At 56.7% G+C, this 57,671-nt stretch carries 51 protein-coding genes, 1 tRNA gene and 1 pseudogene (1 of these 53 running past the window's edge); 22 read left to right on the top strand and 31 right to left on the bottom strand.

The window, feature by feature from the left end; translation table 11 throughout:
- Both argG and PHT20_RS02970 read left to right on the top strand, forming a co-directional pair.
- Positions 1 to 819, top strand: an 819-nt coding sequence (gene argG / locus PHT20_RS02965) for an argininosuccinate synthase (protein ID WP_301019361.1), incomplete at its 5' end; no start/stop codon positions are given.
- A gap of 20 nt (positions 820 to 839) precedes the next feature.
- Positions 840 to 1,832: an Rpn family recombination-promoting nuclease/putative transposase gene (locus tag PHT20_RS02970; RefSeq protein ID WP_301019362.1), complete on the top strand. Its 993-nt coding sequence runs from the start codon at positions 840 to 842 to the stop codon at positions 1,830 to 1,832.
- Here the strand turns inward: PHT20_RS02970 and PHT20_RS02975 are convergent.
- Positions 1,819 to 2,322 (bottom strand): tetratricopeptide repeat protein, encoded by a 504-nt coding sequence (locus PHT20_RS02975; RefSeq protein ID WP_301019363.1) that lies wholly within the window; start codon positions 2,320 to 2,322, stop codon positions 1,819 to 1,821. The two genes, PHT20_RS02970 and PHT20_RS02975, sit on opposite strands and share 14 nt — an antisense overlap.
- 239 nt (positions 2,323 to 2,561) lie before the next feature.
- On the opposite strand from PHT20_RS02975, the gene PHT20_RS02980 reads away from it, so the two are divergent.
- The 5 genes from PHT20_RS02980 (at position 2,562) to PHT20_RS03000 (ending at position 8,896) form a co-directional block, all read left to right on the top strand.
- Positions 2,562 to 2,984, top strand: a complete 423-nt coding sequence (locus PHT20_RS02980) for a pilin (RefSeq protein WP_301019364.1) — start codon at positions 2,562 to 2,564, stop codon at positions 2,982 to 2,984.
- Positions 2,985 to 3,083: 99 nt separating this feature from the next.
- Positions 3,084 to 6,833, top strand: coding sequence for a fused MFS/spermidine synthase (locus PHT20_RS02985; RefSeq protein ID WP_301019365.1), 3,750 nt, complete (start codon positions 3,084 to 3,086; stop codon positions 6,831 to 6,833).
- A 70-nt stretch (positions 6,834 to 6,903) separates the two neighbouring features.
- A complete protein-coding gene (gene tfpZ / locus PHT20_RS02990; protein WP_301019366.1) occupies positions 6,904 to 7,665 on the top strand; it encodes a TfpX/TfpZ family type IV pilin accessory protein in 762 nt (253 codons plus the stop codon).
- A 587-nt stretch (positions 7,666 to 8,252) separates the two neighbouring features.
- On the top strand, positions 8,253 to 8,489 hold the full coding sequence (vapB, locus tag PHT20_RS02995) for a type II toxin-antitoxin system VapB family antitoxin (protein WP_301019367.1): 237 nt from the start codon (positions 8,253 to 8,255) through the stop codon (positions 8,487 to 8,489).
- 11 nt (positions 8,490 to 8,500) lie between these two features.
- The gene (locus tag PHT20_RS03000) at positions 8,501 to 8,896 is read left to right on the top strand and encodes a type II toxin-antitoxin system VapC family toxin (RefSeq protein ID WP_301019368.1); all 396 of its coding nucleotides are present in this window, start codon (positions 8,501 to 8,503) and stop codon (positions 8,894 to 8,896) included.
- On the opposite strand, the gene PHT20_RS03005 is transcribed toward PHT20_RS03000, so the two are convergent.
- From PHT20_RS03005 to PHT20_RS03015, 3 genes are read right to left on the bottom strand one after another with little or no spacing between them, the layout of a single operon-like run.
- Positions 8,883 to 9,506, bottom strand: a complete 624-nt coding sequence (locus tag PHT20_RS03005; RefSeq protein ID WP_301019369.1) for a response regulator transcription factor — start codon at positions 9,504 to 9,506, stop codon at positions 8,883 to 8,885. The two genes, PHT20_RS03000 and PHT20_RS03005, sit on opposite strands and share 14 nt — an antisense overlap.
- Complete coding sequence (locus PHT20_RS03010; protein WP_301019370.1) at positions 9,503 to 11,359, bottom strand: hybrid sensor histidine kinase/response regulator; 1,857 nt, start codon at positions 11,357 to 11,359, stop codon at positions 9,503 to 9,505. Before PHT20_RS03010 ends, PHT20_RS03005 begins: the two co-directional genes overlap by 4 nt.
- Entirely contained in the window at positions 11,356 to 13,173 is a 1,818-nt protein-coding gene (locus PHT20_RS03015; RefSeq protein WP_301019371.1) for a hybrid sensor histidine kinase/response regulator, read from the bottom strand. The genes PHT20_RS03010 and PHT20_RS03015 overlap by 4 nt, the downstream gene beginning before the upstream one ends.
- Positions 13,174 to 13,347: 174 nt before the next feature.
- Here PHT20_RS03015 and PHT20_RS03020 point away from each other — a divergent pair, with 174 nt between their 5' ends.
- On the top strand, positions 13,348 to 14,412 hold the full coding sequence (locus PHT20_RS03020; RefSeq protein WP_301019372.1) for a hypothetical protein: 1,065 nt from the start codon (positions 13,348 to 13,350) through the stop codon (positions 14,410 to 14,412).
- Positions 14,413 to 14,477: 65 nt separating this feature from the next.
- On the opposite strand, the gene PHT20_RS03025 is transcribed toward PHT20_RS03020, so the two are convergent.
- Positions 14,478 to 15,704 carry a CaiB/BaiF CoA-transferase family protein gene (locus PHT20_RS03025; RefSeq protein ID WP_300087894.1) on the bottom strand — a complete coding sequence of 409 codons (1,227 nt, stop codon included), beginning with the start codon at positions 15,702 to 15,704 and terminating at the stop codon, positions 14,478 to 14,480.
- A gap of 126 nt (positions 15,705 to 15,830) precedes the next feature.
- Here PHT20_RS03025 and PHT20_RS03030 point away from each other — a divergent pair, with 126 nt between their 5' ends.
- From PHT20_RS03030 to PHT20_RS03045, 4 genes are all read left to right on the top strand, one after another.
- Complete coding sequence (locus tag PHT20_RS03030) at positions 15,831 to 16,592, top strand: haloacid dehalogenase type II (RefSeq protein WP_300087893.1); 762 nt, start codon at positions 15,831 to 15,833, stop codon at positions 16,590 to 16,592.
- Positions 16,593 to 16,647: 55 nt separating this feature from the next.
- Positions 16,648 to 18,873, top strand: coding sequence for a malate synthase G (locus PHT20_RS03035; RefSeq protein WP_301019373.1), 2,226 nt, complete (start codon positions 16,648 to 16,650; stop codon positions 18,871 to 18,873).
- A 77-nt stretch (positions 18,874 to 18,950) separates the two neighbouring features.
- Positions 18,951 to 19,172, top strand: coding sequence for a cysteine-rich CWC family protein (locus PHT20_RS03040; protein ID WP_301019374.1), 222 nt, complete (start codon positions 18,951 to 18,953; stop codon positions 19,170 to 19,172).
- Positions 19,160 to 19,390 carry a hypothetical protein gene (locus tag PHT20_RS03045; protein ID WP_301019375.1) on the top strand — a complete coding sequence of 77 codons (231 nt, stop codon included), beginning with the start codon at positions 19,160 to 19,162 and terminating at the stop codon, positions 19,388 to 19,390. The genes PHT20_RS03040 and PHT20_RS03045 overlap by 13 nt, the downstream gene beginning before the upstream one ends.
- Here the strand turns inward: PHT20_RS03045 and PHT20_RS03050 are convergent, their stop codons facing one another.
- Entirely contained in the window at positions 19,391 to 21,463 is a 2,073-nt protein-coding gene (locus tag PHT20_RS03050; protein ID WP_301019376.1) for a hypothetical protein, read from the bottom strand.
- Positions 21,464 to 21,661: 198 nt separating this feature from the next.
- Here PHT20_RS03050 and PHT20_RS03055 point away from each other — a divergent pair.
- Positions 21,662 to 22,438: pseudogene (locus tag PHT20_RS03055) on the top strand (class II glutamine amidotransferase); the annotation flags it as partial.
- Positions 22,439 to 22,530: 92 nt separating this feature from the next.
- Here the strand turns inward: PHT20_RS03055 and gshB are convergent.
- From gshB to gshA, 3 genes are all read right to left on the bottom strand, one after another.
- The gene (gene gshB, locus PHT20_RS03060) at positions 22,531 to 23,496 is read right to left on the bottom strand and encodes a glutathione synthase (RefSeq protein ID WP_301019377.1); all 966 of its coding nucleotides are present in this window, start codon (positions 23,494 to 23,496) and stop codon (positions 22,531 to 22,533) included.
- Between the two features lie 42 nt (positions 23,497 to 23,538).
- Positions 23,539 to 25,407 (bottom strand): potassium transporter Kup, encoded by a 1,869-nt coding sequence (locus PHT20_RS03065; RefSeq protein ID WP_301019378.1) that lies wholly within the window; start codon positions 25,405 to 25,407, stop codon positions 23,539 to 23,541.
- Positions 25,408 to 25,524: 117 nt separating this feature from the next.
- Positions 25,525 to 26,820 carry a glutamate--cysteine ligase gene (gshA, locus tag PHT20_RS03070; RefSeq protein ID WP_301019379.1) on the bottom strand — a complete coding sequence of 432 codons (1,296 nt, stop codon included), beginning with the start codon at positions 26,818 to 26,820 and terminating at the stop codon, positions 25,525 to 25,527.
- A 324-nt stretch (positions 26,821 to 27,144) separates the two neighbouring features.
- Here gshA and PHT20_RS03075 point away from each other — a divergent pair, with 324 nt between their 5' ends.
- Positions 27,145 to 27,822: a PEP-CTERM sorting domain-containing protein gene (locus PHT20_RS03075; RefSeq protein ID WP_301019380.1), complete on the top strand. Its 678-nt coding sequence runs from the start codon at positions 27,145 to 27,147 to the stop codon at positions 27,820 to 27,822.
- Between the two features lie 70 nt (positions 27,823 to 27,892).
- On the opposite strand, the gene PHT20_RS03080 is transcribed toward PHT20_RS03075, so the two are convergent.
- The 3 genes from PHT20_RS03080 to PHT20_RS03090 form a co-directional block, all read right to left on the bottom strand.
- A complete protein-coding gene (locus PHT20_RS03080; RefSeq protein WP_301019381.1) occupies positions 27,893 to 29,758 on the bottom strand; it encodes a hypothetical protein in 1,866 nt (621 codons plus the stop codon).
- Positions 29,759 to 29,862: 104 nt separating this feature from the next.
- Entirely contained in the window at positions 29,863 to 31,095 is a 1,233-nt protein-coding gene (locus PHT20_RS03085; RefSeq protein WP_301019382.1) for a multidrug effflux MFS transporter, read from the bottom strand.
- A 3-nt stretch (positions 31,096 to 31,098) separates the two neighbouring features.
- The gene (locus PHT20_RS03090) at positions 31,099 to 31,575 is read right to left on the bottom strand and encodes a CopD family protein (RefSeq protein WP_301019383.1); all 477 of its coding nucleotides are present in this window, start codon (positions 31,573 to 31,575) and stop codon (positions 31,099 to 31,101) included.
- A 175-nt stretch (positions 31,576 to 31,750) separates the two neighbouring features.
- On the opposite strand from PHT20_RS03090, the gene PHT20_RS03095 reads away from it, so the two are divergent.
- Both PHT20_RS03095 and PHT20_RS03100 read left to right on the top strand, forming a co-directional pair.
- Entirely contained in the window at positions 31,751 to 32,341 is a 591-nt protein-coding gene (locus tag PHT20_RS03095) for a DUF3365 domain-containing protein (RefSeq protein WP_301019384.1), read from the top strand.
- 88 nt (positions 32,342 to 32,429) lie between these two features.
- Complete coding sequence (locus PHT20_RS03100; RefSeq protein ID WP_301019385.1) at positions 32,430 to 32,810, top strand: rhodanese-like domain-containing protein; 381 nt, start codon at positions 32,430 to 32,432, stop codon at positions 32,808 to 32,810.
- Positions 32,811 to 32,891: 81 nt separating this feature from the next.
- Here the strand turns inward: PHT20_RS03100 and PHT20_RS03105 are convergent, their stop codons facing one another.
- From PHT20_RS03105 to cysS, 9 genes are all read right to left on the bottom strand, one after another.
- Complete coding sequence (locus tag PHT20_RS03105) at positions 32,892 to 33,857, bottom strand: D-glycerate dehydrogenase (protein ID WP_301019386.1); 966 nt, start codon at positions 33,855 to 33,857, stop codon at positions 32,892 to 32,894.
- On the bottom strand, positions 33,854 to 34,267 hold the full coding sequence (locus PHT20_RS03110) for a hypothetical protein (protein ID WP_301019387.1): 414 nt from the start codon (positions 34,265 to 34,267) through the stop codon (positions 33,854 to 33,856). Before PHT20_RS03110 ends, PHT20_RS03105 begins: the two co-directional genes overlap by 4 nt.
- Complete coding sequence (locus PHT20_RS03115) at positions 34,254 to 34,688, bottom strand: nucleotidyltransferase domain-containing protein (RefSeq protein ID WP_301019388.1); 435 nt, start codon at positions 34,686 to 34,688, stop codon at positions 34,254 to 34,256. The genes PHT20_RS03110 and PHT20_RS03115 overlap by 14 nt, the downstream gene beginning before the upstream one ends.
- Before the next feature lie 342 nt (positions 34,689 to 35,030).
- Positions 35,031 to 35,123, bottom strand: a tRNA-Ser gene (locus PHT20_RS03120).
- A 42-nt stretch (positions 35,124 to 35,165) separates the two neighbouring features.
- Entirely contained in the window at positions 35,166 to 36,434 is a 1,269-nt protein-coding gene (locus PHT20_RS03125; protein ID WP_300083429.1) for an aspartate kinase, read from the bottom strand.
- Between the two features lie 18 nt (positions 36,435 to 36,452).
- Complete coding sequence (gene tilS / locus PHT20_RS03130) at positions 36,453 to 37,412, bottom strand: tRNA lysidine(34) synthetase TilS (RefSeq protein WP_301019389.1); 960 nt, start codon at positions 37,410 to 37,412, stop codon at positions 36,453 to 36,455.
- 40 nt (positions 37,413 to 37,452) lie between these two features.
- Positions 37,453 to 38,430, bottom strand: a complete 978-nt coding sequence (locus PHT20_RS03135; RefSeq protein ID WP_300083425.1) for an acetyl-CoA carboxylase carboxyltransferase subunit alpha — start codon at positions 38,428 to 38,430, stop codon at positions 37,453 to 37,455.
- A gap of 15 nt (positions 38,431 to 38,445) precedes the next feature.
- Complete coding sequence (locus PHT20_RS03140; RefSeq protein WP_300083423.1) at positions 38,446 to 39,108, bottom strand: DNA-3-methyladenine glycosylase 2 family protein; 663 nt, start codon at positions 39,106 to 39,108, stop codon at positions 38,446 to 38,448.
- A 55-nt stretch (positions 39,109 to 39,163) separates the two neighbouring features.
- Positions 39,164 to 40,540, bottom strand: coding sequence for a cysteine--tRNA ligase (gene cysS, locus PHT20_RS03145; protein WP_301019390.1), 1,377 nt, complete (start codon positions 40,538 to 40,540; stop codon positions 39,164 to 39,166).
- Between the two features lie 190 nt (positions 40,541 to 40,730).
- Between cysS and PHT20_RS03150 the strand changes: the two genes are divergently transcribed.
- From PHT20_RS03150 to PHT20_RS03170, 5 genes are all read left to right on the top strand, one after another.
- Positions 40,731 to 41,822, top strand: coding sequence for a tetratricopeptide repeat protein (locus PHT20_RS03150; protein ID WP_301019391.1), 1,092 nt, complete (start codon positions 40,731 to 40,733; stop codon positions 41,820 to 41,822).
- A gap of 64 nt (positions 41,823 to 41,886) precedes the next feature.
- The gene (locus PHT20_RS03155; RefSeq protein WP_301019392.1) at positions 41,887 to 43,161 is read left to right on the top strand and encodes a L,D-transpeptidase; all 1,275 of its coding nucleotides are present in this window, start codon (positions 41,887 to 41,889) and stop codon (positions 43,159 to 43,161) included.
- Entirely contained in the window at positions 43,158 to 43,841 is a 684-nt protein-coding gene (locus tag PHT20_RS03160) for a peptidylprolyl isomerase (RefSeq protein ID WP_301019393.1), read from the top strand. The genes PHT20_RS03155 and PHT20_RS03160 overlap by 4 nt, the downstream gene beginning before the upstream one ends.
- A gap of 3 nt (positions 43,842 to 43,844) precedes the next feature.
- Positions 43,845 to 44,351: a peptidylprolyl isomerase gene (locus PHT20_RS03165; RefSeq protein ID WP_301019394.1), complete on the top strand. Its 507-nt coding sequence runs from the start codon at positions 43,845 to 43,847 to the stop codon at positions 44,349 to 44,351.
- Between the two features lie 5 nt (positions 44,352 to 44,356).
- The gene (locus PHT20_RS03170) at positions 44,357 to 45,142 is read left to right on the top strand and encodes a UDP-2,3-diacylglucosamine diphosphatase (RefSeq protein ID WP_366520885.1); all 786 of its coding nucleotides are present in this window, start codon (positions 44,357 to 44,359) and stop codon (positions 45,140 to 45,142) included.
- Between the two features lie 8 nt (positions 45,143 to 45,150).
- Here PHT20_RS03170 and PHT20_RS03175 read toward each other — a convergent pair whose 3' ends face one another.
- The 10 genes from PHT20_RS03175 to PHT20_RS03220 form a co-directional block, all read right to left on the bottom strand.
- Positions 45,151 to 47,871 (bottom strand): DUF349 domain-containing protein, encoded by a 2,721-nt coding sequence (locus PHT20_RS03175; protein WP_301019451.1) that lies wholly within the window; start codon positions 47,869 to 47,871, stop codon positions 45,151 to 45,153.
- Between the two features lie 740 nt (positions 47,872 to 48,611).
- Positions 48,612 to 49,217, bottom strand: a complete 606-nt coding sequence (locus PHT20_RS03180) for a Maf family protein (RefSeq protein ID WP_301019395.1) — start codon at positions 49,215 to 49,217, stop codon at positions 48,612 to 48,614.
- 15 nt (positions 49,218 to 49,232) lie between these two features.
- A complete protein-coding gene (gene rlmH, locus PHT20_RS03185) occupies positions 49,233 to 49,700 on the bottom strand; it encodes a 23S rRNA (pseudouridine(1915)-N(3))-methyltransferase RlmH (protein ID WP_301019396.1) in 468 nt (155 codons plus the stop codon).
- A 2-nt stretch (positions 49,701 to 49,702) separates the two neighbouring features.
- Complete coding sequence (rsfS, locus tag PHT20_RS03190) at positions 49,703 to 50,602, bottom strand: ribosome silencing factor (protein WP_301019397.1); 900 nt, start codon at positions 50,600 to 50,602, stop codon at positions 49,703 to 49,705.
- Entirely contained in the window at positions 50,602 to 51,222 is a 621-nt protein-coding gene (gene nadD, locus PHT20_RS03195) for a nicotinate (nicotinamide) nucleotide adenylyltransferase (protein ID WP_301019398.1), read from the bottom strand. The genes rsfS and nadD overlap by 1 nt, the downstream gene beginning before the upstream one ends.
- Positions 51,222 to 52,580, bottom strand: a complete 1,359-nt coding sequence (locus PHT20_RS03200; protein WP_301019399.1) for an MBOAT family O-acyltransferase — start codon at positions 52,578 to 52,580, stop codon at positions 51,222 to 51,224. Before PHT20_RS03200 ends, nadD begins: the two co-directional genes overlap by 1 nt.
- 197 nt (positions 52,581 to 52,777) lie before the next feature.
- Complete coding sequence (locus tag PHT20_RS03205; protein ID WP_301019400.1) at positions 52,778 to 53,830, bottom strand: hypothetical protein; 1,053 nt, start codon at positions 53,828 to 53,830, stop codon at positions 52,778 to 52,780.
- Between the two features lie 21 nt (positions 53,831 to 53,851).
- Positions 53,852 to 54,775, bottom strand: coding sequence for an oxygen-dependent coproporphyrinogen oxidase (hemF, locus tag PHT20_RS03210; RefSeq protein ID WP_301019401.1), 924 nt, complete (start codon positions 54,773 to 54,775; stop codon positions 53,852 to 53,854).
- Positions 54,772 to 56,073, bottom strand: coding sequence for a phosphoribosylamine--glycine ligase (purD, locus tag PHT20_RS03215; RefSeq protein ID WP_301019402.1), 1,302 nt, complete (start codon positions 56,071 to 56,073; stop codon positions 54,772 to 54,774). Before purD ends, hemF begins: the two co-directional genes overlap by 4 nt.
- Positions 56,070 to 56,804 (bottom strand): YebC/PmpR family DNA-binding transcriptional regulator, encoded by a 735-nt coding sequence (locus PHT20_RS03220; RefSeq protein ID WP_300083399.1) that lies wholly within the window; start codon positions 56,802 to 56,804, stop codon positions 56,070 to 56,072. Before PHT20_RS03220 ends, purD begins: the two co-directional genes overlap by 4 nt.
- Before the next feature lie 58 nt (positions 56,805 to 56,862).
- Here PHT20_RS03220 and PHT20_RS03225 point away from each other — a divergent pair, with 58 nt between their 5' ends.
- A protein-coding gene (locus PHT20_RS03225) for a helicase HerA-like domain-containing protein (protein WP_301019403.1) crosses the window boundary here: on the top strand, positions 56,863 to 57,671 show its 5' portion. The gene runs 709 nt beyond the window's last position; the window shows 809 of its 1,518 coding nt (coding positions 1-809); the start codon lies at positions 56,863 to 56,865; its stop codon lies off the right edge, out of view.

Below are 57,671 nucleotides of genomic sequence, written 5' to 3' on the forward strand. Positions count from 1 at the left end.
AGCGCGTTCATGACCGCGCATGGCTTTGGCTACAAGATGAGTGCCGAGAAAGCCTACAGCACCGACAGCAACATGCTGGGCGCCACGCATGAGGCCAAAGACCTGGAGTTTTTAAATTCAGGCATTCGGATCGTCAACCCCATCATGGGCGTGCCGTTTTGGCGCGAAGACTGTGTGGTGAAAGCCGAAGAAGTGAGCGTGCGCTTTGAAGAAGGCCGCCCGGTGGCGCTGAATGGCACAGAGTACCCAGACCTGGTCAGCCTGATGCTGGAAGCCAACCGCATCGGCGGCCGCCACGGCCTGGGCATGAGCGACCAGATTGAAAACCGCATCATCGAGGCCAAGAGCCGCGGCATTTATGAAGCACCCGGGCTTGCTCTGTTGTTTATAGCTTATGAGCGTTTGGTCACAGGCATTCACAACGAAGACACCATCGAACAATACCGTGACAACGGCCGCAAGCTGGGCCGCCTGCTGTACCAAGGCCGCTGGTTTGACAGCCAGGCCATCATGCTGCGCGAAACCGCCCAACGCTGGGTGGCCAGCGCCATCACCGGCAGCGTCACGTTAGAACTGCGCCGTGGCAACGACTACAGCCTGCTCAACACCGAAAGCCCCAACCTGACCTACGCCGCCGAACGCCTGAGCATGGAAAAGGTTGAAGACGCGCCGTTTTCCCCCGCCGACCGCATTGGCCAGCTGACCATGCGCAACCTGGACATTGTCGACACCCGCGCCAAGCTCGGCATGTACGCCAAAAGCGGCCTGCTGTCGCTGGGCAAAGATGGCGACTTTTTGAAGCTGGGCGAAGGCAAATAGGTCGTCCGTCACCTGCGCACATGACGCACCCGCCGCACCACCTGCACGACTCAGGCTACAAATTTTTGTTCTCACACGCTGACCTGGTGCGTGAGCTGCTTGAAGTTTTTGCCCCGCCGGGGCTGACCGAACTGCTGGACTACAGCACCCTGCGCCCGCAGCCGGGCAGCTTCATCACCCCGGCCATGAAAAAGCGTGAGGACGACATCGTCTGGTCTATTGAACTCCAAGGCCAGCGCATCTACCTGTATCTGCTGCTTGAATTTCAGTCTTCCATTGACCACGGCATGCCGGTGCGCATGATGCAATACGTGGCCGCTTTGTACGACCACCTGGTGCGCAGCAAAGTGGTCAACCTGGCCGATGGCCTGCCCCCAGTGCTGCCCATCGTGCTCTACAACGGCAACGCCCGCTGGACTGGAAGCCCTGAAGTTTTTGAGCTGATACAGCCCCACCCCCAAGTGCTGACCGAATTCCAACCCCGCCTGAAATTCTGGCTGCTTGATGAAGGCCGATTCAGCGCTGACTACCTTGACGGCTTGCAGCGCGTCATGGCTGCCATCTTTCGCATGGAGCACAGCCAAGACACCGACGAAGTCATCGCTGCCATACGCTACCTGGGCCGTGCGGTGGCAAAATCACCTTTCAAACAAACCATAGACCGGGCGGTGATGCAGTGGATGCACTACCGCCTGAACGCCAAAATGCCTGGCTTGGTGATGCCCGGCATGGATGATCTACTCAAAGGAAGTGACATGATTGAAGAAAACGTAGACAAATGGCGTGCCAAGGCAATGGCAGAAGGCGCCTTGCTTGGCAGGCTTGAAGGGAAGCTTGAAGGCAAGCATGAAGCCAACGTCACGATGCTTGAAAAATTTTTAATGAAACGCTTTGGCCCACTCAGCCTCAGTACCCATGCTCGCTTGCGGGCAGCATCTGAAGAGCAACTGCAAACCTGGGCTGACCGCATTCTTGACGCCCACAGCCTGGCAGAAGTTTTCAGCGACCATTGACGGCGGCGGAACACCCAGCACGCGCCCCGATCAACGCCTTCATCAGCCTCTGCGCAATCACATGGCCCAGCGCAGCGGCCTTGGCCACCCACATCAGCCCTAAGTTTTCATCCGCAGCTACACCTTTGCCGTTGAGGTGGCAGTGCCCCAGCCATTGCATGGCGTCGGGGTGGTTTTGCTGGGCTGCCAGCCCGAACCAATAGACGGCCGCCGGGTATTTTTCTGACATCAAAAAAAGTTGCCCCAAGTCATCTTGTGCTTCGGCGTGGCCAGCATCAGCCAGCACGACCATTTGTTTGTCTTCTGGCGCAAGGCGCACACAGATGTGCGGTGCCACCTCAGACCATAAAAGCATGGCACGACCCCGTGCATCATCAGCCAACCGCGTGAATTCGCCTTTGGCAATGCGCCGACGCCAAGTGCTCTTGCTTGTTTCAGTGATGGCACAAACCGTGTCAAGGCTCAGGCGTGTGGGCTGGGTGTCAGTCATGACTGAAGGATAGCATTGCGCAGTGCTGCAAGGTGCCAGCGGCACTAGAAACCGAGTGTCAAATCACTTGTGGCACCTGAAACAGCGTGTCAACCAAAACACATTCAGGCTGTGACCACGGGAAATACCCCCCAAACAGGTGGAAAATCCTTGGGTGGTGGCTTTTTTAAGGCTGGCACGGAAACTGCTACTAATTTAACGGTTTCGTTGTTTTTATTCTTAACTTTTTGGAGCTCACTATGAAGCGTTCTATGCAAAAGGGTTTTACCCTGATCGAGTTGATGATCGTCGTGGCGATCATTGGTATTTTGGCCGCGGTGGCTTTGCCGGCTTATCAGGATTACACGGTGCGTGCAAAGGTTACCGAAGTTATTCTGGCTGCATCTGGTGGGAAAGTTGCTGTTGCTGAGTTTTACCAAGTAAATGGGGCGTTTCCAGCATCTACCTCATTGACAATAAACACTCAATCTACTACCAACGTAGCTAGTGTTACACAAGCTTCTGGTGTAATCACAGCTACTGCCTCTACTACAGGTATTTCTCAATTGACATCTTCTACCAATACGATAACGTTAACCCCAACTGATGCTGGCGGTGGTGTTTTGAATTGGGCTTGCTCGGGAACCATTTTAGAAAAATATCGGCCATCAAGCTGCAAGTAATATTCTAAATTCATACAATCCGACTATTGTCGGCTAAAAGAAAAAGCCTCTTTTATAAGAGGCTTTTTCTTTTATAAAATTCAATGTATACATATAAATATGAATAATAGATATATACGAGATTCAAAAAAAGCAACAAATATTTTTTTCTTGGCTTTAATATTTATTTCTATTAGTGCTTCTGTTGGCTTGACAAGTTGGCCTGGGCAGTTTTTGTATTCCTTTGCAGTTAATCCATCTCCAAAGGCATTTATTAATGCTTTTGGAGGCTATGCATTCCTGATTACCGTGATATTTTGGGGATCAATGCCAAGTATATTTGCGCAACGCGTAATCATGCTGACTTGGCCAATTTCGACTTATTTCTTATGGAAAACACTACATAATGACATAGACATAGGGTGGTTTAGTGATGCTGAATTTGGGGTTGTTACTTTTTTGGCCGTAAGTATGGCTACACCATCTTTAATTTATTTATTATGGAGAGTTTTTAACAATAAAATTAACTCAGCTTCACTCATTGAATCTAATCTTAGATGGTTATTACTTCTCATGGTAGTTTTTGCACTTGTGCCAAAATCTGCACTTGATTTAACAGTATCACTTCACCCATATACCTACGATATTTATGCCTTGAAATTTGATGCATCCGCTGGATTAAATATAATCCCAATTATAAATCATTTGGTAGAAACCATTCCTGGACTACGGGAACTACTGTGGCTTGCATATGGTACCACGCCGCTTGCTTTTCTTGCACTCTGTTTGAAACAACTTAAAGAACAAGAAAATTATCTCCCGAATGCATTATTGTTATGGGTTGTAATAACATTATGCGCAATAATTTCATATCATTTTTTCCCAATTACTGGGCCAAAATATATTTTTGGCCCAAGTGAATATATTTCTAAATTACGGGAACCTAACTTACTTCTTTTGGAGCTAACGACAGGTGTTGGCCCTAACCCACGTAACGGAATGCCATCGATGCACTTTGGCTGGATGTTTACTGCTACAGTTATATGGTTGCAGTCTAAGACTACTTTTTTTTCTAAAATTGTAATGATAGCAATGACTTTATGCGTGTCATTGGCTACCTTGTATCTAGGTGAACATTACGTCATAGATTTGATTGTTGCTGTGCCGTTCTCTCTTGCCGCAGTTGCATTAACAACCACTGGGGTAGCATTTTCAACATCTGAACGCTGGCGAACCGTGGCATTGGGATTTGGGTGCTGGCTAATCTGGGTGTTACTGTTACGCAACCAAATCACTTTTTTTATTGATTACCCATGGACCTGTTGGCTATTAATCGCGGGTACATTGTTAATTGTGGTGATGCAAACCAGTGCGATGTCCCGTTTCGATGTGTTGACAACAGACCTCATTGAACCGCACCACACACTGACAAAACAGCCGCAAGTCTTTGAATCACCCAGCTTGACTCAAAGAATGGGTCTGATGTTTTTTGCATCCGGCGCTGCTGCACTCATCTACCAAGTCCTTTTTGCCAAAGAGTTGGCGTTGGTATTTGGCAGTACCGCCACCGCCACTTTTACAGTCCTCGCAACCTTTTTGGGCGGTATGGCGATTGGTTCGCTACTTGGAGGGGTACTCGCAGCGCGTGTGACCCGCCCGATCGCTGCCTATGCCATGGTTGAACTGGCTATCGCGGGATTCTGCGTTTTGACCCCAACCCTGTTTGCAGCGTTACAAGGAGCTTATGTTTTTCTTGCCGCAGATGTACCACCGGCATCGCCGACTCTGGTGATGCTGCGAGTGGCCTTGGGTGCCAGCGTGTTGCTGGTACCGACGGTACTGATGGGTATCACATTGCCCTTGCTGGCACAGGCACTCAACCCGAGTGGCCACCATTTGGGTGGATCGGTCGCGTGGCTGTATGCATGCAATACAGCGGGCGCCGCCTTAGGTGCCATTTTGACCAGCTATCTGGTGATCCCATTGGTTGGTGCGCACTCCACAACGCTCATTGCAGCCATGATGAATCTGCTGGTGGCGTTGGGTGCACTGGAACTGGCCAAGCGCTCTGCGGTGATGCTTGAGTTGCCGACCGGCGTAACAGCCTTTGGCAACCATGAGATCAACCAGTCCACCCAGCTTGGTGGCCGCTGGGTGCTTGCTGGTGCCTGGCTGGCACTGGGCGTGGGCGGGGTTTTGTCACTGGGTCTGGAGGTGGTTTATGTGCATCTGTTGTCCATCGTGGCGGGCAACAGTGTTTATGCGTTTGGTTTGATGTTGGCGACTTTTTTGGTCGGGCTGGCATTAGGTGGTGAGGCAGGGCGCAGACTGCTGGCTTGCGCCAAGGCTGACCGCGCTGCCTGGCTGGCGCTGTCGCAATTGGGCTTGGCAGCAGCAGTGGCACTGGGGGCGTGGGGGTGGGACATGATTCCGGCTTACTTCGCCAGTTTTGCTGGCTATCCACTGGTGACCTCGTTTCAGTCGCGCGAAGCGGTGCGTGCCATCGTTTGTGCACTGGTCATGATTCCGCCCACGGTCTGCATCGGGCTGAGTTACACCCTGGCCATGGATTTGGCTACCACGGCTACCCGTCGGCGCGGTATCACCATGCTTGGGTGGAGTGCCGCGATCAACACCTTTGGCAATATCGTAGGGGTATTGTTGTTTGGTTTTGTGTTGTTGCCCTGGTTGGGTGGGCTGATCACGGCAAAAATCATTGCCGTGAGCGCGATGTGTATCGCAGCGGTGGTAGCAACATCAATTGCTTCAAGCCAGACACAACGCTGGGTTGGCATGAGTGCGGTTGTTGTCGCCTTGCTGGTCTGGCTGAGCCCGACACGCTTGGATTATGAGATGCTCAGCAGCGGTGCCAATGTGTACTTTGCGCCCCAAAACTGGGGCAAGGTGATTGACCACGCAGAAAGCATTGACGGTGGTTTGACCACAGTAACTCGCAGCGGAGATGGCGAGCAAAAGATAACAACGCTGCTGACCAATGGCAAGTTTCAGGGTAACGATGCCAGCAAGGGCGAGGTTCAGGCACAGATTGGGTTTGCCGCGCTGCCGCTGCTGCACCAAGATCACCGCGATAACGCCTTGGTCATTGGCTACGGTACGGGTGCCACCAGTAGAGTGTTTCACGACGCAGGTTTCGGACATATTGATATTGCTGAGCTAAGCCGGGATGTTGTCACACTCTCTGACACTTATTTTCCTGACATCAACAGGCGGGTGTCTGGCTTGCCGGGTGTCCAGACACATATTACGGATGGACGAAACTTTTTGCTCCTGACACGTAGAAACTACGATGTGATCAGCATTGAAATTACTTCCATTTGGTTTGCAGGGGCGGCATCACTTTACAACCGTGAGTTTTATCAGTTAGCACGATCCAAGTTACGGCATGATGGGGTGTTGCAGCAGTGGGTTCAATTGCACCATATGGCTCCAACTGACTTATTGACGATTATTGGCACATTGCGTAGCGAGTTTACTTACGTCTCGTTGTATGTTGTTGGGGGACAGGGTATATTGATTGCTACAAATGATGCGGCAAAAAATAAACCTTCATCACACACCATCACAGCGCTAGACACCTTAGTAAGGCTGCAGCCAGTGCGTGAACTGGCCGGGCGCACATTTGCCAATATTGCTGACGACTTGTTACTGACACCTGCGCAAGTGGACGTGTTTTTGAACCGGGTGGGTATCGACCAATCGCTGTGGATTTCGACTGACAATAATTTGAGACTGGAATATAGTAGGCCCAAGGCAAACGCCTCACCACCCGATAGATCATTTCAGATTAACATGAAATTATTAACATCAATAACAGATACTCCAGAATTGATTGGTAGTAAGTTAAAATAAGTAAAAACAATAAATTAGACATATATCCACAATCGGGACAGGTGAAACAGCTTTACGACCTGGCAAAACCATGAACTTAATTTGGAAAGACCGCTTCAAGGCCAGCGGTATACATTTAGGCCTTAGTATCGCCATTGCACTTTTTTCTGCAGCATTGGTGTTTGGACTTTGGTATCCCTACCCCTACCGCGAAATATCGGGTGGCCGTGAGTTGTTTCTGATTGTGGTCTCAGTGGATGTCATTCTTGGCCCTTTGATCACCTTGGCTGTTTTTAACCGCTCTAAGCCATTGCAGATATTGCGGCGCGATTTGGCTGTTGTCGTCCTGATCCAGCTAGGTGCACTGAGCTACGGAGTGTGGACAGTGGCGGTGGCGCGGCCAGTACATCTGGTGTTTGAGTATGACCGTTTTAGTGTCGTCCACGCGATTGATATTGCGCCCGAGTTGCTGGCCAAAGTACCTACCGGGATCGATGCCACGCCACTGCTTGGTCCGAGTTTGTTATCACTGCGGCCGTTCCGTGATTCTGGGGAGCAGGCAGATGCCACCCTGTTGGCGCTGAACGGCTTGTCGCTCAGTGCCCGTCCAGATTTATGGCAACCTTATGCGTCCGCCAAATCACAGGTGTTGCAGGCAGCCAAACCAGTAGCCAACTTGAAAACCCGTTTTGTCGGGCAGGCCGCGGCTATTGATGCAGCAGTAGCAAGTACCGGACGCCAAGCAGAGACGCTACGCTATGTGCCCTTGGTCGGGCGAAAGTCATTTTGGACAGTGTTTCTTGACCCGATAACTGCCGAGGTTGTAGCGTTCATGCCTTTGGATTCTTTCTGATAACTGGCCTTTTTTACACTTGGCATTTCCGGCAAATGACACCTTCAAAGGTGTCCCATCGGGCAGACATCAGGCGCAGCCAGACCGTCAATGCCGCGTTCTGCCGGCTGGCTGATGCAACCGTACTTTGCCTGACAGTCCTCCAAATTCCACGCCCGTTGCAAGTTGTCGTGAGGTAATCGGGGCAGATTCCAATTCCCCCCCTGAACTCAAAGCTGCGCCGCCAAAGAAGCATAAAAGCACGCGATTTCAGTATCCAAAGTCACTTGAATCCAGTGGCTTGGGGCTGTTGGTTTTATATATCATTTAGGCCACTATAGCTTACAGAATAAGCGTAAGCAGCTATTAATTTTATTTATCTGAAGTAGCATCACTTGCCACCCTGCAAGGTGGCGAAGGACAAGCTGCCAGACAACCAAACAACCAGCCCTCATCCCAGCCTTCCCCCAGCGGGGGAAGGAGCGATTCCCAAGCCAGCCTGACCCATGCGGCGCCGACATCAAGTGCATGGTATTTTGTACATCCATGTATTTACAATAAGCTTTGTTTTGCAGTACTTTGCATATTCTTCACTTCAAGGAGGGCGTATGGCAACTACAAAAATTTTTAAAAACGGCAACTCTCAGGCGGTGCGAATCCCGGCAGAGCTGGCTTACAGCACGTGGGACATCGACTTGGTGATTGAGCGCGACGGCGATGAATTGCGCATTCGCCCGGCGCATCGGCGTATGGGGGATGTTTTGGGTAAGCTCGCCCGGTTCTCACCCAACTTCATGGTCGAAGGTCGCGGCAGCAACATGGAAGGTGAGCGCGAAGCCCTATGAAACCCAAGTACATGCTTGACACCAACATCTGCATCTACTTGATGAAACATCAGCCGGTTGAGGTTAAAGAGCGGTTCGATCAATGTTTTGTTGGCGAAGTGGTGATTTCTGCCATTACCTTGGCCGAGCTTGAATACGCGGTGACTTGTTCTGGGGACAGGGCCGTATCCAACCGGGCGCAGTTGATCAGTTTTTTAGAAGATGTCCCGGTTGTGGCCTTTGAAGCCGCTGCAGCCAAAGCCTACGGTTCTGCCCGCTATGCCAATCAGGCGCGTAGCCGTGACGCATTGGACAAATTGATTGCCGCTCACGCCCTCTCACTGGGTGTGACGCTGGTGACCAACAACGAGGCCGATTTTGCTGCCTACCCTGGACTTGCAGTTGAGAATTGGGTTAACCGACACTGACACCTGGCTCTTTGGACAGCTTCAGCACCAGTTCCAGCCGGTTGGCAGCGCCATGAAAAGCCAGCACAGATGACACGTATTCTTTGACCGTGTGGTCTGACAGCCCCAGTTGCCTTGCCATCAATTTATTGGCGGTGCCGCGCAGCAGCAAGGCCTGCACTTGCTGCAAACGCGGCGACAAAGCACGGGAATCTGGAGCCGCGGTGTCATGCATCTGTGCAGCCAAAGCGGGGGGCACATAAAACTCGCCCGACAAAATGCGGGCAAAGCCATCCAGCACCAACGCTGGGTCGGCTGTTTTGGGAATAAAACCGCGCACCCCTGCCGCCAGCGCTTTGCGAATGAGCCGATGCTCTGGGTCAGCAGAGATCAGCACCGTGTGGTCTATCCACGTGGATTCGCACAAGCACTTGAACAGCTCGTGCTGTGGGTCGTCGGGCAAGTTGATGTCCAAAAAAATCCAATCCGGACGGGGTAATTTTTGCAGTGCCAAACGCGCTTGCTCAGCCGAATAGGCGCTTTGCACCTGCGCCCCAGCCTGCGTGGCGGCCAGCAAGGCAGCCAAACCTTGGCACGTGAGCGGGTGGTCATCCACAATCAAAATATTCATGGGTTTCTTTCTTCATGTCGGCGCTCAAGCAACGCCCCCAGGGTGTAAGCCAGCAAACTTGCATCCACGGGTTTTGACAGCAGCATGTAGCCCGCGTCTTCTGCGGCTTGTTGTACCGTGGGCACCATTTCACCCGAGAGCAACAGCCCGATGGCTGAGGGGAATGTTTGCTGCAAAAAGTCTAGCAGCTCAATGCCGTTCATGGCGCCTGGCAGCCGAAAATCGCACAGCACACATTCAGGCTGCCAGCCCGCTTCACAGACTTGCAGCACCGACGCATCGCCACACATGGCGGCGCGCACATCCAACTGCCACTCTTTCAACAGCGCCTGCATGGCCAGCTGAACCAGGGGGTCGTCATCAATCAGCAACACGCGCCGCCCTCGCAACCAGACCCCCGCCTGTACCAGGTTTTGGGCGTCAGTTGCCGTGGGGGGCGATGCCAGTTGTGGTTTGGCTTGCGCTAGCACCACAGCGCCGGGCAAGGTCAGCCGGAAGCGGGTGCCGCGTCCCGGCACCGAGGTCACCGTGACCTTGAAACCCAGTAAATCACAGGCATGGCGAACAATGGCCAGCCCCAACCCCAGCCCTTGGCTGCGGTCACGCTCCTTGTTGCCCATTTGCACATAGGGGTCAAAAATGCGCGTTTGATCTGCCTGCGCAATGCCTACCCCAGTGTCCCAAACTTCAAGCCACAGCCCTTGACTTGTCAATTCACCCATGGGGTGAGCCGGGCGCAGTGCCAGCAACACGCCACCATGCGGTGTGTAACGCACGGCATTGCTGAGCAAATTGGCCAAAATACGCTTGAAAAGCACCAAGTCGGTACAAAGCTGCACGTGCGTGAGCCATCGGCTCTGAAAACGGCGCAAGTGCAACCCCTTGGCCTGGGCTTCAGGCCTGATACGCGCCAGCACATCTTGCATGGCTGCGTGCAGATCAAATTCCGTCAAGGTAAGTTTTTCAATCCCACTCTCCAGACGTGACAGCTCCATCAGGGCGTTGAACAGGCTGTTGATCGATTGACCCGCTTGCGTGATGTGTTGCATCAGCGGGTGATCTGCCGCCGCTGGCAGTTGCTGCCGGTAGGCCTCTATCAGCAGCAGCAAGGCGTGCACCGGCTGACGCAAGTCATGGCTGGCTGCAGCCAAAAATTCTGATTTGTCGCGGTTGGCTTTTTCTGCGCGTGCCGCCTGCTCGGCATTGCTGATGGCCAGCGCTTTGTTTTCCAGCTGCAGGCGAATCGACTGGCGCAATGAGCGGTGGGTGTTTCCCAGCGACGAGATCAAGGCCACCACGTAAAGCATCAGCATCAGCACCAAAGGCAAGGCATCTTCACCAAAAATGGCCGGAATGTGCCAAACGAAAACCACCACCGTGGTGATGGCGCTGATGACCACACCCCTGAAGTCGTTGGCTGAATTGCCCGCCGCAGCATGCCCCACCACGCCAGTGAACACGGTCATCAAAACGGCGTTTTCAACTGTCGCGCCTGGCACCATCAACCACACCATGCTGCCCCACCCCACGGCGCTGATGAATTGCAAAGTGCGCCGGTAACGCTGCCAGCGCATGACCCCAGCCACATGGGGCGGAGGCAAACTCACATCATGGAGAAAGTGCTGGTAAAGCACCATGTAACTCACCCCTAACAACATCAAACACGCCAACCAAACGGTCAAAATCACCAGATTGGTCTGCTTGTACACCGCCAAAGCCACCAAAGCGGACAGCGCCAACTGGCTCCTACCGGTGGTCAACAAGTTGCGATGCCCAATTAAAAACAGGGCGTGATCGACCTCGGGTTCAAACTCAGGAAACCATTGACTTGGTGGCTTAACGCGCAGCTTCATGACACACCCGCTTGTCTGGAAGACTGCAGCACCATGCCCAGCGTGGCCGCCAAAACCGCAGGCGCCACGGGCTTGAACAGCACCAGGTAGCCCGCCTCTTCGGCACGCGCTTGTACGGTTTGCACCAACTCACCCGTTTGCAAAATGCCCACAGACTGCGGAAAGCAGTCTTGCAAATAGTCCAGCATTTCAATGCCGTCCATGGAACCTGGCAGGCGAAAGTCGCACAGCACGCATTCGGGCTGCCAATCTATGCCACACACTTGCACGGCACTGGCATCGCCCGTCAAAGCGCAACGCAGGTCTATGCCCCAGCTGCCCAGCAGCGCTTGCATGGCTTGCTGAATCATGGGGTCGTCATCCACCAGCAAAACACGCCGTCCAGTCAATGGCGTCACCATCAGAGCCTGGGTGAGTTGTTGAGCCGCATCCAGGCTGGGTGCCAGAGTGTGAACTTGCATGACACACAACGCAGCTGGCACGTGCAGCCTGAAACAACTGCCACGCCCTAAGCGCGAGCGCAGGGTCAACCCCAAACCTAGCAATTGGCTGGCATGGCGCACGATGGCCAGCCCCAAACCCAGGCCTTTGGTGCGGTCACGCTCGCGGTTGGCCACTTGCACATAGGGGTCAAAAATGCGGGTTTGGTCTTGCTGGGCAATGCCTAACCCGGTGTCCCACACCTCAAGCCAAAAGCCATCGCCCCCAGGCGCCGGGCGCAAGCTCAGCAGCACGCCACCGTGCGCCGAGTAGCGCACTGCGTTTGACACCAAATTGCCCAAGATGCGCTCCAACAACAGCTTGTCGGTGCACAACGTCAAGGGCATGGCACGTGGTGACACATGGCTGCGCAACGCCAGCCCCTTGCGCTCGGCCTCTGGCCGCGAGCGCGCCAAGATGCGGCTGATGGAATCAGTCAACTCAAATTCAGCCAGCACCGGTTGCTCCATGCCGCTCTCTAAGCGTGACAACTCCATGAGGGCGTTGAACAAGGTGCCAATCGACTGCCCTGCGGTGGCAATGTTGAGGATCAGGGGGTGCTGAGCAGCCTGTGGCTCTTGCTGGCAATAGGCTTCAATCAACAGCAGCAGGGCGTGCACGGGCTGGCGCAAGTCATGGCTAGCCGCCGCCAAAAATTCAGACTTATCACGGTTGGCCTGCTCGGCACGGGTGGCAATTTCGGCATTTTTTTGCGCCAGTCGTTCGTTGGCCAAGCGCAGTTGAATGGATTCGATCAAGGTCATGTGCGCATTGCGCGCGACCCAGGCCATGACGGACAAATACAGCAAACACATGCCAGCCACAGCCTCGGCATGGTCGCCAAAAGCTGCTGGAATTTGCGACAAAAGCAACACACTGGCCAGCGTCACACTGACCACAAAGCCACGCAAATCGTGCGCATTGCTGACTGCTGAGTAGGCCAGTGCTCCAGCAAACGAGGTCATGACCATCAGGTTGTTCACCTGTTCTCCAGGAACAAACAGAAAGCCAATGCTGCCCCACCCCAAGCCCGGCAAGGTCACCATCCACAAATGAGCGGTTTTCCAGCGCTGCAGCAAAGCGTGGGGGAAAGGTTGGGCATGGGGGAGTGCCTTGAACATCCATAACCCCATGAAAAAAATCATTGTCAAACCAAGCATCCAGCTCAGCCAGCCCAGCACCAGCGCATGCGGCGCCGCCATCCAGGCACCAGCCGCCACCAGCAAAGACAAGCACGTATGCCCCACTGCGTGCGCCCGCAGGTTGCGGTAGCCAAGCAAAAACAGCTCTTGCTCAACAGCGGGTGGGTAGGAGGGAAACCAAGGAATGTTCACAAAAGGATGGGGAATTTGGCGTGAGTATCCAGCAAACCTATCGGCTGGTCTTCCCCCTCCACGGGGGGGGTACACAAAACAGTTCCACAAAATTAAACTGAACTTGCCTCAGAAGTTTTTCACAGGTAAGTCATCAACTGGTTCTGTTCATCCCCTCGTATCAAAGGAGTTTCCATGCGTACTCATCTCGCTTTTACATTCTCAGCGCTATCAGCTGCCACCTTGCTGGTGGCCTGCGGTGGCGGTGATTCCGTTGCGACAACCCCCACAACACCTGCACCTGTCACCACAACAACTGTCTCTGGTTCGGCTGTCAAGGGTCCAGTGGACGGTGCAACCGTCACCATTAAAAAGGCCAGTGATGGCACCGTCGTCGCCACGACTAAAACGGGTGTGGGTGGTGCTTACACCGTCAGCGTGCCTTTTCAAGGCGACGTGATTGTGGAGGTCACGGGCGGCACCTACACCGATGAAGCAACGAATGTCACTACGCCGTTATCAGCCCCCATGAAATCGGTGCTGAATGTGAGTGGAACGGCTGTGACGGGGGTGGTAACCCCCTTGACCACGATGGCCTTCACCACGTCATTTCCAACAGGCACAGGCGTGACATCTGCAGCGTTCAAAACGGCTGCCAACAATTTGGCAACCCAGTTTCAACTCACTGGCGTTGATCTAACAACCACCACACCCGTTGTGACCGGGACAACCAATGCCTATGGCAATGCTTTGAAGGCAGTTTCACAGTACCTTAAAGACAACAACACAACCCTCGGTGCCATCACCAATCAAACCTTGACCCAGGCAGAGTGGACAAATTTCTCGGGTAAATACTCGGCGGCCTATCAAACAGCCAATGGCCAAACCGTGACCTACAGCATCGATGGCAACACCATTACATCCTCTGTCACTGGCGCTGGCGTGGGTGGCAGCACTGTGACCACCACCACCACAGGTAACAACACAACCGTGACTGGAACAGGTGTAGGTGGCGGCACCGGCACTTGCGGTGTGAATGCAACAGGCAACATTTCACAAACAATCCAAGGCCAAACCATCAACGCGCCAGTGAACTTGAACGTCTGTGTCACAGGCATTGCAACCGGCTCATGCACCGCAAGCAATGCCCAGTTGAATCAAACCTTGGCTGGCCAGCAAGGCTTGGCTGGCGCAGTCAATTTGACTTACACCTACTCTGCCGCTTGCGCCGCAGGCGCAATCAACGTTGCATTGCTGTGATATTTGACTGATCAACCTCTCCAAGGTGTTTCAAAGCCATTCCTTTCACGAGGGATGGCTTTTTTTCATCCCACACATTGATGAGTCCGAAAATTTCTTATCTGCTCAGGTGAGTATTTCAGCCCGCTGAGCAACGTATCCGTATCCGCCCCCAGCCTGGGCGGGTTCAGCCGCACGCCCAGGCGTTGCCCATCCATGGTGAACGGGAACAGCGTGGCCTTGCTGGTTTCACCTGCGTGCGCGCCGTCTGGCAACACCATATCCGCCAGCCCGCCGGTGGCCAGCAGGTGTTCGTCGTCAAACAGCTCCTCGGGTTTGCGAATCGGCGCGTAAGGCAGTTTGTTGGCTTCCATCAGGTGCGCCACTTGCGCAGCGCTGTAGGATGCCAAGCGCTCGCGCAAGATGGGCAGCAGCGTCGGACGCTCGCGCACGCGGTCGTTGTTTGACGCGTAGCGTGCATCTGTTTTCAGGTCGGCCAAGCCAAACACCGCGCAAAACGTGGCCCACTGGGCATCACTCACGGCCGAGATAAAAATCTGCTCGCCGTCTTTCACGGTAAATACGTCGTACACCCCCCAGGGGGAAATGCGCGCTGGCATGGGGGCTGCGGGCTGGCCGGTCATGGCGTACTGCAGCATGTGCTGGCCGACCAGAAACACGTTGTTCTCGAACAGCGCACTCTGCACCTCTTGCCCGCGGCCGGTGATGCCGCGCTGAATCAACGCCCCCAGCGCGCCAATGGCACCAAACATGCCGCCCATGATGTCGTTCACGCTGGTGCCCGCGCGCAGCGGGTCGCCGGGGCGGCCGGTCATGTAAGCCAGGCCACCCATCATCTGCACCACTTCGTCCAGCGCGGTGCGGTGCTCGTAGGGGCCTGGCAAAAAGCCCTTGTGGCTCACATAAATCAGCTTGGGGTTTTGGGCCGACAAGGCGGCGTAGTCCAGGCCATATTTGGCCATGGTGTCGGGCTTGAAGTTTTCCAGCACCACGTCGGCACTGAGCGCCAGCTTGCGTGCCACCTCGGCCCCTTCAGGCTGGTGCAGGTTGATGGCAATGCTTTTTTTGTTGCGGTTGAACATGGGGAAAAAGCCCGCACCCGCGCCCAGCAGGTAGCGTGTGCGGTCGCCTTCCAGCGGCTCCACTTTGATGACCTCTGCCCCCATGTCGGCCAGCACCATGCCACAGGTGGGGCCCATCACCATGTGGGTGAACTCCACCACGCGCAAACCCGCCAGAGGCAAGGGGCGCGCAGCGCTGGGGGAAGTGGCGTGAGCAGTCATGTGGTTCATCTCTCAAATACAGGGGGTGGTCATTATTTCCCATGCGCAGGGCACAGTGCATTACCTGCATGGCGGTCAAAGCTGTTGCTGCAAAGCGCCGGTGGATACACCGTTTGGGTTACGTAAAATCTGAGCATGAACCACACCCTCACTGCCTCGCACCAGCCCACTGCCACTGCCCCTGCCCCGCGTGCGGTGTTGTTTGATGCTTACGGCACCTTGTTTGACGTGTACAGCGTGGCTGAACTGGCTGAAGACTTGTTCCCCGGCCACGGGCAAGCACTGAGTGTGCTGTGGCGTGACAAGCAAATTGAATACACACGCCTGGTGACCACCTGCAACCACGGCGCGCATTACCGGCCGTTTTCTGAGCTGACCCGTGCCGCACTCGTGTATGCCATCAAAAAGATAGCTGCTCACGCTTATGAATCAAGCGCTACAGCCGAATTTGTGATAGAAAACGAGCCAGCCATTGAAATGCTGATGGCGCAATACCAGCACCTGGATGCATTTCCTGAAAACCTCTCGGTGTTGCAACAGCTCAAAACCATGGGCATTCCCACCGGGATTTTGAGCAATGGCGACCCTGCCATGTTGCGTGCGGCGGTGTATTCGGCGGGCATGGATGACCTGCTGGGCCACGTCATCAGCGTCGACGCTGCGCGCAAATTCAAAACCCACCCAGAGGCCTACGCACTGGGTGAGCAGGCTACCGGCTTGCCTGCCGCAAGCATTTTGTTTGTCAGCTCCAACGGCTGGGACGCACTGGGTGCCACCTGGTATGGCTTTCAAACCCTGTGGGTCAACCGCTCGCAGTTGCCGTTTGAAGAACTGGGCTGCCAACCCACCCGCACCGGCCACAACCTGACCGCCGTGCTGGACTTTTTTACCGCCTGACGCTTTCACTGCCCCCTTCGCTCCACCCCTTTCATTCACTCTGCCCTCCACCATCATGACCGAACGCATCACCAAAAATGGCCTGCAAGTTGCCACCAACCTCGCCCAATTCATCGACACCCAAGTCTTGCCTGGCACCGGCATCACACCGGCCAAGTTCTGGAAAGGCTTTGGCGCTTTGGTGGCTGATCTGGCGCCCAAAAACATCGCCTTGCTGGCCGAGCGCGACCGCCTGCAAACCGAGCTGGATGCCTGGCACACCGCCCACCCCGGCCCGATTGCCGACATGGCCGCCTACCGTGCCTTCCTTGAAAAAATCGGCTACCTGGTTGAACCACCCAAAAAGGCACGCATCACCACCACCCATGTCGATGCCGAGCTGGCCAAGCAAGCCGGCCCGCAGCTGGTGGTGCCCATTTTGAACGCCCGCTATGCCCTGAACGCGGCCAACGCACGCTGGGGCAGCTTGTACGACGCGCTTTACGGCACGGACGTGATTGACGAAACCAAAGGTTGCGAAAAGGTCAACAAAAAAGGCGGCTACAACCCCAAACGCGGCGCCAAGGTGATCGAATACGCCCGCCTGGTGCTTGACCGCTGCGCCCCACTCAAAAAAGGCTCGCACGTGGACTCGGTGGCCTACCTTGTGAAGGCTGACAAATTGGCCGTCAAACTGGCTGACGGCAGCACCACCAGCTTGCAAGACAACGCGCAGTTTGTCGGTTTTCAAGGCGAGGCAAAAGCCCCCAGCTCGGTGCTGTTTGAGCACAACGGCCTGCACCTTGACTTGATCATCAACCGCGCCACCACCATTGGCGCGGCAGATGCTGCAGGTGTGTCAGACCTGGTGGTTGAGGCGGCTCTCTCCACCATTCTTGACCTGGAAGACTCGGTGGCGGCAGTGGATGCCGATGACAAAGTACTGGCCTACAGCAACTGGCTGGGCATTTTGAAAGGCACCTTGACCGAAGAAGTGGCCAAGGGTGCCAAAACCTTCACCCGCGGCCTGAACGCAGACCGCCTGTACACCGCGCCAGACGGCAAGAAAACCGTGCGCCTGCACGGCCGCAGCTTGATGTTTGTGCGCAACGTGGGGCACCTGATGACCAACCCGGCCATTTTGTACACCGACAAAACCGGCACCGTGCGTGAAATTCCTGAAGGCATCATGGATGCCGTGGTCACCACAGCAATAGCCATGCACGACTTGGCCAAAACCAAAAAAGACGCCATTCGCAACTCGCGCAAAGGCTCGGTCTACATCGTCAAGCCCAAGATGCACGGCCCGGCAGAAGTGGCGTTTGCCAGCGAACTGTTTGGCCGCGTCGAGAAAATGCTGGGGCTGCCAGACAGCACGGTCAAACTCGGCATCATGGACGAAGAGCGCCGCACCAGCGTCAACCTGAAAGCCTGCATTGCCGCCGCTGCGAGCCGCGTGGCCTTCATCAACACCGGTTTCCTGGATCGCACCGGCGACGAGATGCACAGCGCCATGCAAGGCGGCCCCATGATCCGCAAGGGCGACATGAAAACCAGCGCCTGGATTGCCGCCTACGAGCGCAACAACGTGCTGGTGGGCTTGAAATGCGGCCTGCGCGGCAAAGCCCAAATTGGCAAGGGCATGTGGGCCATGCCTGACCTGATGAAAGCCATGCTGGAGCAAAAAATTGGCCACCCCAAGGCCGGTGCCAACACCGCTTGGGTGCCCAGCCCCACGGGTGCCACACTGCACGCCTTGCACTATCACCAGGTGCTGGTGAAAGACGTGCAAAAAGAGCTTGAAAAAATCAATGCCGACAAAGAGCGCGATGCCCTGCTGGCTGGCCTGCTGCAAGTGCCGGTGGCCGCCAGTGCCAACTGGAGCCCAGCCGAGAAGCAGCAAGAGCTTGACAACAACGCCCAAGGCATTTTGGGCTATGTGGTGCGCTGGGTCGACCAAGGTGTGGGCTGCTCCAAAGTGCCTGACATTCACAACATTGCCCTGATGGAAGACCGCGCCACGCTACGCATTTCCAGCCAGCACATGGCCAACTGGCTGCACCATGGTGTCGTGACTGAAGCCCAGGTGAAAGAAACCTTCGAGCGCATGGCCGCTGTGGTGGACGCACAAAACGCCGGTGACCCACTCTACAAACCCATGGCCGACCACTTTGACACCTCGATGGCCTACCAGGCGGCCTGCGATCTGGTGTTCAAGGGGCTGGCGCAACCCAGCGGCTACACCGAACCGCTGCTGCATGGCTGGCGGCTCAAGCTCAAAGCTGCAGCGCGTGCTGCATAAACGCCTTTTAACTACTTAATTCATAGCTGCTCGCGCTTGATTCATAAGCGCTAGCAGCTATTTTTTCATATAAAACAATGCAAGCCACTGAGCCCTATCCACCGCAAAACTGCCCCCTGTGTGGCCAACCCAACCAATGCGCCATGGAGATAGAGCGCGCCACCGGCATCAAACAACCCCCTTGCTGGTGCAGCCAAACCGTGTTCAGTGCCGACGCGTTGAACCAAATCCCTGATGCCGCACGCGGCAAAGCCTGCCTGTGTGCCGCCTGCGCCAGCGCAACGCCATGCGCTGGTTAGACCAGTTTCCGCTGGCAGTGCTGGTGGTGCTGGCGCTGTGGATGGCGGTTGCACCCATCACCCCCGAGCCGCATTTGATTGAAAAACTGCGCATGCTCAGCCAGGGGCAACTCAGTAGACCGCTGGATATGTTTGACCTGTGCCTGCACAGCGCGCCGCTGCTGCTGCTGGTGTGGCGACTCTGGCGGCAATTTGGTCGGCGAAGTGAATCGCCTTGATTATTTGGGTTTCTTTAACGCTGGCGCGCGCGCCCGGGTAGCGTAAGGTAATTTAGGCGCAGCAAGAGGTTCAGGGTCACGCTCTGCCAATGTGGCAGGGGGTGAGGGTTGCGCAGTCAAGGCCAAACTTGAAAAGTCCAAATCCAGCATCATGCTGGTGGGTGACTCTTCTGGGGGGGGTGTCAAAACTTCAATGTCAGGCAAACTTTCATTGGCACTGGCCGGCGCCGCGTCTGACACTGGGTTGGGCACCAAACTTAACTCAGTGTCTCCAACAGGCAAGGTAAGCGCTGGCATCACAGGCACTGGCAATGGCTGAGGTGGCATCAAGCTGGGTTCTGCTGAAGGAGCGGCGGTGGGCTCGGTCAAATCTTCAGCCAAGGCGTGCAGCAGCAGCAAATCACGGAAGGCAGTCAATTCAAACGTCGGGCGCACTTGCAGGGCTGGGTCATGAAAAATGCAGGCATCCAAAAACGCCAAGGCTTGCGGCCACACCGCCGACACCTTGGCCACGACCTCAGGGTAGTCTTCCAGGTCTTTACCGTCCAAGCTGAAGGCTGGGAAGTCAGGCATCAGCACGTTGAACTTCTCCAGCATGTGGGTGCGCACTTCGCGGTAATCCACCTTCATGCCCAGCATGTGATAGAGCCCAATCAAATCCAAATACACGGTTGGGTTGGGCTCTGCAGACTCTTCAATTTGCGCCTTCAGCAAGCGTAGGGCGCGATCACTTTGCCCCAAAGTCAAAAAGAAATCTGCCTGCTGGCGAATATCCAGGATGTCATCCGCGTGAATGCGGCGCGCTGTACGCGGCAACGGTGGCAACGCAGGTAATTGCGACAAAGGCTCCACTACAGGTGTCGGTGGTTGCGGGCTGGTTGCAACTGGCGCGGTGCTTGACTCAGCCAGCGAGGCCGCAGCAGGCGCGATGAAGTTGTCCAGATCAATGTCAAGGTCTACCTCTGGCAATTTGGCAACAGGTGGCGTTGGCCTTGGCGTTGGTGGTGGCGGTGTTTTAACAGGTGCGGGTGCCTGAGCTTGCGACATCAACACGGTGGGCGACACATCCTCATGCTGCCACCAATGCGCCTGGTCAAAGCGCTGTAGCTGCTGCTTGCGCCACAGCCAACCCAGCGCGGCCAGACACAGCACGACCAAGGCCAGCAACACATACACCAGCAGCGCGGGAAGTTGTTGCGCTTGAGCCTGCTCCAGGCGACTGGTCAGCTCCAACAATTGCGCATTGTTTTTGGCCGACAACTGGCGCATGGTTTTCAATTCATCTTGCAATGCAGCTATTTGCTTGGTTTGCTTCAATGCATCTTCGGTGGGCTCGAACAACATCCAGTTGTCCATGCTGTCCATGCGATCTGAAAACACCTCAAGCGGATCGAGTTTGAGCACAGAAGCGCCGCGAGCGGGTGCCGCAGTGGGGGCAGGCGCAGCTTTAGTGGCTTTGGATTTCTTGGCTGGGGTGGCCTTTTCGGCAGAAGTTGTGGAGCTGGATGCTCGCGCCTTGGCACGAGCGGCAGCTTGTGGCTTCTTTGGCGTTTTCAGCACCGCCGCTGCACCGGGCTTGGGCTGTTGGGCTGCTGGCAACACCAGCATGGGTGCCACGGTGGTGATGCTGGCACTTGGAGCCGTGGCGTTTGACACTGGGTTGGGCACCAAGGCGGCCTCTGGCGCCAAGGCTGCACTGGTTGGGAAATCTGCCAGCAACACATAGCGCCGTTGTATGCTTGAACCACAGGTGGAACGCACCAGCACACTTACCACCGGCTCATTGACCATGGCTGCAGACTGAACTCTGACCTCAAACTCCCCCGCCACGGTGGGCTGCACACTCACCACAGGCGCACGTTGCACCATGTCGGCATGAAACACATCGGCAGCCACGCAGCTGGTGGTGACGGGTTCTGAGGCGTCTGCCTGCACCTTGACCTTGACATCCAGCGCGCGCCCGAGCACCGCAACACCCGCCAAATCGCCCAAGGTCAAAGCCTGCGCGTGCGGCCACACCAGTGCCCCAAACAGCCACAACACACCCACCCAAAGACCAGCACGGTTCTTCAAAACAGCCTACCTCGTTGAACATCAAAAACGTGTTTCAGGTTTGAATTGTCGATCAAACCAAAAGATGCAACAGCATACCCTTGACACACACTTTTTTTCATGCAAATCACCACAAAGCGCATTTTTAAGCGGTTAAAGCATCTGGGCTTGAACGCAAAACAGGCAAACTCTGCTGATCAACATCCTTCTATCACCTCTATGTGCCAGCTTCTTGGAATGAACAGCCACTTGCCCGCCAGCTTGACCTTGAGCTTTACCGGCTTTTCGCAGCGCGGGGGCTGCACTGACCATCATGCCGACGGTTGGGGCATGGCATTTTTTGAGAGTGATGGCAGTACACCAGGCAAAGGGATTCGACACTTTGTCGACAAGCAAAGCGCGGCGCAGTCGCCCATTGCCCAAATGCTCAAGCACTACCCCATCAAAAGCCACAACGTGATTGCCCATGTGCGCAAAGCCACTGTGGGGCATGTCAGCCTGGAAAACACCCACCCGTTTGTGCGTGAGCTGTGGGGGCGCTACTGGGTGTTTGCCCACAATGGCGACCTGAAAAACTTTGCACCACGGCTGCATGGCCATTTCAAACCGGTGGGTAGCACCGACAGCGAACTGGCTTTTTGCTGGCTCATGCAAGAGCTGGCCAAATCACACGCCGATGTGCCTACGGTGGATGAACTCACCCGCACGCTGCAAGAGCTGGTTCCGCAGATTTCAAAGCACGGTACCTTCAATTTTTTGCTCAGCAACGGCCAGGCGCTGTGGGCGCACGCCACCACCAAGCTGTGCTACGTGTTGCGCGCGCATCCGTTTCACCAGGTGCACCTGAAAGATGAAGACATCACCGTGAACTTGGCGCAGTTCAATAGCCCACAAGACCGGTTGGCAGTGGTGGTGACTGAGCCCCTGACCACCGATGAAACCTGGACGGCCTTCGCTCCAGGTGAACTCAAGGTGTTTGTGGATGGCACGCTGGCGCAGTGCAGTTGCCAATGCGCCGCGCCGCCCAGACCGGCACCCGCCACAGATCCGCTGGAACCCGTGGCCGTCATGGACGCAGGCGCTGCGCCTCAGTGCGAGCGAACGTGCGCAGCTTCGAGCGCTTGCAAAAACATGGCGGCCACATCAAACCCGGTTTGCGCTGTGATTTCTTGAAAGCAGGTGGGGCTGGTGACGTTGATCTCAGTAAGGCAATCACCAATCACGTCCAACCCAATCAACAGCAAGCCACGTTGCGCCAACACCGGGCCAATGGTTTGGGCAATTTCAAGGTCGCGCGGACTCAAGGCTTGCGCCACACCCTTGCCACCCGCAGCCAGGTTGCCCCGCACTTCGTTGCCTTGCGGAATGCGCGCCAGACAGTACGGCACCACTTGCCCGTCAATCACCAAAATGCGTTTATCGCCCTGCGCAATGGCGGGCAAAAATTGCTGCACCATCACGGTCTGGGCGCCCCCCTGGTTCAGGGTTTCAATGATGCTGCCCAGGTTCAAGCCATCTTCCTTGACCCTGAAAATGCCCATGCCCCCCATGCCGTCCAGCGGCTTGAGGATGATGTCGCGGTGCTCGGCGTGAAAGCGCTTGATGTCTTGCGCGTCACGCGTGACCAGCGTGGGGCCGGTGAACTGCGGCCACTCCAAAATGGCCAGTTTCTCAGGGTGGTCACGCAGGGCACGTGGGTGGTTAAAGACTTTGGCGCCTTCACGCTGAGCTTGCTCCAGCAGGTGCGTGGTGTAGACGTACTCGCTGTCAAACGGCGGGTCTTTGCGCATCACCACGGCATCGAAGTTTTTCAGGGCTTGGGGGCGCTCATGGGGGGCGGTCTGCGCGGCGCTGAACCAGCGGTGGGGGTCACCGGTCAAGGTGATGTCCCGCACATACGCAGTGACTGGCTGGCCACGTTGCCACATGAGGTCTTTGGGCTCGCAAGCACTCAAGCTGTGGCCGCGGCGAGCTGCCTCGGCCATCATGGCGAAGGTGGTGTCTTTGTAAATTTTGAATGTCTCAAGTGCGTCAGCAACAAACAGCAGATTCATGGCGTGTTCCGTTTCAGAAAAAGGGGCTTGAAAGGGTGAGTTTCAAATTTCAATCTTGCTACCCAACTCCACCACGGCATTGCTTGGCAAGTTCAAGAAATCTGCCGCGCCACTGGCGTTGAGGTGCATTTGGGCAAACAATTTCTCACGCCACTGCGCCATGCCGCTGCCAATGGTTGGCACCACAGAGTCACGCGACAAAAAGAAACTGGTGGTCATGGGGTCAAGTTCGCAACCGCGACCTTTGAGATTGAGCAGCGCTTTGGGCAAATCAGGGTCATTTTTGAAACCATAGTTCACCACCACCTGCCAACAGTCATGCCCTAGCGACTCGATGCTCAGCCGTTTGTCCATGCCAATCCAGGGCACTTCATGGTTGACCACCGTCACAAACAAATTGATTTCATGCAACACCTTGTTGTGTTTGAGGTTGTGCAGCAAGGCATTGGGCACCGTGCCCGGCGCAGCGGTCAAAAAAACCGCACTGCCCGCCACCCGAACCGGCGGGCTGACAAACACCGCATCGAGAAAACTGCCCAAGTCAATGGCATCGGCTTGCAGCTTGTGGTTGAGCAGGCGTCGGCCATCTTTCCAGGTCAACATCAAGGTAAACACACCTGCAGCAATCAGCAAAGGAAACCAGCCACCTTCTGACAACTTGATCAAGTTGGATGTGAAAAACGCCATGTCTACCACAAAAAACACGGCTGTTGCAGCCACACACAAGGCCAGCGGGTAACGCCAGGCGTAGCGAATGACAAAAAACGTCAGCAGCGTGGTGATCAGCATGTCCAGCGTGACCGCAATACCGTAGGCAGCTGCCAAATTGCTGGAAGTTTTGAATAACATCACCGCCAGCACAATCAACACAAACAAGCCCCAATTGACGAACGGCATGAAAATTTGCCCCGTTTCCTTGACGTTGGTGTGCCAGACCTGAAAGCGGGGCAAATAACCCAGTTGAATCACCTGCTTGGTGACGGAAAACGCGCCGGTAATCAGCGCCTGCGAGGCAATCACCGTGGCCAGCGTGGCCAAGCCCACCAACGGTACCAGCGCCCACGCGGGCGACATCATGAAAAATGGATTTTTCACCGCAGCAGGGTTGCTCAACAGCAAGGCGCCTTGACCAAAATAGTTCAGCGTCAGCGCCGGCATGACCACACTGAACCAAGCCAACCGAATCGGCTTTTTGCCAAAGTGACCCATGTCGGCATACAGCGCCTCGCCGCCGGTCACACACAGCACCACTGCACCCAGAATAATGAACGAGGTCAAAGGGTTCAGCCACATGAACCGCAGCGCGTAATGCGGGCTCAAGGCCCACAACACCTCGGGGTTATGCACAATGTGACTGACACCCAACACCGCAATCACCGCGAACCACACCAGAGTGATGGGGCCAAAAAACCTGCCAATGTCGGCGGTGCCACGTTTTTGCACCGCAAACAATGCAAACAAGATCAACAAGGTCAGCGGGATCACGGCTTTCTTGAAGGTGGGCGAAACCACCTCCAACCCCTCGACCGCTGACAGCACCGAAATCGCGGGCGTGATGACACCGTCGCCATAAAACAAACAGGTGCCAAAGATTCCCACAAACAGCAACAAACGGCGCAAACGTGGCTTGTCTTTGACCGACTGGGAAGCCAACGCCAGCATGGCCACCAAACCACCCTCACCGTTGTTGTCGGCCCGCAAAACCAGGGTGACGTATTTGAGTGAAATGATGACCGTCAAAGTCCAAAAGAAGATGGACAAAATGCCCATCACGTTGTCAGTGGTGAAGGGCACATGGCCTGAGCCAAACACCTCTTTGACGGCATACAGCACACTGGTACCAATGTCGCCATAAACCACGCCAATGGCACCCAAAGTGAGTGCGCGAAGTGAAGATTGAGATGTAGCCAAACAGCAGCCCATGCGCAACAGCGCGCACGCTCCAAATGAAAAGGAAGGGCTATTTTGCGTCAGAAACCGGCAGATTCAGGGCAAAGCATGCAGCACGCTTGCCTTGTTGGCATCTGCTCAATCGAAATCTTGCGCATCCGGGTCAGTGGCTTCCAGCTCATAGCTGGCGGCCAGCATGGCCAAACGCCCCACCACGCCATACATGTAAAAACGGTTGGGCAAACTAACCCCTGGTTTGACACCAGGTTGAGGCAACTGGGTGCTGTGCTCAAACGCCAGCGGCACATAGCTGGAACCCGGCGCATTGAGGTTTTCGTCCACGCCACGGCTGGCATGCACGCGGTAAAAGCCACCCACCACGTAGCGATCCATCATGTAGATCACTGGCTCAGCCACAGCGTCATTCACACGCTCTTGGGTGGACACACCTTCTTGCACCAAGAAATCCATGGCGGGTAGCGGAGTTTTACGCTCCACAGCCAACTTGCGCACCCGCTCTTTCAAGTCTTGCATGTCTTTGGCATCGCGCACCGTCACAATGCCCAGCGGATGCGTGCCATGGTCTGCCTTCACCACCACAAACGGTTTTTCTTTGATGCCGTACTCTTTGTATTTGCGCTTGACGCGTGTCAGCACCGCATCCACTTGGGCTTGCACCGCATCAAGCCCCTTGTCGGCGGCCAGCTCCACGTTTTCACAGCGGTCAAACAACGGGTAAATCAACCAGGGGTCAACCCCCAGCAGCTTGCCCAAGCGCTTGGCCACTTCTTCGTAGCACTTGAAATGTGTGCTTTTGCGCCGGGTCGGCCAGGCCGCGTGCAAGGGTGGCAGCAGATATTGCTCGTGAATGTCTTCCAAAATACCAGGCACACCGGCACTGAGGTCGTTGTTGAGCAAAATGGTGCAAGGGTCAAAGTCTTTCAAACCCAAACGGCGTTTGCCGCGCACCACCGGCTCAAGTGTCACGGTGTCACCGTTTTGCAACTCATACGTGGTGGTTTTCTTCAAGGCGGGGTCAATCGAGCCCAGTTTGACGTTCAAACCCGCCATATTGAACAAGCGCCTGAGCTGCGCCAAATTGGCCAAATAAAAGCTGCTTGGAGTGCCATTTTCAGGAATGACCAGCAAGTTGCGCGCCTCGGGGCATATCTTTTCTATAGCAGCCATGGCAGCTTGCACGCCCAGTGGCAGCATTTCAGGCGTGAGGTTGTTCCAACCCGAGGGAAACAGATTGGTGTCGACTGGTGCCAGTTTGAAACCCGCATTGCGCACATCCACTGAGCTGTAAAACGGCGGCGTGTGCTCCATCCACTCCAGCCGAAACCAGCGTTCAATGGCAGGCATAGAGTCCAGCACGCGCTGCTCCAGTTCGTTGATAGGCCCAGTCAGAGCGGTGATCAGATGCGGAACCATAAAAAACCTTGCAAAGTAGTGAAAAAAATTTCAACCAACGCAAACCCAAAAAACCATGTCTGGTGGCGCTCAAGCCATTGTGAGTCGAGTTTGCTTACAACATGAGCCTCTCAGAGCAAGAGGCCAAGCAAAAGTTCCTGTTCGAACAGCCTGAAACACGAAACTGCAAAGCCGACAGTGCCATATGCCGCTCAAATTTTTTGAAGATTACCTCATTTTCTGTGCAGGACTTCACAGTTGGGGCGACACACTGACACAGCTCACATGTTGCAGGCTTGTTACAAATTTAAAATATGCACACCTTACACATTTTTTGGAACGCTCATGAACGTCATTTTTTCTTACAAACAACTCATGCGCGGTGCGCTGGCTTGTGTGGTGTTGGCGGGTTCACAGCTTGCATTTGCCCAATCACTGCCCTCCGGTTTTGCAGCAGGCAGCGTGATCAAATTGAACAGTGGCAGCGGGCCTTTCAATGGCTCAGTGGTCTCAGGAGCAAGCACAGGCGCCTCGTTTGAGAGCTTTTGTCTTGAAAAACTTGAGTACATGAACATTGGCCAAAATTTGTACGTGCAAGGTGTCACGTTCGCCACCACCAATGCTTCAGGCACTTACCCGACGACCAGTGACCCACTTAGCTACCAAACAGCATGGCTGTTCACACAATACTCAAATGGTGCGTACAACGCCAACGCCAATGTCAAGACTGACATGCAAAACGCCTTCTGGCACCTTGAAGATGAAGTGGCGCTTTCTGCCCTGTCAAGCACAGCCCAGTCGTATGTTGCTGCTGCAAACACTGCGGTGACCAACGGTTACGCCAGCTACGGCAATGCACGGGTGTTGAATTTGTACAAAGATGCCAGCTACTCAATGCACTCTCAAGACCAGTTGGTGATGTTGGCGCCCGTGCCAGAACCCGAAACCTACGCCATGATGCTGGCTGGCTTGGGATTGATGGGTGCTGTGGCGCGCCGCCGCCAAACCAAAAAATCCGCCTGAAGCGCACTGGTTTTGAACCCCAAAAAAAGACCCGGGTGGGTCTTTTTTTGGCATTTCAACAGCACTCACCTCAAGTTTTAAAGCGCAGAAACCACACCACCGTAGCCAACACGCCCAGCACCACCACAACGTAAGGCCATTGGGCTGGTTTTTCCGCGTAGGGGTCTACCATAGAGCGCTCGGCATTGGCAGGCAATTGCGCCAGCTGGGTCAAAGACCTGCCAAACGGGATGTTGATGCGCGCGCGGGCATTGATGGCCCAGCCATTGGCGTCCAAAATGGGCCCGAGATTGCGGCTGCGCAATTTGAACCAGGCCAGCAGAACCGAAGGCCCAGAAATCAGCAGCATCAAACCCAGCAGCGCCAGTGGAATTTGCCACCACAGCAACGCAAACAAGCCCCCCACCAACGAAGCCGCCATGGTGCCAATGGCACCCACAGCCAACCCAATGGCGGCAAAAATACCGGCAAATTTACCCACATCGAATGGCGCTGGTGAGGCTGCAGGCGTTTTGGCAGCCGTGCCAGCAGCTCCTTTTTTAGAAGCATCTAGCGCAGTGCTTACCAGCTTGTCATCGGCTTCTTTGGCCTTGCTGGCGGCCATTTTTTGAAACTGCGCCCCAACCATGCGCACCAAGTTTTTGTAGGGTGCCCAAAACGCCTGGCGCAGGCTGATGGGGTTGTCAATGATTTTGCTGATGGTGGCTTGCCAGTCACGCCCCTGGCGGTCGTAAAACACGCCGTTGCGCCCCACCATCAACTGGTCAGAGTCGCCGTCGGTGAAAGCCGCAGCCACGCTGAGTTTTTCAGCACCGCGCACGCAATCGCAATACACCAAGCACATGCGCGACAAACCGGCCATGGCGGCATGCTTGGCCGCATCATTGACAGCCACACACAGCTCGCACGAACGGCCATCCAGGTACAAAGTGCCGACCTGAAACGTGGCCTTGCCCTGGCGTGTGTAAAAGTCTTTGAACGACGCAAAATTGTTGGCGAGCTGCTGCAAATCGCGCACAAAGCGCGCCAATTTTTCCAGGTCACGCAGACCATCGCCCTCTGCCAGGGGGTCGGGTTTGGCGGCCAGCCAGGCGGCGTAGGGAGCCAGCTTGTCGGTGATCGCTTGCCAGTCTGCGGCGTTGAGCGTGTTCACCTCACCCAACAGCGGCCGCACCACGGTGGCTTGCAAACTGGCCAAGCGCGCGCACCAGGCCGGGTTCACGCCCACAGTCAGTGGCAACACACCGGCGGCCGACACCTGCGCCAAAGGCATGTCAGCAATGGCTTGCGCGTTGGCCTGCAAAGCCGCAGGCGCCATGGCTTTCAAGGCGTCTTCAGACACATTGAGCGCTGCCACCGCACGCGCATCAAACGCGGCCAACTGGCAACGGGTAAAGAAGTCTTGCACCTTGGCATTGAGCTCGGTCACCAGCGCATGCGCTGCCGCGGTGGCGTCGCCCAGGGGCAGCGCATGTGCACCCGCAGCTTCCCATGCGGCCAAAGCACGCGCTGCATGTCCGGCTTGGGCGGCACTGGTTTCATCCACTGTCAGCACATCCGTCTCGGTTTTACCCAACTCTGCCGCCAGCGCCAGCGCCGCAGTTTTGATGAGCTGGCCGGGGGCGTCATCGCTGCGAATCTGGCTGATGGGCACGCCACTGAGCGACTGCACCAGCACCTCTGGCTGCAGCAAGCGCTCAAAAGCCCAGGCAATGGCAGCATTGAGCTCAGGCACGCGCACCTGGCCATCGTTGTCGCTGTCAATGAATTGCAGACTGCGCGCATCAAACTCAATGCCTTTGACAGGGCACGACAAAGCCACCCAAAGTTTTTGATCCAGCTGTGCCAGCGCTTGCAAATCTTGCGCGGTATCAATGCGAACCTGATCAAAACCACCGGCTCGAAAAAAACGCCAAGTGTGCGGAACTTCAGCCATCAATCTCTCCTAAAAATAAAGCGATTGGATGTTAGCTGCTCGCGCCCCAACGCTTGGCTCAGGGTGATCAACGCCAACTGAAATAAACCATCAAACCGTGAAATTCAATCCAGTCCGACGCCTCGACCAATCTCTGGCCAACGCTTGTGCAAGCCCAGCCAGGCCAGCAGACCAATCATCAGCATGACCACCGAAGCGCCCGCCAACGCAACTGCAGAATGCATCACCACCGGCGCAATCAGCCCGGCCACCATGCCATTGGCACTTGAGCCAATGAACGCCTGCAGGCTCGACGCCATGCCACGCCGGTCAGGGTGCAAATCCAGCACCAGCAGCGTTACCACTGGCACCATCATGGCCCAACCAAAAGCAAAAATAGCCACCGGAAGCATGGCCCAAGACACATGTGCCTTGAACACCAGGTTGGCTAGCACATTCACCAGCCCAATGCCCAGCATGATGGCAAAGCCATACTTGATTTGCTGCTTGGGTGCCAGCCGTCCCGCCATGCGCCCGCTGACCCAGGCTCCGCCCATGATGCCGCTGATGGTCAACACAAAAAACCAGAAAAACTGCGTGGGCAACAGCGCCAGGTGCTCACCCAAAAAAGCCGGGGCGGACAGCACATACAAAAACATGCCATTAAAAGGCACGCCACTGGCCAGCGCCAGCAGCAAAAAGCGTGGGTCGCGCCCCAACTGCCAGTAACCTTGCAGCAAGTTGCTCAACTTCAGTGGCTGACGCTGCGACACATGCAAAGTCTCCGGCAGCAACTTGAAATTGGCCACAAACAGCACCACCCCGACCGCCGTCAAAAACCAAAACACGCTGTGCCAACCCAAGTGTGCAAACAGCACACCGCCCACCATGGGCGCCACCGCTGGTGCCACGCCAAAGTAAATGGTGATCTGGCTCATGACCTTTTGCGCCTGCGCCGGGGCAAACATGTCCCGCACCACCGCGCGCGACACCACAATGCCCGCGCCTGTGGTCAAGCCCTGCAACGCCCTGAAAAACACCAGTTGACCAATGCTTTGCGACAGCGCGCAGCCCACCGACGCCAAGGTAAACGCGGCCAACCCCCACAACACCACGGGGCGGCGCCCGACACTGTCAGACAGCGCCCCATGAAACAGGCTCATGAAGGCAAAACCAAACAGGTAGGCCGACAAGGTTTGCTGCATTTGCAGCGGCGTGGCCTGCAGCGACGTGGCAATGCCAGCAAACGCCGGAATATAGGTATCAATGGAAAACGGGCCCAGCATGCCCAACGTGGCCAGCAGCACGGCCAGCGCCCAGCTTGGCGCGCGCCAGAGGTGGTGTGCGTCGGGGTTCATGGCTTAGCGCGGAATGCCCATCACCGTGACCAGCACAATCAGTCCGCCCAGCACCATGTTCACCCCCACCCACAGCCGGATCTGCCCCAGCGCTGCGGCACCGGCAGGCCAATCCACCGAAGTCACTGCGGTGCTCAGCCGCTTGTAAAGCGCAAACCGGATATGGCCAAAAATCAGCACCATCACCAGCCCCAGTGTGGCCATCACCGTCCACTCCAGCGGCATGTGAAACTTGGCCTCTGACTGCGCCATCTGCCGGGCCGTGCTGACGATCATCCAGCTGCCTGTGACCAAAGTGAGCGTGGCCAGCACCAGCACGGCATTGAAAAACCGACCCAACACCGCGTGCATCAAGCGCACCCGTGCGCCAGGCTCCAGCACCGTCAGCGCGGGGCGCAAAAAGAAATGAGCAAACACCATGCCGCCAATCCACACCAGGATAGACAACACATGCACGGTTTTCAACAAGGCATACAACATCAAAATTACTCCAAATGGCTAACCTCCGAGTTTGCCTGAACGCCACGCCCATCAGGCCGAAGGCGCGTATGCCCTTATGCAGTTCAGATATTCATGAAAAACCATGTGACATCAGTCACAGACGGTAGGGGCTGGCCTCCGTTCCAATATGCACTTTTTAAAATCAAAGGTTGTCATGAATTCAAAGCTTTTCAAATGGGGTCAAACAGGTTGCGCCGTGCTCGGCATGGTGATGCTCATGAACGGCACAGTGCAGGCACAAGATGATGCGTTGTTGAATCAAGCACGCAATGTGGCAGGGGCAGTGCCGCCCAAGCTGCTGGAAATGCTTAACACCCAAATCGCCAAAGATGGCCCGGCCTCTGCCGTGGCTGTGTGCAACGAAAAAGCCCCCCAAATGGCCAAAGCCGCCTCTGAAAAAACCGGCTGGGCCATTCGCCGTGTGAGCCTGAAAAACCGCAACCCCAAAGCTGTGCCCGATGCTTGGGAGTTGTCAGCCTTACAAGACTTTGACCAACGTGCCGCCGCAGGTGAAAAACCTGCCACCTTAGAAAAATTTGGTGTAGTGGAAGCCAACGGCGTCAAAGAATACCGCTACATGAAAGCCCTGCCAGTGCAACAGGTGTGCACCGCTTGCCATGGGGTCACTGAAAAAATCAGCCCTGAAGTGGCTCAACAACTCCACACCCTATACCCGGCAGACAAAGCCACCGGCTACACAGTGGGTCAGATCCGCGGTGCCATCACCATCCGCAAAGCACTTTGATTTTTTAAGTCAAATTGGCCTCTAGCCCTTGATACGCTTGCACAAGCAGCTATTGAATTATTTAATCATTGAAACGGAAACAGCTGATATGAAAACTGCTCACGATCTGGTATGGGCGGCCAAAGACCGCATCACCGAAGTTGCTTTGGCAGAGGTGGATGCAGCCATCCGCGCCGCTGATGTGTTGGTGGATGTGCGCGAGGCCGACGAATTTGCCGCGGGTCATTTACCGGGCGCTGTGCACATTTCACGTGGCATGCTGGAGTTCAAATTCACCGCCAACCCCAGCCTGCAAGCGCGTGACCTGAACGTGCTGCTGTATTGCAAAACCAGCGGTCGTGCAGCGCTGGCCGCCGCTGCCTTGCATGACATGGGTTACTTGAATGTGAAATCCATTGCCGGTGGCTTTGACGCCTGGGTCGCAGCGGGCAAACCCGTAGCCACGCCCGAAGTGCCATCGTTTGAGTAGGCCACCAGGCCGCAATCCCACCTCATTGCCGTGAGGTGGCTTGTTGTCCCAAAACCAACGAAGACATTCTGAACAGCGTCCTTAATTCAAGGGTGTCAGCGCCTCGCCATGCAGCAGGAAGCCCACCAGGTTATCGGCGGCCAGTTGTGCCATGGCCATGCGCGTAGGCCGCGTGGCGCTGGCAATGTGCGGGGTCAACACCACGTTGGGCACGCTCAGCAACGCCGGGTGAACCGCAGGCTCACCCTCGTACACGTCCAACCCGGCGGCGGCGATCACCCGGTTCTTGAGCGCCTGCGCCAGCGCCGCGTCGTCCACAATGCCACCCCGCGCAAGGTTCACCAGCGTGGCGGTAGGCTTCATCTGCGCCAGCTCAGGCGCGCCAATGGTGTGGTGCGCCTCGGGCGAATAGGGCAGCACCAAAATCAGATGGTCAGCCTGCTTTAACAAATCGGCCTTACTGACATAGGTGGCGCCGCAGGCAGACTCTGCAGCCGCGTCCAGCCGTGAGCGGTTGTGGTAGATGACCTTCATGCCAAAGCCATGCGCGCCGCGCTTTGCAATACCCTGGCCAATGCGGCCCATGCCCAGAATGCCCAGCGTGCTGCCGTGCACATCAGAGCCAGCAAACATGTCATAGCGCCAGCGCTGCCACAGCCCAGCACGCAGAAAATGCTCGCTCTCAGCCATGCGCCTGGCAGTGGCCATGAGCAGCGCAAAACCAAAGTCGGCCGTGGTCTCGGTCAACACGTCGGGGGTGTTGGTGGCCTTGACGCCGGCTGCAGTCATGGCGGGCAGGTCAAAGTTGTTGTAGCCCACTGCCATGTTGGCGCAGATTTTCAGCTCTGGGCAAGCCACCAGCAACGCGGCATCAATGCGCTGGCTACCGGTAGTGAAAGCTCCTTGCTTGCCTTGCAACTGGGCAATCAACTCGGCGGGTGTCCACGCCACGTCCTCCTGGTTAGAGGTGACTTCAAAATGCTGCTGTAGCTGAGTCAACACTTCAGGGAAAACAGCGCACGCGACCAAAATGGCAGGTTTTTTCATATTAAGGTTTGCACGTCGGTAATCAGGCATTGGACTAAAGCGCACATCTCGGCCACGGTGGTTTCTTCAATGTCGAGGTAGCCTTCGTACTCAGCCAGGTTCCGTTTTTGGTGCGCGGTGTCCAACACCCGCCAGCGATTGGCTGGCCAGCCCAAGGTGTGTGTCAGACACTGAAAAACGGTGTAGCGATTTTCGCTGCGGTAGCCGTGCCAGCGTAATGCCGCCAAGGCTGCAGCGTGGGCTGCGTTGTAGGCACTGGTAAAGCGGCCTTCCAGCGACAGCTTATTCAGTTTGGCATCGCTCAGTCGGGTCTGCGCCATGGCGAGCATGCGGGTGACTTCCCTATCGTTGCGCGGCTCGGCTTTGAGTTGGCCGATGCGCACCAGGTTGTCCAGCTCAGGCAGACTCATGGGCATCCCCTATCAGTGGCAGTGTGGGCTGTGACAACACCCGGTTAACAAACGAGTCTGGCTCGGCGCGGCGACGCGCAAACTCTTGGGGTGAATAGCAACTTGGGTTGATTTTTCGACCCAATTGAGCCTCAGCGGGCTCTAGGGCAGTCAAGACCTGGCTGAGCAGCAAGTCGCACCCCACCAGCATCACGTCAATATCGCTACGGGCAGTATCGGTTTGTTTGGCTACCGAACCATAAACCCAGGCCGACTGCAGATCAGGCTGCAAGGGCTGCAAGGCATCTCGCAACACTGGCACCGTGCCCAGCGTTTTACGGGTCAAAGCGACGAGTTCAGCGTACACGGGAGAATGTGGGTTAGCTTGAAAGCGGCGCAGGTTGCCCACAGCTTTCGCATCGACCAGGCCTGCTGCAGCCAAGCGGTTGAGCTCCCGCTGAAGCGAGGCACTGCCTAGGCCAGAAAGGCGACGTAGCTCATTGAGGTGATAGGCTCGGTCAGGTTGACCAAACAGCCACACAAAGAGTCGTGATTGGCTATCGGTAAAAAGTGCAGAACTTATGCCCATGCCAAATATTAGCATAATAAAGCTATTTTTTAGCACAATTTCCATCGGTGTCTTGCGTGACATCGCCACCGGGGTCAAAGAAATCAGGCGGTTCTGAGACAAAACGGCTCTGAGACGGATTTTTAGTCTTTTCGGTGAATTCCATAGTCAGCAGCTCAAAGCAAAAACCCCGCACGAGGCGGGGTTTTTGACAACTGGCGGAAACGGAGGGATTCGAACCCTCGATGAGGCTCTACACCCCATACTCCCTTAGCAGGGGAGCACCTTCGGCCACTCGGTCACGTTTCCTGAAAATCAGAGTCGCGATTATGTCACGACTTGTCGGTGTTTTTAGGCCGCTGGCTGATCTAGTTCAAAAGCCTTGTGCAGCGCCTTGACCGCCAGCTCCATGTATTTTTCATCCACCACCACCGAGGTTTTGATTTCGCTGGTGGAAATCATCTGGATGTTGATGCCCTCTTCGCTCAATACGCGGAACATGGTGCTGGCCACGCCCACATGGCTGCGCATGCCAATGCCCACAATGGAGACCTTGCAAATCTTGGTGTCGCCCACCACCTCTTGCGCGCCCAGCTTGGGCACCACCACGGTTTTCAGCAAGTCCATGGTTTTGGCATAGTCGCCATGGTTCACGGTGAAGCTGAAATCGGTCTTGCCTTCTTTGCTGACGTTTTGGATGATCATGTCGACTTCAACATTGGCATCGGCCACGGCACCCAGAATTTGGTAGGCAATGCCGGGTTTGTCGGGCACGCCCAAGACAGAAATTTTGGTTTCATCACGGGTGAACGCGATGCCTGAAACGATGGCTTGCTCCATGTTTTCGTCTTCCTCAAAAGTGATCAGGGTGCCAGATGCGGCTTCTTCATTGATGTCGATGTCCCACGGCGTGAAGCTGGAGAGCACACGCAGTTTGACCTTGTATTTGCCAGCAAACTCGACCGAGCGAATTTGCAGCACTTTGGAGCCCATCGAGGCCATCTCCAGCATTTCTTCAAAGCTCACCGTCTGCAGGCGGCGTGCCGCTGGCACCACGCGCGGGTCGGTGGTGTAGACGCCATCGACATCGGTGTAGATCAGGCATTCGTCCGCTTTCATGGCCGCTGCCACAGCCACGGCAGACGTGTCTGAGCCGCCACGACCCAGCGTGGTGATGTTGCCCACGTCGTCCAGGCCCTGGAAACCCGTAACGATGACCACCCGGCCGGCTTGCAGGTCGGCGCGGACTTTTTGGTCGTCAATCGACTCAATGCGGGCCTTGGTGTAGGCGCTGTTGGTGCGAATGGGCACTTGCCAGCCAGCGTAGCTGACCGACTCGATGCCTTGCGCCTGCAGTGCAATGGCCAGCAAGGCGCTAGAGGCCTGCTCGCCGGTGGCGGCAAGCATGTCGAGCTCGCGGCAGTAGGCGGCGGTTTGGGTCGACGGGGCCAACTCTTTGGCCAAGGCCAGCAAGCGGTTAGTTTCACCGCTCATGGCGCTGGGCACTACCACCATTTGGTGACCCGCGCGCGCCCATTTGGCCACGCGTTTGGCCACATTGCTGATGCGCTCGGTGGAGCCCATCGAAGTGCCGCCGTATTTATGAACAATCAAGGACATGAATGGCTTTTTGAAGGGTTAAAAAAGGGTTGGATTGTACCAATCGAGGGCTTTCCCGCGTCTGACACAAAAGCCCTGCCCCACCTTCAGCTGCAGCTGGTGCCCCCGGGTTTGGCAAGCTGCAATTTGCCTCATCAGTTCCTCAAGCTGGGCGGTGCTGGGCGTGGTGTGGTGCACCGTCAGCAGCCAATGACGCAGCAAGTTGGCCAAGCGCGCGGGTCTGAGGGTTTGCAAATCAGCCAATAGCGGTGGCGCGCCCACGCGCGCCAAGTCAGCCTCAGCCACCTCTTGCAATACAAGCTGGGCCTGCGCGGCGTGGCGGCTGCTGCGGGCAAAGGTGTCAAGAAACTGCGGAAAACACCGCTGCAAGGCTGGCAGCAGTTGCGCCCGAATGCGGTTGCGGGTGAAGCGCTCATCGGTGTTGCTGGGGTCTTCAATAAAGCTGCTGCCTTGGGCACTGAGCCAGGCGCGCAAGCTGACACGGCTGACCTGCAGCAGCGGGCGGCAATAGGTCAGCCCAGCGCGTTGCCACTGTGCCGCCATGGCGCTCAGGCCTGGCAAACCTGCGCCCCGGCTTAAAGCGAGCAACAGGGTTTCGATTTGGTCGTCGGCATGTTGCGCAATAGCTATTGTTTGTATAGCTGACTTCGCTTTATTGTCAAGCGCTAGAGCCTCAAAAGCCTTGTAACGTGCATGGCGTGCGGCAGCCTCTGGGCTTTGCCCTGGGGCATGACGAGCGTCCACATGTTGGCACCACAGCGGCACCCCAAGCGCGGCACACACGGTGTAGCAATGGCGCTCAAAGTCGTCACCGGCGGCTTGCAAGCCGTGGTGCACATGCAGCGCCACCACTTGCCCGGGCCAGCGTTGGGCACACGCCAGCAGCAGTGCGGTGGAATCTGCCCCACCACTGAAGGCCACGCCCAACGGCAAGGCAGGCGCAAATGCGGCCATGGCCTGCTCGAACGGGCGCGTCACAGACGGATCACAGGCGGGAAAAAATCAAGCGCTTAAATGCTTACTTGCCTGTGGCTTTGGTGTCAGTAAAGCGGCCGTAGCTTTGCAGGCGCTCAAAACGGCGATCCAGCAGCTCTTTGGATTTCAAATCGCTGACCTGGCGGTAGGCGTCGGTCAGGGCGCGCTTGAGAAAAGCGCACATTTGCTTGGGGTCGCGGTGCGCGCCGCCCACTGGCTCGTTGACAATTTTGTCAATCACTCCCAGCGCTTTGAGGCGGTGGGCGGTAATGCCCAGGGCATCGGCTGCATCTTGGGCTTTGTCAGCGGTCTTCCAGAGGATCGAGGCACAGCCTTCGGGGCTGATGACAGAGTAAATAGAGTATTGCAACATCAGTAACTGGTCACCCACCGAAATGGCCAGCGCACCGCCCGAGCCACCTTCGCCAATGATGGTGACGATGATGGGCACCTCCAGCTGCGCCATCTCGAAGATGTTGCGGCCAATGGCCTCGGCCTGGCCGCGCTCTTCGGCATCAATGCCAGGGTAAGCGCCAGGGGTGTCGACAAAGGTGAACACCGGCAGCTTGAATTTTTCAGCGGTTTTCATCAGCCGCAGGGCTTTGCGGTAGCCCTCGGGCTTGCTCATGCCAAAGTTGCGCATGGCGCGCTCTTTGGTGTCGCGGCCTTTTTGCTGGCCAATCACCATGCACGGCGTGCCATTGAAGCGCGCCAGACCGCCCACTATGCTTAAGTCGTCTGAAAAATGCCGGTCACCATGCAACTCCACAAAATGCGTGAACAGCTCGTTCACATAATCCATGGTGTAGGGGCGCTCGCAATGGCGGGCAATTTTGGTGATCTGCCAGGGGGTCAGGTCGCTGTAAATGTCTTTGGTGAGTTGCTGGCTTTTTTTGGCCAGCTGGTTGATTTCAGCTGAAATATCAACGGCTGACTCGGTTTGCACATAGCGCAATTCTTCAATTTTGTTTTCCAACTCGGCAATTGGGGACTCAAAGTCGAGAAAATTCTTTTTGGCCATGAAGGCTCCTTTTCATCAGTAATTGACCGGTAAAGGGTCCAAAGACCGCCAAATATACCAAGTTGCCACCGTGCGATACGGTGCCCAAGCTTGCGACACCTCGCGGGCGTCGCTGCGGCTGACCGCTTCGCCTGAAAAATAACTTTTGCTGATGCCGTTGATCAGCCCCACGTCGTCCAGCGGCAGCACGTTCGGGCGCATCAGGTGAAAGATCAAAAACATCTCGGCCGTCCAGCGGCCAATGCCGCGAATGGCCACCAGTTCGGTGATGATGGCCTCGTCGTCCATGCCCGCCCAAGCATCGGCATGCACCATGCCATTGTCAAAGTGCAGTGCCAAGTCAACCAGATACTCCACCTTGCGCACGCTCAAGCCAGCGGCGCGCATGTCGTCAATTTTGAGTTTCAGCACCTGCGCCGGGGTGACTTGTTCGGGCAACTGGGCAAACCGATCCCACACCGTTTGGGCCGCCTTGACCGAGATTTGCTGCCCCACCACGCTGCGTGCCAGGGTGGCAAACGCATCGCCGCGGCTTTGCAAGCTCACGCTGCCATGCTGCGGAATCAGCCGCTTCATGACCCGGTCTTTTTTCATCAGATGCTTGCAAGCGTCTGCCCAGTAAGCTGGGGCAGACGCATCAAACACTATTTTTTTAGTAGCTGCTTGCGCTTTATTCATAAGCGCTAGAGGCATAAAACACCATTAAAAACTGGGGTGTGGCAGGTGACTGACATCACTTGACCGCCTCCCAGGTGGTGCCGCTGGCTGAATCTTTCAGCACAATGCCCTGCGCCAGCAGGTCTTGGCGAATGCGGTCGGCCTCGGCAAAGTTTTTGGCCGCTTTGGCGGCAGCGCGCTCGGCAATGCGGGAGGCAATGGTGGCCTCGTCCACGCTGCTGCCTGACTGCAAATAGGTGTCGGGGTCTTCCTGCAGCAATCCCAGTACGCCGCCCAGCGCTTTGAGCAACCCAGCCAATGCGCCCGACTGGCTGCGATTGACCTCACCGGCCAGCTCAAACAACACCGCCACTGCTTCGGGGGTGCCAAAGTCTTCGTCCATGGCCGCTTTGAAGCGTGCTGCATGGCCTTGCGTCCAGTCAATCTCCACCGCTTGCGCGGGCACCCGTGCCAGCGTGGTGTAGAGGCGTTTGAGCGATTGACGGGCGTCTTCCAGGTGCACGTCGCTGTAATTCAAGGCACTGCGGTAATGCGCACGCACAATGAAAAAGCGCAGGGTTTGGGCATCAAATTTGGCCAAAATTTCCCGGATGGTGAAAAAGTTGCCCAGGCTTTTGGACATTTTCTCGAAATCGCGGGTGACAAAGCCGTTGTGCATCCACACCTGTGCCAGAGGCTGGTGGTAGGCACCCTCGCTTTGGGCAATTTCGTTTTCGTGGTGCGGAAACTGCAGGTCAGCGCCGCCACCATGAATATCCACGGTGTGCCCCAACAGCTCGCCGCACATGGCCGAGCACTCAATGTGCCAGCCTGGGCGACCCGCCCCAAAAGGGCTGGCCCACTGGGCATCGGCAGGCTCGCTGGGTTTGGCTGATTTCCACAACACAAAATCCAGCGGGTCGGTTTTGCCGTCTTGCACCGCCACCCGTTCACCGGCGCGCAGTTCGTCCAAAGACTTGCCGCTGAGCTTGCCATAACCCAAAAACTTGCGCACCGCGTAATTGACATCGCCATCCGCACTTTGGTAGGCCAGGCCTTGGTCTTTGAGCTGGCCAATGAGTTTGAGCATGGACGGCACGTGGTCAGTGGCACGCGGCTCCAAAGTGGGTCGCAAAATGCCCAAGGCATCGGCATCTTGGTGCAGCTCAGCCACCATGCGCTCGGTCAGGGCGCGAATCGGCTCACCGTTTTCCAGCGCGCGCTTGATGATTTTGTCGTCAATGTCCGTGACGTTGCGCACATGGGTCACTTGCAGCCCACTGGCTTCCAGCCAGCGGCGCACCACGTCAAACGCCATCATGGAGCGGGCATGCCCGAGGTGGCACAGGTCATAGACCGTCATGCCGCACACGTACATGCGCACCTGGCCAGGCACAAGGGGGGTAAAGGCTTGCACATCGCGGCTAAGCGTGTTGAAAATACGCAAACTCATGGGTCAAATCAATCTGGTGTTGGGGTGAAACGTAGCAGGGTCTTGGGGGCGATCGCCCTGAAACCGATGCCGCTGCACGGCACGCCAGGAGCCGAAAAAAAGCCCGCTCAGCTACAATGTGTGCCAGTATAAAGCCCTGCGCCAACCTGTTCTTTGGCGCCAGAACCCCCCGCAATCACCACCACCCGCCATGAAGCACAACCGTTCTGTTCTCCTTAAAACCCTGCGTTTGCTCACCTTGGTGGGGGCGTGCACCGCGCAGTTTGGCCATGCCGACGAGTACACCGATGTCAGCCAACTGGTGCGTGCCAACAAGTTCTCTGAAGCTTTGACGCAGGTTGACAGCCATCTGACAGCCAAGCCTGCCGACCCGCAAATGCGCTTTCTCAAAGGTGTGATTCAACGCAACCTGAACAAAACCGCAGACGCCATCACCACTTTCACCAAGCTCACCGAAGATTACCCCGAGCTGCCTGAGCCCTACAACAACCTGGCGGTGCTGTACGCAGGCCAAGGCCAGTATGACAAAGCTCGGTTGGCGCTTGAAATGGCCATTCGCACCAACCCCAGCTACGCCACGGCGCATGAAAACTTGGGCGATGTCTATGCCCGCCTGGCCAGTCAGGCTTACAACAAAGCCTTGCAACTTGACAGTGGCAACATGGTTGTGCCACCCAAGCTGGCATTGATCAGAGAAGTGTTCAAACCCAACCTGACCAACGCACGACCCGGGGCAGGCACCACGGTGGTCGCAGCGGCTGCGCCGATCGCCACGCCCGCCCCAGCCGTGAGCGTGCCCAGCGCCAAGCCCACCCAGGCATTGACCCCAGCGGCCGCTTTGCCCACCCCGACCGCTGTGGCTGTGCCCGCCAAACCCGTGCCACCCGTGGCTGTTGCTGCCACCCCAACGGCCAAGCCTGCACCCGCACCGGCCACAGCCGATGCCGAGAAAACGGTTGAGGCCGCCGTCATAGCCTGGGCGCAAGCTTGGTCAGGCAAAGACATGGCGGGTTATTTGGCCGCCTACAGCCCCGACTTTGACACCCCCGGCAAACAATCACGCAGCGCTTGGGAAAAAGACCGCACCGACCGCATCACGGGCAAGTCGCGCATCAGCGTCAAATTGACCGAACTCAACATCAAAGTCACGGGTGACGAGGCTGTGGCACGTTTCCGTCAGGCCTACAAGGCCGACAGCTTGTCTGTGTCGAGCCGCAAAACCTTGCACCTGAAAAAGCAGGGTGCGGGTTGGCTGATCACCCGCGAAGCCACGGGCAATTGACCTGCAGGTTGCCAGCCACCAGGCGTGCGTTGGGCGGCTTTGGCCGCCTTCGTTTTCATCACCCATGAGCCGTTTTCTTACCCACTTGCTGCCGCTTGCCGTGCTGACTCTCAGCCTCGGGCTGGGGAGCGGGCATGCTTGGGGCAAGCCAGCCAAGACCGCCAAAGCGCACACCAACACCCGAGTCAAACCATCCGCTAAACCTACTCCGCCTCCCGTGAAAGCACCTCAAGACGGTGTGGCCGAGGCGCGTTTGATCGAGGTCTACCGCCTCATTGGCAAGGCCGACACCCACAACGCTCTGCAAAAAGCAGAGCGACTGGTCAAAGACTTCCCCACCTTTGCCTTGGCGCAGCTGGTCTATGGCGACTTGCTGACAGCGCGCAGCCGCCCGCTGACCCAGTTTGGCGACGTGCCTGCCGAGCTGCAAAAAAGCAGTGGCAACGCCTTGACCGAGCTCAAAGACGAGTCGCACATGCGGCTCAAAGCCTTGCGTGCGCGCCCACCCGCGGGCACAGTGCCGGCTGAATTTGTACAGCTTGCGCCCCAAAACAAACACGCCATAGCCATCGACGCCAGCCATTCGCGCCTGTATTTGTTTGAAAACAAGGGCAATGGGCTGAGTTTGGTGGCCGACTACTACATTTCTGTGGGCAAGCTGGGCATTGAGAAAAAGGTTGAAGGTGACCAGCGCACGCCCTTGGGCATTTATTTCATCACCAGCCAGCTCGACCCCAAGAACCTCAAAGACTTTTACGGCGCCGGGGCGCTGCCCATCAATTACCCCAACGTACTTGATCTCAAACGTGGCAAAACCGGCAGTGGCATTTGGTTGCACGGCACGCCCCCGGGTGAGTTTTCGCGCCGCCCCTTGGCCAGCGATGGCTGTGTGGTGCTGGCCAACCCCGATCTTGAAAAACTCTTGCGCACGGTGCAAATTCGCTCCACCCCGGTGCTGATTTCACGCAGCCTGAAGTGGGTGCCACCACAAAGTTTGCGCCCACGCTCGCAAGAATTCACCGCGCAGCTCAACGCCTGGCTCAAAGCCAAGTCTGAGGGCAACATCCATCAAGTCAGCCAGTTTTATGCGCCCGACTTCAACAACGGCAAACCACTGACCGAATGGTTGCCCAAACTGCGCCAAGAGGTGGCCGCCACACAAGGGCGCACGCTCGCCATCAAAGACCTTTCGCTGCTGCATTGGGTTGACACCAGTGAGACCATGGTGGTCACGTTTGGTGAAGTCGCCGAAGGCCAGCGCACCGGTAACACGCGGCGCCAGTACTGGAGCCGCCAGCACAACCAATGGAAAATCATTTACGAAGGAGTGAACGGATGAAATACAAGTCTTTTACCGCCCTGGCACGCACTGCTGTTGCGTGCATAGCTCTTTATTCAGTAGCAAGTCTGGCGCAGGCTGAAGCGGTACGCCAGGTCAAGCTGGCCACCAGCCAAGGCGACATTGTGCTGGAGCTGTACCCCGAGAGGGCACCGCAAACGGTGGAAAACTTTGTCCAGTATGTCAAAGACAAACACTACGACGGCACCATTTTCCACCGTGTCATTGGCAGCTTCATGATCCAAGGCGGGGGGTTTGATGCCAATTACGTTCAAAAACCAACCCGTGCGCCGGTGGTGCATGAAGGCCGTGCAGCCATGGCCAAAGGCTTGCACAACGTGGCTGGCACTGTGGCCATGGCGCGCACATCAGACCCGCAGTCGGCCAGCGCCCAGTTTTTCATCAACGTGGCCGACAACCGCCGCCTGGACCCCACCTTCATTCCCCCCGGCGACCCGGTGCCCGAATTTGAATACAACGGCGAAGTGTTCAAAAACACGCCCCGCGCCGAGTTGCTCAATGCCCGCAAGCTGTTTGGTTACACGGTCTTTGGTAAAGTGATCTCCGGCATGGACGTGGTCGACAAAATCAAAGCCACGCCCACTGGCGCAGGCGGCCCATTTGGCACCGATGTGCCCAAAACTCCCATTCTTATCAACTCTGCAACCCTGGTGAAATAAATCATGAGCAACCCCCAAGTCGAACTGCACGTTAAAAATTACGGCACCATCACCCTTGAACTGGACGCCGACAAAGCGCCCAAGTGCACCGCCAATTTCTTGGCCTATGTGGCCAAAGGCCATTACGACAACACCATTTTTCACCGCGTCATTCCCGGTTTTATGGTGCAAGGCGGCGGCATGGAGCCCGGCATGGCACAAAAGCCGTGCGATGCGCCGATTCAAAACGAAGCCAACAACGGCCTGAAAAATCTACACTACACCGTGGCCATGGCGCGCACCGGCGACCCCCATTCCGCCACCGCCCAGTTTTTCATCAACGTGGCTGACAACGGCTTCCTGAACCACACCGCCCCCAGCCAGCAAGGTTGGGGCTACGCCGTGTTTGGCAAAGTGGTGGCCGGCACCGAAGTGGTTGACAAAATCAAGGCCGTGAAAACCGGCCGCAAGGGCTACCACGACGACGTGCCACTGGAAGATGTGGTGATTGAAAAGGCTGTGGCGCTCTGAGCCTTTTGCTTTGCCCCCAGGTCGATGCCGCCCCCAGCTGGCGCACCATCGACCTGATGTCTGACCTGCATTTGCAGGCCAACCAGCCCGCCACATTTGCGGCCTGGCAACACCACATGGCGCACACGCCGGCAGATGCGGTATTCATATTAGGTGACTTGTTTGAGGTCTGGGTGGGTGACGACATCTGCCACAGCCCCAACACCCCGGAGGGTGCTTTTGCCCAGCAGTGCTTGACTGTGCTGCAAGCTGCCGCCCAGCGACTGGCGCTGTTTGTGATGCACGGCAACCGAGATTTTTTACTGAGTGCTGACTTTGCCAAGCAAAGTGGCTGCACCCTGCTGGCCGACCCCTGTGTGCTGAACTTTGACGGCCAGCGCCTGCTGCTCTCGCACGGTGACGCACTGTGCCTGGGAGATGTGGACTACCAACACTTTCGCCGCCAAGTGCGTGGGGCGGCATGGCGCACCGCTTTTTTGGCCAAACCCCTGGCACAGCGCATTGCGGTGGCCAAAGGCTTGCGTGAGCAAAGTGAGTCTTTGAAAGCCGATGGCGCCAGCTACGCCGATGCCGACCCAGCCATGGTGGCGCAGTGGCTGCAGGCCGCCCAAGCCACCACCCTGATTCACGGCCACACCCACCAACCGGCCGACCACAGCTTCACCACCTCAACTGGGTTGACGCTGCAGCGAAGGGTGTTGAGTGATTGGGATGCCAGCGCCACCCCACCCAGAGGCGAGGTCCTGCGTTGGACCAAAGGCAATGAGCCTGTCAGGCATCGCCCTCTGTAGCGTCACACTCAAGGTTTGAGCAACACCTTCAGCACGTTTTGCACCCGGCGAACTTGCGCCGCGTCAAACGCTGCAGACCACACGGTGGCGGCGTCTTGCGTCCAGGTTTGCGCCGGTGCGGGGTCGTTGCGCTTGGTCAGCAATTGCAGTTGCAGCATGCGCCGCGCGCTCAGGTGCTCAGCCGGGGTGGGCACTTCGGCCGCCATTTCCAGCCGCAACAAGGCCGTGCTGGCATCGCCGCTGGCGGGTTGTGACACGGCTTTGATCCAGGCGCTGCGCACGCTTGGGTTCACGCGGCTGCCCAATTCTTGGGCGCTGGGTACATGCGTGGCATCGCGTGTTTCCCAGGCCGTCAGCAACTGGGTCAAGGCCTCGCCGTGGGCTTGAGCGGCCAGTTTGCGCAGCGCCATTTGTGCTTGCTCCAAGGCATCTCGTTGAGCCCGGAAAGCAGCATCGCCCAAACGTGGGGCATCGGCACGGTCGCCAAAAGCCGGGCGCTCAAAGCGGCCAAATTCACGCGGTCCACGGGCATCACGTGCACCGTCTCGGGAGCCTGAAGGTCGGCTGTCTTTGCGGTCGCCAAATTTGCCAGGGCGTCCAGCCACAGCAGGCTCTTCTTTCTTCTGGCCTGGGCGGTCGTCGCCGCGCATGGCCACGACACGTTTGGGTGCCGACGCAGGGGCCACCGCAGGGGTGCTGTCAGCCTCGGCGGCGTTGGCCGTAGACGCGTCTGATACGGCCTCAACTGCTTCGTTTTCAGTAGCTGCTTGCGCAGTATCTGCCTGCGCTACAGCCTTATTTTCTTCTGAAGTGGCAACATCCACCGCAGCTTGCGCCTGGCGCTGACCGCTGAGCGCGGCATCCAGCGCAGCCATGGCGGTGCGAATGCTTTGGGCGTCGCCGCTGGCGTTGGCCGCTTGCAGGGCTTTGGAGGCTTCCAGCACAATGCGGTCGCGCTCGCTCAAGGCGCTTTGGGCTTTTTCGCGCTCGGCTGTTTTGCGGTTGAAAGCCTCATCAATCGGCTTGCGGAAGGCATCCCACAGCTTTTGCTCATGGCGGCGGTCAATCGGCACCCGGTGTGCCTCGGCTTGCCAGCGCTGTTGCAAGGTTTTGACTGCGTCAATGCGCAAATTGACCTCAGCCCCCAGCGCTTTGGCATCGTCAATCATGTCGTGACGGGCTTGCAGGCTGAGTTTTTGCAAGGCTTCCAATGGCGCTGCAGCGTGGTCGATGGCAGCCTTCCACAGCGGCTGCAGTTCGGCAAACATTTTTTCGCCCACATGCCCCGACTCGCGCCAGCGGTCACCAAATTGGTGCAACACGCGGTGAAAGCCTTTCCAGTCGTCATCAAGTGCCACCCGGTTGGCTTCGGCCCAGGCCGTGACTTCATCGATCAGCGCCAGCCGTTGGGCGCGGTGTTCGGCAGACTCGGCTTTGACTTTTTCCAGCCAAGCCTCCACCACTTTGTGCGCCTCGTTGCAGGCATCGTCAAAGCGTTTCCACAGCGCATGGTTGGGCACACCACCTTGGTCGGTGGTTTTCCATTGCTCGCGCAATTGGCGCAAGGTGTCTTGCATCTTGCGTCCACCCACGGCTTGACCTTCAGGGCGATTGAGCAGGCCTTGCGCCTTGGCCAACAGTTCTTCGCGCAACTGGTCGGCACGCCAACGCTGCCAGCCTTCGAGCTCACCCGCAGCGGTCAAGGCGGTGTGCGCCTGGGCTTCGAGTTTGTCGTCAATCAGACGGGCGTTTTCTTTCAAGGCCTGGCGCAGGGCATTGGCCACGCCAGCCGTTGCCTTGCCATGGCCTTGCGCCATTTCTTGCTCTAATTTAGTGAGCGTTTCACGCACCAAGCTGGAGGCTTTGGCACGCAATTCAGGGTCAACCTTGGGTTTGGCGGGGGTCACTGGCACTTCAAGGGGAATGCCGCGCGCCACACGCAGTTCATCAGCCCACACCGGCACTTGTGGCAGCGGTGCGCTGGCATCCAGGGCGGCTGCCACGGTGAGTTGCAGCGCTTCAGAGAAAGCTTCCCAGACCAGCAGCAGTTGGGCTTGGGAGTCTTGCAACTGGGGCACAAAACGGGCGTCTACGCTGGGCCAATTGGCATCGCCAGAGAGCGTTTGCGCTTCGCTTTGCCAGTGCGCCACATCGGTGACCAAGGCCGCTTGGGCGGCTTGGGCATCGGCCCAGGGTTTGGTGGAAAGCACTTCAATGCGTTGCGCCAGCAGCACCGCAGCTTCACGCTGCACTTGCACCCGGTGTTGCAGGTCTTCAATGGCACGCACGCGCTCAACCAATTGGGCTTTGAGTCCAGCCAGCGGCTCTTTGCTCAGCGGTGCGCCAGCTTTGGCGGCATCGCGTTGCCAAGCCAGGGCATCGGCTAGGTTGAGTTTGGACAAGGCCAACAGGGCTTGGGCTTTGTCGGCCCATTCGAGCGCAATGGTGGCTTGGGTTTTGCTGCGTTTGATGTCGTCAAGTTTTTCACGCACCAGTTTGGCGGCACCCTTGTCTTTGACGCTGAGTTCTTTGAACACCTGCTGCAATTGCTCGCCGCTGGGGCTGCTGGCCAACCACTCGCGAATGCAAGCCATGCGCTCGCCCGAGGTGTGGGCTGAAAACGCGCCATGGGTCAGGGCATCCAGCGGGTGCGCTTCATGGCTTTTGGCAGTGACGACGGGCGCGTCAGGGGTGGGGGTGGCTGGCTTGGATTTGGAGAAGGAAAACATCGACATCGCGCACTGAAGTGAAGGGCTACCCGCTGTGGAGTGCAGCGGGACGAAAACGTGTATTTTCGCCGGGTTTTTTGCTATTGACTGGAAACGGCGGTAAATAGGGCGCGAATCAAACTGCTGTGGCAGCGCTGCTGATGCGCGGGCGGCTTATTTTGTTGAGGTTTTATCTGGGTTGGCATGGTTTGAGACTTGTGTTTTGCCGTGGGGGCGTCTCTGGTGCTGGCTTGGTGTTTTGGCGCGCTGGCTGATGTAGTGCCTCTGGCTTACTACTGCTTTGGTGGCTCTGGCACGGCGCGGCGGATGGGTCAGGTGCGTGCGGTTTTGGGGGCAAAACACACGCGGGGCTGTGGGTGCAGTTCGCCCAACACCGCTTGCGCGCGCCTTTGTCCCCAAAGCCCGGTCACCTGACCCAACCACCACGCCTTATCTGTGTGGATATTGCGTTGTCAAATTACCAAAATTCATAGCTATTAACGCTTATTGAATATGGCCTACAGGATTTTTTCTTATAAATCTTCGAGTTCCAACCACGCAAGGCAGGGTGATTGGGTTAGGCGACCGGGCTTTGGGGTGAAATGCGCGCGAAAAAGGTATTCGCACACTGAACCGCCAGCCCCGCGCGTGCTTTCACCTCAAAACCGCACGCGCCTGACCCAGTCGCCCTGCCGGGTTCCACCTTGACTGTCAATCCACCTCAGGCTGGTCATCTCGGCATTGCCGCAGGTCAGCAGATGTCACACAGCCAAGCCAATGCGCTGCAGCAGTTGCGCCGTTTCAAACAAAGGCAATCCCATGATGCCGGAATAGCTGCCGCTCATGTGCGAAATGTAGGCCGCTGCCCTGCCCTGCACGCCATAAGCGCCGGCTTTGCCCATGGGCTCGCCCGTGGCCACATAGGCCGCCAATTGCGCCGCTGACAGGGGGGCAAAAGTGACCCGCGAGACCGACACCGTCTGCACCCTTTGATGCCCAGTGCCCAATGCCACTGCCGTCAGCACCCGGTGCGTTCGGCCTGAGAGTCGGGTCAATAGCTGCACCGCGTCTGCCGCATCAACGGGTTTGCCCAAAATGTCACGCCCCAACGCCACCGTGGTGTCTGAGCACAGCACCGGCGCAGCTGGCAGCCCCAAACGCTGGCGTCGCGCCAAGGCGGCATCCAGCTTGAGCTGCGTCACCCGCTGCACATAGGCCAACGGGCTTTCGCGCGGCAGCACCACTTCTAGCGCTTCGGCATCTTCATGCGGCTCAGGCAACAACAGCTGATAAGCCACACCGAGTTGCTCCAGCAACTGTCGACGGCGCGGGCTTTGCGAAGCCAGGTAAATGAACATTTTTTTCATGCGTTGGATGTGGCATCACTCGCGGTGGTAGGGGTGGTTGGCATTGATCGACCAGGCGCGGTAAAGCTGCTCAATCAACAACACCCGCGCAAAAGCATGCGGCAAGGTCAGGTCTGACAGGCGAATGCGCTCGTGCGCGGCTTGTTTGAACGCTGGGTCCAGCCCGTCTGGCCCGCCAATCACCAGCGCCACATCGGTGCCGCCCAGTTGCCAGTCTTTGAGCTTGCCTGCCAGCGCCATGGTGCTGAGGTTGCTGCCGCGTTCGTCAAGTGCCACGATGCGGCACCCCTTGGGAATGGCGGCTTCAATGCGGCTGCGCTCGGCGGCGAAAAGCGTGTCCAGCGTTTTGGACGCGCGTGGCTCGGTTTTGACGGCTTTGAGTTCGACCTTGATCTCAAAGGGAAAGCGCTTGGCGTAGTCGTCCCAGGCGGTTTGCGCCCAGTCGGGCACCCGCTGCCCCACGGCCACGATCAACACCCGCACGGCTAGGCTTTGCGGGCGGGGGCTCGTTTGGCTGGTGCCGACTTGGCAGCGACCTTTTTGGCAGCTGGTTTGCCAGGTGCATTCACCACCAGGGTCTTGATCCTGGGTTTAGCCACAGATTCAGCATCTTTTAGGCCTGCAGCCCTTTTAGATATTGCGCTGGCAGCTACTTTTTTAGCAGTAGCCGCTTTGGCATCTTGGACTTTTTTCAATTGAGCTTTGGAGGGGAAGGCTTCTTCAACGCCCTTTTTCGCAGCGCTGGAGCGGCGCAGGCTGGACTCGGGCTTGGCCGCGCGCGATGGTTGCGTGGGCGCTGCAGGCAACTTGGCTGCCTTGGCCACCACAGGTTTGGCGGCACCCAGTTTCAGGCGCACCGGCTTGTCGCCCCACAACTCTTCCAAGTTGTAGTAGGTGCGGATGTTGGGTTGCATCACATGCAGCACGGCCTGACCACAGTCCACAATGATCCATTCGCCATTGGCTTCGCCTTCCATGCGCGGCTTGGGAAACCCGGCTTCGCGCACGGCATCCATCACACTGGCGGCCAGGGCTTTGGTTTGACGGTTAGAGGTGCCGCTGGCCACAATCACCCGCTCAAACAGCGAAGACAGGTGCTCGGTGTCAAACACCATGATGTCTTGGGCTTTGACGTCCTCCAAGCCGTCCACAATGGCGCGCTGCAACTTTTGCACATCTTTTTTGGCTGCCGTGCTGGTTTCAGGTGCCGCAGCGGCTGGCTTGGCGCGGGGTTTGACCAGCGCTTGAGCGGCTTCGACAGGCGGCTGCGTAGCAGGCTTGACAGCTGCTTTCACAGCAGTTTTGGCAGTGGTTTTGACAGCGGCTTTGCGTGCCGGTTTGGACGCAGGCTGGGCGACAGTTTGAGCAGAGTTTTCAGTAGTCATCAATGTGAGTGGTAAAGGTGATGGTCGGCAATATAACGCGCAACGGCCTCAGTGACCAGCCCATCGGCGCTTTGGCCGGCGCCAAGGGTGGCACGAATCTGGGTGGCGCTAAGGGGCATGGCGGGCATGTTCAGCTGCAAAAACCGCTCGGGAAACAATTTTTGAGCCTCAAAAACGGTGTGAGCGCTTGTTGAATCTGCACGAAAAGCTACACATATTGTAGCAAGTTGCACAATCTCTTGCCACTCACGCCAAGTCGTCAGGGCGCTGGCCTGGTCTGCGCCCATGATCAAAAACCACTCTACCTGCGGGTACAAACGCCCCAACTCGCGCAAAGTGTCAACGGTATAGCTGACACCGGGGCGGTTGATTTCCAGGTCATCGACCTTGACTTGCGACCAAGGTGCAAACGCCAATCGGGCCATGGCCAAGCGGTGTGCGGCAGCTGTCAGGTGGCGCGGTTTGTGCCAGGCTTGCCCGGTGGGTACCACATGCAACTGATCGAGTGAGAGCTCGGTGAGGGCACTGGCAACCAAGGCCTGATGCGCCCGATGCGGCGGGTCAAACGCGCCGCCAAACACGCCGATGCGATGCCTTTTTGTGGAAAGAGGCAAAGTCATCAGAATTGGTAGTAAATGAAGGTGCTAATACGGTCGATGTGGCTGATTGAGATCAACATCAGGGCAGCCACAGCCAAGCCACGTAGTGCCATCACCCAAGAGGTCTTGGCTTGGCTCCAACGCTCGGCAATGCGCTGACTTGAAGGTGCAAACCACACTAACAAGGCACATATCAGCAACAAGCGCCCCACCGTACTGGCATTGAAGTCGCGCATGGCAGAGGTCAACTCAAACACGCCTTCAAAACCCACAGGCAGCCCTGCCCACCGAAACAGGGTGATCAATGACTGCGTGAACCACCCCTGCGTAGGTGAAATAGACAGGCCATTCAACCCCAAGCAGCCCTGAACGATCAACATCGCGCTTGCTAACGAATCTGCCCTAAAAAACACCCATGCCAACACCACCAGCATGAATGTCAGCAGCACTGACAAGCCTTTCACTAGCCACACCAGCGGCTGTGGAGTGGCAGGAAACTTCAACCCATTATGCACACCACGCCAGGCATGGTGCAGCACCAAAAACAAACCATGTAAACCACCCCAGATCACAAAAGTCCAGTTGGCACCGTGCCACAGACCACCCAGCAACATGGTCAAAGCCAAATTAATTAGTCGCCTGAAAGTACCATGGCGGTTGCCCCCTAAGGGAATGTAAAGATAGTCACGCAAAAACTGCGACAGTGTCATGTGCCAGCGGCGCCAAAACTCTGAAATGGTTTGAGACTTGTAGGGCGAGGCAAAATTCAGCGGCAACTTCACACCAAACATGCGTGACACGCCAATTGCCATGTCAGAGTAGCCTGAGAAATCAAAATAAAGCTGAAAAGTAAATGCCAACGCCGCTGTCCATGCCAATAAAAATTTCGGTGCAACACCCAGGGTTGCTTGGTCAAACACAGGAGTCACCTGGTTCGCCAAATCGTCAGCCAACATGACTTTTTTAAACAAACCTATGGCAAAAATCAACAAACCAATACTTAGATTTTCAAAACTGAAACGGTAAGTTTGAGGGTCTTCAAACTGAGGCATGATTTGTCTATGGTGCAGCACAGGCCCAGCAATCAAATGCGGAAAGTAAGTGACAAACAGCAGATAGCGCAAAAAATCAAAGTCTTTAGCTTCGCCACGCGAAGAGTCCACTAAAAACGCAATTTGAGTAAATGTAAAAAACGAAATACCCAGCGGTAACACCACCTCTTGCAACACCCATACCTGTCCATCCAAGCTCGCAACGCTACTGATGAAAAAATTCAGGTATTTGAAATACCCAAGCAACAGCAAATTAGCCGCCACACCGAACACCAGCCACCGATGTCGTGAGGTTGCCGAAAAAGCACTGGCATCATAAGGAGCCAAGTGCCTTCCTAGCAAAAAATTGAACCCAATTGATACAAGCAGCAACAGTAAAAATTCGGGATTCCACCAGCCGTAAAAAAACAGCGATGCAAGGCACAGCCAAGCCGTACTGAGCCTGACCGAGGTTTTGGCCAGCGCAAAAAAACCCAACCAAACCAATGGCAAAAAAGCAAAAATAAAAACGTAAGAGTTAAAAATCATGGCTGTCTGCTTTGCACACCTGCAAACACCCCAGTAGCCACCAGCGCCTGAGCCAATGCACGATGCCCGTTGGGGCCCAAGTGATCATCATTGGGCATGTAAACATCTTTGGCTTTGTAAATGCTTTTCTTCATGACAGATAACACATCTGGTGCATTCACACCCGCAGCACGCAGACTTTGTGCCAGATCACTGGCTGCGTGGCTGGGCAGAGGATTGAGCAACTCCTCTTCATAGGCGTGTAACTTATCTGGAACGATCAGCATGGCAAATTGAAAACCCGCCGCTTCAAGCCGGGTTTTCACAGCTTTTAAAGTAGCAACTGCCAGTTCAATGTCAGCCTGTGTCCATTGCAACCGGTATTCATCCACGTCGGCATACAGCAGGCGGTTAGACTGAATATTAGAGAACAAATCACCCCGCTTAAGTGGTGCACTCTTCACCCATTCGCCTGCCACTTTGCCTGGTTGTGCAGCCACTTGCGCCATGTGCATCAGTGTTTGAAATTGACGGGCAATGTCAATTTGGGTATGCACTGAGCTGGTGGGCCAATGCCACACGCCTTGTCCAATGGGACGCACGCGAAACAGCGAGTCTGCCGCACAGCGCTCGGGATATCGAATACGTTCCATAAACTGATGCTCAATCGACTCAATCATCACCAACCGATTACCGGCTTTTGCATACCCTTCCAAGCCACTGGCCAGACGCTCAATCCAGGGCAAAAAACAATTGTTGTTGTCTTTGTAGTTGTATGTTTTAAATCGCAAACCCGTCTTCGACGCCACCACCGACTGCCAAACATTACCAACCGAGAACGAATCACCCATCACCAGCACATCAGCCACTTGTATGGTGTTGTCATTGGCCATGACCTCAATGCCCTCAGGGGTGAGCTGCTGGACGTAATCACGCTCAGGCCAGGCGCCTCGACGAGAGATCCCGCCAATGGGTGGACCAAAATAAAGTGAGGCCGGGTAGGCTATCGCCATCACTACAATCAACGGCACAAAAGCCGCCACAAACATCACCCGAAACGGTTGACTCATACCTGTTATGAGCGAGCAGAGTTACACCCAGTCCCGAGGAACCAGATAGGTGCGGTACAGCTCGGCCTCAGGTGTGCCAGCCTCTGGCACTTGCTGGTAGGCCCAGCTCACCAGCGGCGGCATGGACAGCAAAATAGATTCCGAGCGCCCGCCGGACTGCAGCCCAAAATGCGTGCCCCGATCCCAAACCAGGTTGAACTCCACATAGCGGCCACGCCGGTAGAGCTGAAAAGCACGTTCGCGCTCGCCATAAGGCGTGTCTTTGCGGCGCAACACAATGGGCAAGTAAGCGTCAAGAAACGCATTGCCCACGGCCTGCATCATGGCCTGGCTTTGCGCTTGCCCCAGCTCTGAGAAATCATCAAAAAAAACGCCGCCCACGCCGCGCTGCTCGTTGCGGTGCTTGAGGAAAAAATACGTGTCGCACCAGGTTTTGAAGCGCGGGTATTTGTCGTCGCCAAAGGGCTGCAAAGCCGTTTTGCAGGTTTGGTGGAAATGCACGGCATCGGCTTCAAAGCCATAGTAAGGCGTCAAGTCCATGCCGCCGCCAAACCAGCAGACCTCGCGCCCGTCGGGTGCCGTGGCGGAAATCATGCGCACATTCATGTGAACGGTAGGCACGTAGGGGTTGCGCGGGTGAAACACCAGCGACACGCCCATGGCCTCAAACGGCGCACCCGCCAGCTCCGGGCGGTGCTGTGTGGCTGATGGCGGCAGCTTGGGGCCCGTCACATGCGAAAACCCGCACCCGGCGCGCTCAAACAGGGGACCACCTTCCAGAATTTGAGTGATGCCGAGGCCTTGCAGCGGCTCACCGGCCGGTTTTTCCCAGGCATCGGTCAAAAACGGCGTGCCATCGAGCTCAGTCACGGCGGTGGTGATGCGCGCTTGCAGCCCCTTCAAATACGCGCTGACATCTTGCGCTGCAGTGGCTGTGCTGCTCATGCAGCGGCACCCTTGACAGCGCGGTAACCAATGTCGGTGCGGTATTGCATGCCGTCGAAGTGAATGCCTGCGGCCACTTCATAGGCGCGCTGTTGCGCCAGCCGCACACTGTCGGCCAGCACCGTGACGCACAACACACGCCCGCCAGAAGTCAGCACATCAGCGTCTTGCAGCGTGGTGCCCGCATGGAACACACAAGCGTCTTCCGTTTCTTTGGGGATGCCGGTGATGGCATCGCCCTTGCGCGGGTTGGCCGGGTAGCCGTGGGCAGCCAGCACCACACCCAGCGCGGTGCGACGATCCCATTGCAGTTCAATTTGATCCAGCTTGCCATGCGCGCCGGGCTCGGTGGCGGCCAGCATCACATCAACCAGGTCGGTTTTCAGCCGCATCATGATGGGCTGGGTTTCGGGGTCGCCCATGCGGCAATTGAATTCAAGGGTTTTGGGCTTGCCTTGGGCGTCGATCATCAACCCGGCGTACAAAAAGCCGGTGAACGGAATGCCGTCTTTTTCCATGCCGCGCACGGTGGGAAGGATGATGTCGCGCATGGCGCGGGCATGCACATCGGGGGTGACCACGGGCGCGGGAGAATAGGCGCCCATGCCGCCGGTGTTGGGGCCCAAGTCACCGGTTTGCAGGCGTTTGTGGTCTTGGCTGGTGGCCAGTGGCAACACGTTTTTGCCGTCCACCATGACGATGAAGCTGGCTTCTTCGCCCTGTAAAAACTCTTCAATGACAACGCGAGCACCGCCTTGGTTGTGGCTCACGCCCAAGGTGTTGTCCAGCAGCATGAAGTCAACCGCCTCATGCGCCTCGGCCAGTGTCATGGCCACCACCACACCCTTGCCGGCGGCCAGGCCGTCGGCCTTGACCACAATGGGCGCGCCTTTTTGGTCGATGTAAGCATGCGCCAGCACCGGGTCTGAAAACGTGTCGTACTCCGCGGTGGGAATGCCATGGCGTTTCATGAAGGCTTTGGAAAACGCCTTGGAGCTTTCCAATTGCGCCGCGGCTTGGGTCGGGCCAAAAATGCGCAGGCCATGCTTGCGGAAAATGTCCACCACGCCAGCGGCCAAAGGCACTTCGGGGCCGACCACGGTGAGGGCAATTTTTTGATCTGCCGCCCACAAGGCCAAGGCCTGCACATCGCTGCCGGGCACGTTCTCAAAACGCGGATCGGTGGCGGTGCCACCGTTGCCGGGGGCGACATAGATTTTGTGGGTTTTGGGTGATTGCGACAGCTTCCAGGCCAGCGCATGTTCACGGCCACCGCCGCCAATGACGAGGATTTTCATAAGTCTTCGGTGTCGAGTTCAGCGTTGTGATAGACCTCTTGCACATCGTCAAGGTCTTCAATGGCATCAAGCAGTTTTTGCATGCGGGCGGCATCGTCACCGGTGACTTCGATGGGGTTTTCGGCGCGCATGGTCACTTGGGCATCGTCAGGGGTCAGGCCAGCGGCTTCCAGGGCATTTTTGACGGCTTCAAAGTCGGCCACCGAGGTGATGACTTCGATGGCGCCATCGTCATCGGTCACCACGTCGTCGGCTCCGGACTCCAATGCGATTTCCATCACCTTGTCTTCGCTTTGACCCGGAGCAAAAATGATTTGGCCACAGTGTTTGAACTGGAACGCCACCGAGCCTTCGGTGCCCATGTTGCCGCCAAACTTGGCAAACGCGTGGCGCACTTCAGCCACAGTGCGCACCTTGTTGTCGGTCATGGTGTCAACAATGATGGCGGCGCCGCCAATGCCATAGCCTTCGTAGCGGATTTCTTCGTAGGTGATGCCCTCCACACTGCCGGTGGCCTTGTCAATGTTGTACTTGACGCGATCGGCGGGCATGTTGGCGGCCTTGGCGCGGTCTACGGCCAAACGCAGGCGCGGGTTGGTTGACAAATCGCCACCCCCGGCGCGCGCCGCCACCGTGATTTCACGGATGATGCGGGTCCAAATTTTTCCGCGCTTTTCGTCTTGACGGCCTTTGCGGTGCTGAATATTGGCCCATTTGCTGTGTCCTGCCACGTGAAATCCTTTAAAAATTCGTTACGCTACTGATCCGATTGTACTTTTTGAGGTTGACATGCCCGAACCCATTTTGATAGCCCAACATGGCCAAACCCAATGCCTGTTGCACCCTGACAAGGCCAACCGGCATGGCCTGATCACCGGCGCCACCGGCACCGGCAAAACCATCACCTTGCAAACCATGGCCGAGGGGTTTTCCAAGCTGGGCGTGCCGGTGTTCATGGCCGACATCAAGGGCGACCTCACCGGTCTCTCGCAGGCCGGCAGCTCTACGCCTAAACTGGCCAAAGTGCTTACTGAACGTGCGCTACCTGCTCCTGAATACGCAGCATTTCCAACCACCTTGTGGGACGTGTTTGGCGAACAAGGCCACCCGGTGCGCGCCACCGTGAGCGACCTCGGGCCACTGCTGCTGGCGCGCATGCTCAACCTCAACGACACCCAGGCGGGCGTGCTGCAACTGGTGTTCAAAATTGCCGACGATGCCGGTTTGCTGATTCTTGACATGAAAGACCTGCGCGCCATGTGCCAGCATGTGGGTGACAACGCATCCACCTTCACCACCGAGTACGGCAACATCAGCGCCGCCAGCATTGGCGCCATTCAGCGCGGATTGATGCAAATTGAAAGTCAGGGCGGCGACAAATTTTTTGGCGAGCCAATGCTCAACATCGCTGATTTGATGCAAACCGATGGCACCGGGCGCGGCATGATCAACATTTTGGCGGCTGACAAACTGATGGCCTCACCCCGCCTGTACAGCACCTTTTTGCTGTGGATGCTGAGCGAGCTGTTTGAAAACCTGCCCGAGGTAGGCGACCTGGATAAACCCAAACTGGTGTTCTTTTTTGACGAGGCTCACCT

This window comes from Rhodoferax sp. (assembly GCF_028715765.1).
Taxonomy (GTDB): Bacteria; Pseudomonadota; Gammaproteobacteria; order Burkholderiales; family Burkholderiaceae_C; genus Rhodoferax.

Coding starts and splice junctions, on each gene's coding strand:
- PHT20_RS02970 (WP_301019362.1), top strand. CDS start 840: ATGACGCACCCGCCGCACCACCTGCACGACTCAGGCTACAAATTTTTG.
- PHT20_RS02975 (WP_301019363.1), bottom strand. CDS start 2,322: ATGACTGACACCCAGCCCACACGCCTGAGCCTTGACACGGTTTGTGCC.
- PHT20_RS02980 (WP_301019364.1), top strand. CDS start 2,562: ATGAAGCGTTCTATGCAAAAGGGTTTTACCCTGATCGAGTTGATGATC.
- PHT20_RS02985 (WP_301019365.1), top strand. CDS start 3,084: ATGAATAATAGATATATACGAGATTCAAAAAAAGCAACAAATATTTTT.
- tfpZ (WP_301019366.1), top strand. CDS start 6,904: ATGAACTTAATTTGGAAAGACCGCTTCAAGGCCAGCGGTATACATTTA.
- vapB (WP_301019367.1), top strand. CDS start 8,253: ATGGCAACTACAAAAATTTTTAAAAACGGCAACTCTCAGGCGGTGCGA.
- PHT20_RS03000 (WP_301019368.1), top strand. CDS start 8,501: ATGCTTGACACCAACATCTGCATCTACTTGATGAAACATCAGCCGGTT.
- PHT20_RS03005 (WP_301019369.1), bottom strand. CDS start 9,506: ATGAATATTTTGATTGTGGATGACCACCCGCTCACGTGCCAAGGTTTG.
- PHT20_RS03010 (WP_301019370.1), bottom strand. CDS start 11,359: ATGAAGCTGCGCGTTAAGCCACCAAGTCAATGGTTTCCTGAGTTTGAA.
- PHT20_RS03020 (WP_301019372.1), top strand. CDS start 13,348: ATGCGTACTCATCTCGCTTTTACATTCTCAGCGCTATCAGCTGCCACC.
- PHT20_RS03025 (WP_300087894.1), bottom strand. CDS start 15,704: ATGAACCACATGACTGCTCACGCCACTTCCCCCAGCGCTGCGCGCCCC.
- PHT20_RS03030 (WP_300087893.1), top strand. CDS start 15,831: ATGAACCACACCCTCACTGCCTCGCACCAGCCCACTGCCACTGCCCCT.
- PHT20_RS03035 (WP_301019373.1), top strand. CDS start 16,648: ATGACCGAACGCATCACCAAAAATGGCCTGCAAGTTGCCACCAACCTC.
- PHT20_RS03040 (WP_301019374.1), top strand. CDS start 18,951: ATGCAAGCCACTGAGCCCTATCCACCGCAAAACTGCCCCCTGTGTGGC.
- PHT20_RS03045 (WP_301019375.1), top strand. CDS start 19,160: ATGCGCTGGTTAGACCAGTTTCCGCTGGCAGTGCTGGTGGTGCTGGCG.
- gshB (WP_301019377.1), bottom strand. CDS start 23,496: ATGAATCTGCTGTTTGTTGCTGACGCACTTGAGACATTCAAAATTTAC.
- gshA (WP_301019379.1), bottom strand. CDS start 26,820: ATGGTTCCGCATCTGATCACCGCTCTGACTGGGCCTATCAACGAACTG.
- PHT20_RS03075 (WP_301019380.1), top strand. CDS start 27,145: ATGAACGTCATTTTTTCTTACAAACAACTCATGCGCGGTGCGCTGGCT.
- PHT20_RS03080 (WP_301019381.1), bottom strand. CDS start 29,758: ATGGCTGAAGTTCCGCACACTTGGCGTTTTTTTCGAGCCGGTGGTTTT.
- PHT20_RS03085 (WP_301019382.1), bottom strand. CDS start 31,095: ATGAACCCCGACGCACACCACCTCTGGCGCGCGCCAAGCTGGGCGCTG.
- PHT20_RS03090 (WP_301019383.1), bottom strand. CDS start 31,575: ATGTTGTATGCCTTGTTGAAAACCGTGCATGTGTTGTCTATCCTGGTG.
- PHT20_RS03095 (WP_301019384.1), top strand. CDS start 31,751: ATGAATTCAAAGCTTTTCAAATGGGGTCAAACAGGTTGCGCCGTGCTC.
- PHT20_RS03100 (WP_301019385.1), top strand. CDS start 32,430: ATGAAAACTGCTCACGATCTGGTATGGGCGGCCAAAGACCGCATCACC.
- PHT20_RS03105 (WP_301019386.1), bottom strand. CDS start 33,857: ATGAAAAAACCTGCCATTTTGGTCGCGTGCGCTGTTTTCCCTGAAGTG.
- PHT20_RS03110 (WP_301019387.1), bottom strand. CDS start 34,267: ATGAGTCTGCCTGAGCTGGACAACCTGGTGCGCATCGGCCAACTCAAA.
- PHT20_RS03125 (WP_300083429.1), bottom strand. CDS start 36,434: ATGTCCTTGATTGTTCATAAATACGGCGGCACTTCGATGGGCTCCACC.
- PHT20_RS03135 (WP_300083425.1), bottom strand. CDS start 38,430: ATGGCCAAAAAGAATTTTCTCGACTTTGAGTCCCCAATTGCCGAGTTG.
- PHT20_RS03140 (WP_300083423.1), bottom strand. CDS start 39,108: ATGAATAAAGCGCAAGCAGCTACTAAAAAAATAGTGTTTGATGCGTCT.
- cysS (WP_301019390.1), bottom strand. CDS start 40,540: ATGAGTTTGCGTATTTTCAACACGCTTAGCCGCGATGTGCAAGCCTTT.
- PHT20_RS03150 (WP_301019391.1), top strand. CDS start 40,731: ATGAAGCACAACCGTTCTGTTCTCCTTAAAACCCTGCGTTTGCTCACC.
- PHT20_RS03155 (WP_301019392.1), top strand. CDS start 41,887: ATGAGCCGTTTTCTTACCCACTTGCTGCCGCTTGCCGTGCTGACTCTC.
- PHT20_RS03160 (WP_301019393.1), top strand. CDS start 43,158: ATGAAATACAAGTCTTTTACCGCCCTGGCACGCACTGCTGTTGCGTGC.
- PHT20_RS03165 (WP_301019394.1), top strand. CDS start 43,845: ATGAGCAACCCCCAAGTCGAACTGCACGTTAAAAATTACGGCACCATC.
- PHT20_RS03175 (WP_301019451.1), bottom strand. CDS start 47,871: ATGTTTTCCTTCTCCAAATCCAAGCCAGCCACCCCCACCCCTGACGCG.
- PHT20_RS03180 (WP_301019395.1), bottom strand. CDS start 49,217: ATGAAAAAAATGTTCATTTACCTGGCTTCGCAAAGCCCGCGCCGTCGA.
- rsfS (WP_301019397.1), bottom strand. CDS start 50,602: ATGACTACTGAAAACTCTGCTCAAACTGTCGCCCAGCCTGCGTCCAAA.
- nadD (WP_301019398.1), bottom strand. CDS start 51,222: ATGACTTTGCCTCTTTCCACAAAAAGGCATCGCATCGGCGTGTTTGGC.
- PHT20_RS03205 (WP_301019400.1), bottom strand. CDS start 53,830: ATGAGTCAACCGTTTCGGGTGATGTTTGTGGCGGCTTTTGTGCCGTTG.
- hemF (WP_301019401.1), bottom strand. CDS start 54,775: ATGAGCAGCACAGCCACTGCAGCGCAAGATGTCAGCGCGTATTTGAAG.
- purD (WP_301019402.1), bottom strand. CDS start 56,073: ATGAAAATCCTCGTCATTGGCGGCGGTGGCCGTGAACATGCGCTGGCC.